This is a genomic window from Burkholderia sp. D-99 (assembly GCF_011605345.1).
GTDB lineage: Bacteria > Pseudomonadota > Gammaproteobacteria > Burkholderiales > Burkholderiaceae > Burkholderia.
The window spans coordinates 227,178-279,263 of record NZ_JAAOXM010000010.1 but is presented as its reverse complement, the minus strand read 5'-3'; the positions used below and the strand labels follow the sequence as shown (position 1 = coordinate 279,263).

Sequence of the window (52,086 nt, the reverse complement as noted above, 5' to 3'; positions counted from 1 at the left end):
ACCGAGATCCATCACCACGTGTCGCACGACGGTGAAGGCTCGGGCGGTGCCGGCGGCGCGGCCGGCCTGACGGTGTGGGCCGCGATCGGCCAGATCGTGATGCTCGACATCGTGTTCTCGATCGACAGCATCGTGACCGCGATCGGCATGACCGAACACGTGCCGATCATGTTCGTCGCGGTGATCGTCGCCGTCGCCGTGATGCTGTTCGCTGCCCAGCCGCTCGCACGCTTCATCGACCGCAACCCGACCATCGTGATGCTCGCGCTGTCGTTCCTGGTCGTGATCGGCATGACGCTGATCGCCGAAGGTTTCGGTTCGCATGTGCCGAAGGGTTACATCTACGCGGCGATGGCGTTCTCGGCTTTCGTCGAGGGTATGAACATGCTGGCGCGGCGCGCGAAGGCGAAGCGCGCGGCACGGACGGAAGGCCACTGAGCCGCTGCGCGCGACGCCGGCTGCCGCCGAGGCGTCCGGCCCGCGCGCGTCATACGGAATCCAGACGAAATTCTCACCGAAAGGAGAAGCGCGATGAAATGCCCTGTCTGCAAGACGCCCGACCTGCTGATGGCCGAGCGCCAGTCGATCGAAATCGACTACTGTCCGACCTGCCGCGGCGTATGGCTCGATCGCGGCGAACTCGACAAGCTGATCGCGCGCGAGACCGGCGATGCGCCGGTGCGTCGCGACGAGACGCCCACTCAGCACGATGCGCAAGCGCCGCGCGGCCGCGACGACGGGTGGGGGCGCGACGGCCGCTCGCACGACGAGCGTGACCGACACGACAGCCGCTCGCGCGACGATCGTTACAAGCATGACGGCCAGCGTCGCCGGAAATCGGTGTTCGACCTGTTCGACTTCGACTGATTGCGCTGCACGTCGTAAAAAAGCCCCGCCGGGAGCGTACCCGGCGGGGCTTTTTCATGCGTGCGGGATGACGGCACGCACCGGTGCTTACGCGTTGCCGGCGGTCACGTCGATGCGGCGCGGACGTGTTTCCTCACGACGCGGAATCGTCAGCGTCAGCACGCCGTCGCGCAGGTTCGCGTCGATCCTCGACGTGTCGAGATCGGGGCTCAGCACGAAGCTGCGCGCATAGCGCGTCGCACGGATTTCGGCGTGCCGCACGCGGAGGTCGGCCGGCGTGTCGAGGTGCGTGTCGGCTTCGATCGTCAGCGTGTTGTCGTGTACCTTCACGTCGAGGTTCTCGCGCGGCACGCCCGGCAGGTCGGCCCGCAGCGTGACGCCGAGATGATTCTCGTCGATGTCGACGGCCGGCGTGATCGCGGGCCGGCGAGCCGCCTCGGCAGCAGCGGGGTGGACGGTGCTCGTTTGGCGCTCGGCCAGGGTCGGGTTCGCATTCATGTCGGTATCCTGAATATTATTGAACGGTGATTGCGCGCGGCTTCGATGCCTCGCGCCGGCCGACGCGAATCAGCAGGCAGCCGTTTTCATAGCGGGCGCTGACCTGGTCGGGATCCGCGTCCCGTGGCAACTCGACGACGCGGCGGAACGCGCCGTGAAAGCGCTCCTGCGCATAGGTGCGCGGATCGTCGCCTTCGCCGCGGGGCGCAGGCTTGCGCTCGCCGCTGATCGTCAGCAGGTCCTTGTCGATCGATACGTCGAAGTCGGCCGCGGCCATGCCGGGCGCGAACGCGACGATCTCGATGGCGCCGTCGGTCGCGCCGACGTTGAGTGCGGGAAAGGCGCCGGGCCGCACCGCGCGAATGCCGGACGGACGGTCGCCGAGCAGGTTCGCCACCTGCCGCTGCACGCGGGCGAATTCGTCGAACAGGTCGCTGCCGAAATGGATACCGCTCATGTTGGTCCTCCTGAACAGGGAACACGGGAGACGTGACGGCGCGGCGCCTGCGGCGGGCGCGACGTGGGGGCTCCACTGGGTCGAAACGGGGGCGGTGCGTTGCATGCTGCACTGCCCGACGACGAGTAATTAGTGGCCGCCGCGGCGCATTTCAAGAGGGAATCTGCAATCTGCATCAATGCATGCCCGTGGGATTCGATGCGACAATCGCCGCGATCTATCTGCAGACCAACGACACGGGACAACCATGGACATTCGACGCATCGCGATCGTCGGCGCCGGCGTGATCGGCGCGAGCTGGGCCGCTTTCTATCTGACGCAGGGTTTCGACGTCGTCGCGACCGATCCGGCGCCGCAAGCCGACGCGCGGCTGCGCGACGCGCTGGCCGCGTTTCTCGGCGAGCGGGCCGCCGAACTATCCGCGCGGCTGTCGTTCGACGCCGATCTCGTGCGCGCGCTCGACGGCGTCGACTTCGTGCAGGAGAACGGCCCGGAGCGGCTCGACCTGAAGCGTGCGCTGTACCGGCAGATGGACGACGTGCTGCCCGCGCACGTGCCGATCGCGTCGAGTTCGTCGGGCCTGAAAATGTCGGACATCCAGACCGCGTGCGACAAGCATCCGGAACGTTGCCTGATTGCGCATCCGTTCAATCCGCCGCACCTGATTCCGCTCGTCGAGCTGGTCGGCGGCGAGGCCACCGGCCAGGACGTGATCGCGCGCGTGAAGGCGTTCTACGATGCGCTCGGCAAGCAGACGATCGTCCTCAACAAGGAGATGACCGGCCACGTCGCGAACCGGCTCGCGGCCGCGCTGTTCCGCGAGGTGTATCACCTCGTCGGCGAAGGCGTCGTGAGCGTTGCCGATGCGGACAAAGCCGTCGCATGGGGCCCCGGCCTGCGCTGGGGGCTGATGGGGCAGTGCCTGACCTATCACCTCGGCGGCGGCGCGGGCGGCATCGCGCACTTTCTCGAACACCTGTCGGGGCCGATCACGAGCTGGTGGGACGACCTCGGCACGCCGTCGTTCGATCCGGACGTCGATCGCAAGCTGAACGACGAATTGCGCGCGATCCAGGGCGAGCGCTCGATGCAGGAACTGGCGGCCGAGCGCGACCGCCTGCTCGTCGAGCTGATCGACGCGCGGCGCCGCAGCTTCCTGCCGTAATCGCGCCGCGGCGGAGCGTTTCGGTCGGGCCGCGATCGGTCGGGCCGCGCTCGGCTACTGCTGCGCAGCCGTTTGCGGTGCCTGCGGCGCCTGGGCAAGCCACGACGGACTCGTGGCCTGCACCAGTTCGCGGTTGCGCGCGCGTGTCGCGGCGTTCGGCGGGTAGTTGCCGTCGTTCGTCGGCAGTTCGCCGTCGAGATAGGCCTGCTTGAGTTGTGCAATGACTTCCGCGCGGGTCAGCCCCTGCGCGGGCGCCGTGGCGTCGGTCGTCTGGGCAAAGGCGGGGGACAGCAGGGCGGCGGCGGCGGTCGCGACGGCGAATCGCAAGACATTCATGGCGTGCTCCGATCAAGGGGACGGGACACCGGATGCGCGCGGCGGCTGGCCGTGCGTTCCGATGGGTCCCATTGTCGCGAGCGCGTGCTGCGCGGACGATGACGCGTTCCGGGCAAAGCTGTCAGGTGCGGGCCGGGCCGGCCGCGCATGCTTGCGTCGCGCCCGGCGCGGTTACAACTCCGACGCTGCCGCGATCAGCGTGGCTTCGAGTGCGAGCGTCGATCGCGACGCGGCCGCCGGCCGGTCGATCACGTATTCGAGTTCGCCGAGTTCGGGCAGCCCCGCGTCGAGCCGCGCGAGCCCGGCCGGGATCACGTAGCCGGCGAACGCGCTGACGCCGAGCCCCGCGCTTGCAGCGGCGCGCAACACCGCCACGCTGCTGCTCACGACGGCGATCCGGTACGGCCGCCCGACGGCTTCGAGCGATTCGAGCACGCGGCGGCGCGACACGCTCGGCTCCGGATGCATCGCGAGCGGCAGCACGGTCTCGTGGCCGGTGATCCGCGAATCGGGGCCCGTGCACCAGTACAACGGTTCGCTGCGGATCACGCGGCCGCGCCGGCTGCCCGCGATGCGCTTGGCAAACACGAGATCGTGCCGCCCTTCGTCGAGCGCGTCGAACAGGTCGCCCGACAGCCCGGTCGAGATCGCGAGCTCGACGTCCGGATTGCGCTGCACGAAGCTCGCGAGCGCGGCCGTCAGGTGCGCCGACGCGAAATCCTCCGACATCGCCAGCCGCACCTTGCCCGACAGCGGCGGCCCGCACACCGACGTGACGGCTTCATCCATCAGTTCGAGGATGCGCACCGCGTAGCGGAACAGCGCGTCGCCGTGCTGCGACAGGTGCACGTTGCGCGTGTCGCGTTCGAACAGCGGCCGGTCGAGCAGCTCCTCGAGGCGGCGGATGTGCTGGCTGACGGTCGACTGCGACAGGCTCACGCGCTCGGACGCGGCGGTGAAGCTGCCGGACTGGGCGACGGCGACGAAGCTGCGCAGCAGCTCGGGCGGTAACGGACGCATTGCTAAATCCACTGAATCGGTTTCGACAACTTCATAAATGGCCGGAGATTGCGGGGCTAGTATCGGAACACGCCCCGTTGCGGCCCGCGCAACGGGACGAACCGGACGCGCAACCCGCGTCGTGCCCCGGGGCTGTATCGGTCAGTCTACGGCATCCGGCGTCCGGCCCGAAACCGCATCATCCCATCGACCGCCCGAGAACGCGTCCGCATGACGGGCCGCCGGGCCGCGGCGCACCGCCGCAGGAGACAGTCCGCGCACGGGATCGGCGTGCGGGGCCGGCTCCTGCATGCGTCCGGCGCCCGTCACGAAGAGACTGGAGACGACTCATGATCATCTACGGAACCGCGCTGCTGGCGTTCTGCCACCTGGCCGGACTGTTCCTCGGCGACCTGCTGGGCACCGCGATCGGCGTGAAGACCAACGTCGGCGGCGTCGGCATCGCGATGCTGCTGCTGATCTGCCTGCGCCTGTGGCTGCACCGGCGCGGCTGGCTGCCGAAGGAAACCGAGGCCGGCGTCGGTTTCTGGGGCGCGATGTACATCCCCGTCGTCGTCGCGATGGCCGCGAACCAGAACGTCGTCGCCGCGCTGAAGGGCGGCCCCGTCGCGCTTCTGGCTGCCGTCGGTGCGGTCGCGATCTGCGCATGCTGCATCGCGGTACTCGTGCGCACCGGGCGCGACGACACGGCCTTCGCAGGCGTGCCGCAATTCGAAGAACAGTGACGGAGGCCGCCATGCTGCAGATGCTCGAAAAAACCGTCGCCCACAACGGGCTCGTCGCGTCGTTCGCACTGGTCGGCCTGATCATGTGGCTGTCGTCGGTCGCGTCGCGCAAGCTCACGTTCGGGCGCGTGCACGGCTCCGCGATCGCGATCGTGATCGGTCTCGCGCTGGCTTACGTCGGTGGCGCATTCACCGGTGGCGAGAAGGGGATCGCCGACGTGCCGCTGTTCGCGGGCGTCGGCCTGATGGGGGGCGCGATGCTGCGCGATTTCGCGATCGTCGCGACCGCGTTCGAAGTGCAGCCGACCGAGGCACGCAAGGCCGGGCTCGTCGGCGTCGTGTCGCTGCTGCTCGGCACCGTGCTGCCGTTCATCGTCGGCGCGTGCATCGCGCGCGCATTCGGCTATACCGACGCGGTCAGCATGACGACCATCGGCGCGGGCGCCGTCACCTACATCGTCGGCCCCGTGACGGGCGCGGCGATCGGCGCGAGTTCCGACGTGATCGCGCTGAGCATCGCGACGGGGCTCGTGAAGGCGATCATCGTGATGGTCGGCACGCCGGTCGCGGCCAACTTCATGGGCCTGAAGACGCCGCGCTCCGCGATGATCTTCGGCGGCCTGGCCGGCACCGTCAGCGGCGTGAGCGCGGGGCTCGCCGCGACCGACCGCCGGCTCGTCCCGTACGGCGCGCTGGTGGCGACGTTCCATACGGGCGTCGGCTGCCTGCTCGGGCCCTCGGTGCTGTTCTTCGCGACGCGCGCGCTGGTCGGCGCGTAGGCCCGACCGATGTGCGGCCCGTGCGCGGGCCGCATCCATCGCGGCGTCCTCTGAGTCGCATTCGTCAACATCATCAATCGGCGGCGGCGCCAGGCTTAGAATGCCGCTGAACCATCGAAGCGGGAGAACTGTTCATGACGGGATGGAATCACGCGCGGCAGGCGCGCGATGCACGCCTCGCGGCCGGTGCGCGTTTCGCGCAGGGCAAGCGGGTCGATGCGCGCGACGCCGTCGCGTTGCTCGAAGCGGTGCTGCGGCCCGGCGACCGCGTCTGCCTCGAAGGCGACAACCAGAAGCAGGCCGACCTGCTCGCGACGGCGCTCGCCGACGTCGACAGCGCGAAGATCCACGACCTGCACATGGTGCAGTCGGGCGTCGTGCTGCCCGAGCATCTCGACGTGTTCGAGCGCGGTATCGCGAAGCGCCTCGACTTCGCGTATTCGGGCCCGCAGTCGCAGCGCATCGCGAAGCTGCTGTTCGGCGGCAAGATCGCGCTCGGCGCGGTGCACACCTATCTCGAGCTGTTCGCGCGCTACTTCATCGACCTCACGCCGCAGGTCGCGCTGATCGCCGCAGTCAGTGCCGATCGCGACGGCAACCTGTACACGGGCCCGAACACCGAAGACACGCCGACCGTCGTCGAAGCCACCGCGTTCAAGGACGGCGTCGTGATCGCGCAGGTCGACCGCATCGTCGACAAGGTGCCGCGCGTCGATATCCCGGGCGACCGCGTGCATTTCGTCGTCGAGGCCGGCCGGCCGTTCTACGTCGAGCCGCTGTTCACGCGCGATCCGGCTGCGATCACCGAAACGCAGATCCTCACCGCGATGCTTGCGATCAAGGGCATCTACGAGCCGTACGGGGTCAAGCGCCTGAATCACGGGATCGGCTTCAACACGGCCGCGATCGAGCTGCTGCTGCCCACCTACGGCGAGAAGCTCGGGCTGAAGGGCAAGGTTTGCTCGCACTGGGCGCTCAATCCGCACCCGACGCTGATCCCCGCGATCGAATCGGGCTGGGTCGAGCAGATCCACTGCTTCGGCTCCGAGGTGGGGATGGACGACTACATCCGCGCGCGCTCCGACGTGTGGTTCACGGGCTCCGACGGCTCGCTGCGCTCGAACCGCGCGTTCTGCCAGACGGCCGGCCTTTACGCGTGCGACATGTTCATCGGCTCGACGCTGCAGATCGACCTGTCCGGCCATTCGTCGACGGTCACGGCCGAGCGGATCGCCGGTTTCGGCGGTGCGCCGAACATGGGCAGCGACGCGCGGGGCCGGCGTCACCCGAGCGAGCCGTGGCTGAAGGCCGGTGCGGAAGCCGACCCCGATACTCCGGCGGCGCTCAGGCGCGGCCGCAAGCTCGTCGTGCAGATCGGCGAGACGTTCGGCGACAAGAACGCGCCGATGTTCGTCGAGAAGCTCGACGCGCTCAAGCTCGCCGACAAGCTGCAGCTCGATCTCGCGCCGATCATGGTCTACGGCGACGACGTCACGCACATCGTCACCGAGGAAGGGATCGCGAACCTGCTGATGTGCCGTGACAAGGACGAGCGCGAGCACGCGATCCGCGGCGTCGCCGGCTATACGGAAGTCGGCCGCGGCCGCGACCGGAAGATGGTCGAGCGGCTGCGCGAACGCGGCGTGATCCGTCGTCCGGAGGATCTCGGCATCGATCCGCTCGACGCCGACCGCCGCTGGCTCGCCGCGCGCTCGATCAAGGATCTCGTGCACTGGTCGGGCGGGCTCTATGCGCCGCCGGCCCGGTTCCGCAACTGGTGAGGATGAGGGCATGGAACAGTTGAACTATCGCTTCACCGCGCGCGAGCGCGCGAAGGGCGAGCTGGCCGCGGCGCTCGTCGGCGTGGTGGCATCCGGCAATCTCGAAGTGCTCGTCGAGCGCGTGCTGCCGGGCAACGAATGCGAGATCGACATCCGCACCGCGGCGGTCGGTTTCGGCGCGGTGTGGCAGGCCGTGGTATCGGATTTCGTCGAACGGCGCACGCCGGGCGGCCTGAAGCTGTCGATCAACGACGGCGGCGCACGGCCCGACATGGTGTCGTTGCGGCTTGCCCAGGCCGTGCGCGCGATCGAGGGGGACGCATGATGAGCGAAGTGATCCACGACGCGCCCGCGTTCGTCGCGAACGGCGCGAGCTGGTACGAAGCATCGGCGCGGCAGCGCATCGACGGGCTGCTCGACGCCGGCAGTTTCAGCGAATTCCTCGGCCCGGCCGAGCGTGTGACGAGCCCGCACCTGCCGCTGTTCGACCTGCCGCAGCAGTTCGACGACGGCATGGTGGTCGGCCATGGCCGGCTCGACGGCCAGCCGGTGTTGGTCGCCGCGCAGGAAGGCCGCTTCATGGGCGGCGCGTTCGGCGAAGTGCACGGCGCGAAGCTCACCGGGCTGCTGCGCGCCGCGCGCGAAGTCGGCAAGCCGGTGCTGATCCTGTTCGATACGGGCGGCGTGCGGCTGCAGGAAGCGAACGCGGGCGAACTCGCGATCGCCGAGATCATGCGCGCGCTCGTCGACGCGCGTGCGGCCGGCGTGCCGGTGATCGGGCTGATCGGCGGGCGCGCGGGCTGCTATGGCGGCGGCGGGTTGCTCGCCGCGTGCTGCTCGGCGCTCGCGGTGTCGGAGCAGGGCCGCATCAGCGTGTCGGGCCCCGAAGTGATCGAGACCAATCGCGGCGTCGAGGAATTCGATTCGAAGGATCGTGCGCTGATCTGGCGCACGATGGGCGGCAAGCACCGGCGGCTGATCGGCGGCGCGGATCGCTACGTGGCCGATACGCCCGATGCGTTCCGCGCGGCCGCGCTCGAGCTGATCGGCCGCGCGCCGACGTTCGATGTGGCGATGCTGCGCGCGGAGCAGGCGCGCCTTGAAGCGCGTGTCGCACGGTTCGGCGAATGCAAGGATGCGCTCGACGTGTGGCGCACGCTCGGGGCCGACAAGCCGGAAGCGATTCCGGGCATGCCCGACGACACGTTCGCGTCGCTCGCCGACCAACTGCAGGAGAGCCCGCATGACGCTCGATGAAGTGCTGAATTCTTTGTTTCCCCAAGGCCATTCGATCGCGCGCACCGGCGGCCTGCTGACTGGCCACGCGGAACTGGCCGGCACACGCGTCGACGTGATCGGCGTCGCCGACCGTTTGCCGTTCGGCATCGACGAGGCGCTGACGCTTGCGGCGCGCGTGCTCGACACGATCGCGCGCGGCGGCGACACGCCGATCCTCGTGCTCGTCGACAGCGACAGCCAGCGGATGAGCAAGCGCGACGAACTGCTCGGTTTGAACGAAGGACTGTCGCATCTCGCCAAGTGCCTGATGCACGCGGATCTCGCCGGGCACCGGACGATCGGCCTGCTGTACGGCCACACGGCCGCGGGCGCGTTCATCGCGACCGCGCTCGCGACGCGCACGCTGCTTGCGGTGCCGGGCGCCGAGCCGGAGGTGATGGACCTGCCGTCGATGTCGCGCGTGACCAAGCTGCCGATCGACGTGTTGAAGGAGATGTCGCGCTCGACGCCGGTGTTCGCGCCGGGGCTCGACAATCTCGTGAAAATGGGTGCCGTCGATGCCGTGCTCGATCCGGCCCGCGCGCTCGACGCGCAGGTCGGCGAATGGCTCGACAAGCCGGCCGAGCGCGTTGACCAGCGCGCCGCGCGCGGCCGGCCGGTTGCCGCCGATGTCGCCCGGCGCGTCGAGGCACTCGCGCGTGCCGCACGCTGAGATGCCGCTGCGCCGCCACACGCTCGTCACGTTGACGGCGGCCGGGTGGGGCGCGGCATTCGCGCGCGATCCCGTGCTCGCGGCCGATCCGCTCGTGCAGGCATGGGCCGCGCGCGGCTGGCCGCTGATCGTGCGCCGCGCGTCACCCGACGAGGCCGATGCCGGCCGCGTGCCGCTTGGCCTGCCGCTGCCGCCTTCCGCGGGCAAGCGACGCATCGCGCTGAACGCAGCCGCCGATGCGCTCGCGACGGTCGGCCCGCTGCCCGCGTTGTCCGACGTGCTCGTGGCCGCGCCCGACGCATGGCGCGCGCCGTTGCGCGAGCTCGATGCGCTCGGCGCGCGGTGCGGCGTGCAGGGCCGCGTGTTCGGCAGCCTCGCATGGCAGGCGCTGACGGGCGAGCCCTACCTGGGTGAGTCGTCCGATCTCGACATCGTGTTCCCGCTGCCGGATGCCGCATCGATCGCGCCGCTGCTCGACGGCCTCGCGGCGATCGACGCGCGCGCGCCGATGCGCATCGACGGCGAACTGCTGCGCGACGACGGCGCGGGCGTCAACTGGCGCGAATTGCATGCGCGGCAGCCTGAAGTCGCGGTCAAGACCGCGATCGCCGTCGAACTGATGCCGGCCGACGCATTCACCGGAGGCGCGCGATGAGCGCATGGGCTGCCTGCCGTGCACCGGCGCCGTCCGAAGCCGAGCGCATCGCCGAACTGGCCGAGCGCAGCCTCGTGCTCGAGATCGACACCTATCCGAAGCCGGGGCTCGTCAGCCACGTCGACACCGGCAGTCATTCGGACATGGATGCCGCGACGTTCGCGCGCAGCGCCGCCGTGCTGCGGCCGTACTTCGCGGAACTGGCCGACGCGGGCGCGCGCGATGCGGACATGGCCGTGCTGCGCAAGATCGGCCTGCGTGCCGAGCATGCGATGCTCGCCGCGACCGGGGGCATCAATACGCATCGCGGCGCGATCTTCGGGCTCGGGCTGCTGTGTGCGGCGGCGGGCCGGCGCGCGATGGCGGGGACCCAGCCGGGCGGGATGACGCTCGGCGCGTTCGTGTCCCGCCGCTGGGGTACCGATATCCTCGGCGGCCCGCGCTTGCCCGACAGCCACGGCGAGCGCGCGAGCCGACACTACGGCGTCGGCGGTGCGCGCCGCGAAGCGGCCGACGGTTTCAGGACCGTGTACGCGATCGGGTTGCCCGCGCTGCGTCGCGCGAAGCGCGATTTGCCCGACGATCCGGAAGCCGCGCGCGTCGCCGCGTGCTTCGCGCTGATCGCCGCGCTCGACGATACGAACCTGCTGCACCGGGGCGGGCAGGCCGGCCTCGAGTTCGCGCGGGCGACCGCACGCGCGTTCGTTGCACGCGGCGGCGTGCGGGCGCGCGACTGGCGGCTGCGCGCAGTTGCCGCGCATCGTGCGTTCGTCGCGCGGCGGCTGAGCCCCGGCGGTGCGGCCGACCTGCTCGCGATGAGCGTCTTCGTCGATGCGCTCGAAGCCGACGGGGGCGCGCGATGACGCTGGCCATCCTCTGTTCGGGACAGGGCGCGCAGCGCGCCGACATGTTCGACCTGACCGGCACCGCGCCGCAGGCCGACGCGCTGTTCGCGCACGCCGGCCGGCTGCTCGGCGACGATCCGCGCGCGTGGGTCCAGCAGGCCGGGCCGGACGCGCTGCGCGAAAACCGTGCCGCGCAGATCCTCTGCACGGTCCAGGCGCTCGCGGGTGCCGCGCTGCTCGACGCGGTGTGGCCGCGCCGGCGCTGCGTCGCCGGCTACAGCGTCGGCGAAGTCGCGTCGTGGAGCGTCGCGGGGATGATCGAGCTGGAAGCCGCGCTCGACCTGGCCGATGCGCGTGCGCGTGCAATGGATGCCGCGAGCGGCGGCGACGAGCGGATGGTGTTCGTGCGCGGCCTGACGCGCGCGCAGCTCGCGCGATTGTGCGACGGCCGTGATGCGGCGATCGCGATCGCGAACCCCGGCGACGCGTTCGTGGTCGCGGGGCGGCAGCCCGATGTCGATGCGGTGGCTGAAGAAGCGTCGCGCGACGGCGCGCTGCGCGTCGCGCCCGTCTGCGTGCGGATCGCGTCGCACACGCGCCGGCTCGCCGCGGCCGTGCCGGCGTTTCGCGCAACGCTCGCCGCGACGCACGTACGGCGGCCGCTGCCCGGCACGCGGCTGTTTTCGGGCATCGACGGCGCGTCGGTGCTCGACGTCGATGCGGGCCTCGACAAGCTTGCCCGGCAGATCGCGGAGCCGGTCGAGTGGGCGGCCTGTCTTGCCGCCTGCGTGGAGGCCGGTGCGACCGCGTTTCTCGAACTCGGCCCCGGTCGTGCGCTGGCCGAGATGGCTGGTGGCGCGTACCCGGCATTGCCGGCGCGCAGCCTCGCGGATTTCCGTTCCGTCGACGGGGTGACGAGCTGGCTCGCGCGCGTTGCGGCCGGCTGACCGGCGGCCCGAAAAACAGGCTGAAACACAGTCGTCAGGCCCTCGTTCCACACTGTGTGTTGCGCCGGCGCAGCAGCATCGCAGCCGGCGCTTGCCACGCGATTTGGCATCGCTACAATGGCGCCCGCCATGAGACCAGCCGCCATCTTTCTCGCCGCGCTTTGCTGCGCGGCGAGCGCCCACGCCAGCCAGATTCCGTCCGACGCCGCATCGGTCGGCACATACTTTTCGTATGACAATGCGGCGGCCGACGCGACCGTCGACCTGATCGAGCAGGCGCAGCACCGCGTGTTGCTGGCCGGCTATACGCACGTGCCCCCTGCGGTCGCGAGCGCGCTGCGCGCGGCCCGCTCGCGCGGGATCGAGGTGCGTGTCGTGCTCGTGCGTTCGCCGCGCGCGGGCCGGTACAGCGGCGCGGGCTATCTGAAATCGTCGGGTATCGACGTGGCGATCGATTTGCGGCACGGCGATCCTGCGCCGCGCTTCGTGATCGTCGACGACAGCGTCGCGCTGACGACGCTGTCCGAGGGTGCGACCGCGCATGCGGAAACGGTGAATGTGTTCCATCGCGCCCCCGAGCTTGCGCAGTCCTATGCGCAGTCGTTCTGGCGGTTGTACCGGCAGGCCGGCGGCCTCTGACCCTTTCCTTCGGCGCCGTGCGCGCCGGTGTGACCCCGCTTGCATCGGCGCTGCCGATGAACCATGCTCGTTGACAGGCGCCGACGCGGGTTTCGCGCATCCGGCGCAACGGCAGGGAGCCGATCGTGTTCGAGTGTTTTGCCGATCGCGCCGATGCCGGCTGCCGTTTGGCCGATGCATTGCGCGATTACGCGGGGCGCAGCAATGTCGTCGTGCTCGCATTGCCGCGCGGCGGCGTGCCCGTCGCGTATCCGGTCGCTTGTGCGCTGCGCGCGCCGCTAGACGTGCTGGTCGTACGCAAGCTCGGTGTGCCGTCCGATCCCGAGCTCGCGATGGGTGCGATCGCGACGGGCGGTGCGATTCATCTGCAGCGTTCGGTGCTCCGTTCGATGAACGTGTCCGGCGCGCAGCTCGCCGATGTGATCGCGCGCGAGACGGTCGAACTGCATCGCCGCGAAGCGCTGTATCGCGGCGCCGCGCCGCCGCTGCCGGTCGAGGGGCGCATCGCGATCGTCGTCGACGACGGCGTCGCGACCGGCGCGTCGATGCGCGTCGCGCTGCAGGCGTTGCGCGAGCGCCGCCCGGCGCGCATCGTCGCGGCTGCCCCGGTCGCGCCGGCGGGCGCGCGGCATGCGTTCGACGATCTGGCCGACGCGTTCGTCACGGTCTCGCAGCCGCTGCCGTTCTTCGGGATCAGCCAGTTCTACGCGCGCTTCGAGCAGACGAGCGACGACGAGGTACGTGCGTTGCTCGACGCGGCCCAACTCTGACGCGGCGTCACGTCCGCGGGATGCGGTGCGGGCGAGGGCGGCGGCTTTCGGCCCACGCGAACACGCGCTGCAACATCGGATGGACCTCTCCGTGCCAGCGCACCCCCGTAAACAGCCCGTAGTGATCGCAGTCGTCGATGTCGACGCGGTAGCGCTCGTCGTCGGCGAGGCCGCTGCACATGTCGAGCGCCGCGTGCGTCTGGCCGGCGCCCGTGACCGCGTCGCATGCGCCTTCGACGGTCAGCAGCGCGACGCCGCGCAGCGCGGCCGGCTCGACGCGCTGGCCGCCCACGTCCCACGTGCCGTGCGCGAGGCTCATGCGCTGGAACACGATGTCGATCGTATCGAGGAAATACTCGGCCGGCATGTCGAGCAGCGCCGTGTATTCGAGCAGCGCACGCCGCGCGCCGGCGAGCCCGGTCATGTCGAAGCGCGACGCGGCCAGCGCGTACGCTTCGATCAGCGACAGGAAGCGCTGCGGGTACACGAGTGCGATCTCGCCCTGCTGCAAATAGGTGGGAAACACGTGACGGCCATGCCCCGCGAAACCGGGCGGCACGACGTCGATCAGGTGCCGGCGGCACCAGCCTAGCGAATGGGCAGCGGCGGCGTTGCCGAGCGAACTCGGATTGCGGCGCGCGTCGAGCGGGCCGCCGATCAACGTGACGCTCGCGGGCGGTGCAAGACCGCGAGCGGCGCGCAGTGCGAGCGCGCCGAGCACCGGCACGGTCGCCTGGCACACGGCGACCACATGCAGCGGCCGGTCGTCGTGCGCGAGCCCGTCGACGAAGCCGTCGAGCGTCGCGACATATTCGTCGAGCCCGAAGCGGCCCGACGCGAGCGGCACGTCGCGCGCATTGCGCCAGTCGGTCACGCAGACGTCGCCGTCCGCGAGCAGCGTCTCGACGGTTTCCCGCATCATCACGGCCGCATGCCCGGCGAGCGGCGCGCACAGCAGCACCGTGCGCTGCGCCTCGGTGCGCGCGAAGCGCCGCAGGTCGCAGAACGGTGTGTGCGCGACGACGCGCTCGCCGAGGGCCGGCCATCCGATGTCGAAGTGCGGGGGGGCGTTCGACGGCCCGAGCAGCGGCTCGAACAGGTCGTCGTAGCACGACGACGCGGCGTGCGGCAGCGTGGCCGCGGGCCACGCGTCGAACGCATGCCGCGTCGCCACGCGCCAGGCGCGCATCCATTCCCGCTGCTGCTCGACGAGGGCATACCACATGGCGAACCTTGGGGCGGAAGGGGCGTGAACTTGCATTATGGCCACTATGGCCGGACAACGTGAGCCCCGCGCGCCGCCGGCTGATGCGCATCAAGCGCACGGGCGCGCCAGGCGAAGCCCTGCGACGCTGCTACAGTCGTCGATCCCATTCCCTCGAGCGGAGCGTTTGCGATGAAGCTGATCGGCATGCTGGATTCCCCGTTCGTGCGCCGCGTCGCCATTTCGGCGAAGCTGCTCGACTTCCCGTTCGAACACGAGTCGATCTCGGTGTTCCGTCATGTCGAGCAGTTCAGGGCGCTCAACCCGGTCGTCAAGGCGCCGACGCTCGTGACCGGCGACGGCGCAACACTGCTCGACTCGTCGCTCATCGTCGACTATCTCGATCACCTGGTCGCGCCCGAGCGGCGCCTCCTGCCCGATGCCGCCGATGCGTGGCTGCACGCGCTCGTGCCGGTCGGTTTCGCGCTGGCGGCCGCCGAGAAGACGGTGCAGGTCGTCTACGAGCAGGCGCTGCGCCCGGCCGACAAGCAGCACGCGCCGTGGCTCGAGCGCGTGCTGAGCCAGATCGAGGGCGCATACGGCGCACTGGAGCCGCTCGTCGCCGCCGCGGACGGCTGGTTCGGCGGCGCGCGCCTGCTGCAGTCCGATGTGACGGTCGCGGTGGCGTGGCGTTTCACGCAGTTCATGGCGGCTGACTATCCGGCGCTCGCGCGGATCGATCCGGCCCGTTATCCGGCACTGGCCGCGCATTCGGCACGGGCGGAAGCGCTGCCGGTGTTTGTCGAGACGCCGCTCGTCCAGGGCCTGTTCACGCGAACAACGGGCTTGCGAACGTGCGCTGCCGGTCGCGGTGCAACGGATAAGGAGGGGCGACCGACCACCGCGCGCTGCGCCCGGTCGCCCGCCCGGCCTTGTCCGGCAAGCCTTTGCCGATTGTTCTCCGCGGCTGACAAGTGACTTCGCATTCGCGCGGTTTATCCGGAAGCGGCCGATCCCTAGAATCCACTCCATCGAATCACGCATTGCCAGATGGAGCCGATGATGAAAGCCCTGATCGAATCGAGCCTGTACCACCCGTCCCTCGTGTTGCCGCTTGCCGCGCTGACGCAGTTGATGGTCGAGCGCGATTTCAATCTCAGTCAGGTCGGGCCGATCGTCGCGGCGCGCGGCGCGCAGGCGGCCGTGTCACGGTCGCGTGCACTGATTTTCTGCCGCCACTGCGAAGCGCAAGCATGAGGGCGCTTGCGTCGCATGAATGAAAAAAAGCCCGGCCGGCGCAAGCCGGTCGGGCGGATGGGGTTCGATCGGGCCCCGGCTTCGGCCGGGGCTTTTTCATGGGCGACGCTCAGGCGCGCGCGGTCGATACGACAGGGTACATGCCGGAATCGTCGTCCTCGCGCATCTGGCGCACGAGCTGGTGGGCTTCGCGGCGCGTCGCGACGGCCGGCGGCGAGCCCTTGAGCGGCTGGCGCGCGGTTTCGGCGAGCGCGACGACCGACACGATGCCGATCACGGCGGCGCCCATCATGTAGTACGCGGGCATCATCAGGTTGTGGGTCACGTCGACGAGCCACGCGGTGACGAGCGGCGTCGTGCCGCCGAACAGCGACACCGACACGTTGAAGCCGATCGCGAGCGCGCCGTAGCGGATCTCGGTCGGGAACAGCGCCGGCAGTGCCGACGGCATCACGCCGGTAAAGCACGACAGCAGCACGCCGAGGATCAGCAGGCCGCCGAACACCGACGCGGTGGTGCCCGCATGGATCAGCATCATCGACGGGATCGACAGCACGAGCAGGCCGACACAGCCGGCGAGCATCACGGGCTTGCGGCCGATCCGGTCGGACAGGCGGCCGGCGGCGAGCGTCAGCGGCATCATCAGCACCATCACGATCAGCACGAGCACGAGGCTGTGCGATTCGTCGAAGTGCAGCGTCGACGACATGAAGCTCGGCAGGTACGACAGCACCATGTAGTCGGTCACGTTGAAGATCAGCACGAGGCCGACGCACTGCAGCAGCGCACGCCAGTTGCGCATCAGCGTGTCGCGGAAGCGCGCTTTCGGCACGGCCTTGTCCTGCGCTTCGCGCTCTTCGGCCTGGCGCTTGAACGCGGGCGTTTCCTCGAGCTTCATCCGGATGTAGAGACCGATCAGGCCGAGCGGGCCTGCAATCAGGAACGGCACGCGCCAGCCCCACGACAGCAGCGCTTCCTGCGACAGCGACGCGGTGAGCAGCGCGACGACGCCGGCGCCCATCACATAGCCGATCAGCGTGCCGAATTCGAGGAAGCTGCCCATGAAGCCGCGGCGCTTGTCGGTCGAGAATTCGGCGATGAAGGTGGCGGCGCCGCCGTACTCGCCGCCGGTCGAGAAGCCCTGCACGAGGCGGGCGACGAGCAGCAGCACGGGCGCCATGATGCCGATCGACGCGTAGCTGGGGATCAGGCCGATCGCGAAGGTGCCGACGGCCATCATGATCATCGTGGCGGCGAGCACGCGCTGGCGGCCGATGCGGTCGCCGAGCGGGCCGAACACCATGCCGCCGAGCGGGCGCACGAGGAATGCGGCCGCGAATGTGCCGAAGGTGGCGAGCAGCTGCGCGGACGGGCTGCTGGACGGGAAGAACACCTTGCCGAGTGTGACGGCGATGTAGCTGTAGACGCCGAAGTCGAACCATTCCATCGCGTTGCCGATGGCCATTGCGCTGACGGCGCGCTTGAGGAGGCTCTGGTCGACGACGGTTATGTCGTCCGCGACGAGCGGGGCTTCGCCGGACGACGAAGCGGAGGAAGAGACAGCGGTCGGGCTGACGTGTGTTGCGGTCAAGGTCATGCACTCCTTTGACTGCGCCGAACGGGCGGGCCGTCCGACACGGTTTGCCGGCGAGCGCGGTGTCGTGTGCGGCGCGTCGGGGCAGGCCATTAAGCACTTACTGCACAAAAGGCGATAAAGGGCCGTAAGGGGCTGCTTCGACGCGGGCCCGATGGGCCGTCGCGACAGTGCGCTCATGAAGAATGGGCCGCGTGATGCAGGCGGCAGATACCGGTGCGGACGGTGTGTCCGGCGTTCCGGCAACGCCCCGGAGGGGCAACGAAACGAGAAAAGCGGGCCTGTCGGGCGGGCTTTCCTGTGGGTGCAATTTCGGTCGAAGGCCCGGCCCGCAACGCGCGGACGGACTTCTCTCGAAATCGAATAGACAGAGATTGAATGTTGAAACAGGCGACATGATAGCACGATGACGGATGATCGCGCAAATTGCTGGGAAACGCCCGTCTGGCGGGGCGTCCGGCGGGGGCGGCTCGGGTATGATCGGCGGCGCACGGCGGGGCCGTGCCGCCCTGGTGACGGGGGCTGAATTCGCGAGGAACCGGATGACCGAACTGATGAGGATCGCGGCGCTGTTTGCCGCCACTGCGCTGGCCGAAATCGTCGGCTGTTACCTGCCGTGGCTCGTGCTGAAGGAGGGCCGGCCGGTATGGCTGCTGGTGCCGGCCGCGCTGTCGCTCGCGCTGTTCGCGTGGCTGCTGACGCTGCACCCGAGTGCGGCGGGGCGCACCTATGCCGCGTACGGCGGCGTGTATATCGCGGTAGCGCTGGTCTGGCTGCGGGTGGTCGACGGTGTCGCGTTGACCCGCTGGGATGTGGCCGGCGCAGCGCTCGCGCTCGGCGGAATGGCGGTCATCGCGCTGCAGCCGCGCGCGTGAGCACGGCCGCGGCGCGTGCCGCGTGCCACGTGTGTCAGGCCGTTTCGGCGGCGCCCGCGTCGGCCGACGCGCGCCATACGCAGGTGCCCTTGACCGACTTGTCGAGCTCGTCGAGCTGCGCCTGGTGCGCGGCGAGTTCGTCGTCGCTCGCGGCCACCACGGCCAGGTCGAGCGCGGCGAGCGACACGCGCTGACCGTTCGCCGCGCCGCCGTCGGCGCCCCCGTCGTCGAGCATGTCGATCACGAGGCTGTCCTGGCCGCGCGTCATCGCGAGATACACCTCGGCGAGCAGTTCCGAGTCGAGCAGTGCGCCGTGCAGTGTACGGTGCGCGTTGCTGATGCCGAAGCGGTCGCACAGCGCGTCGAGCGAGTTGCGCTTGCCGGGGAACATCTGCTTGGCCTGCACGAGCGTGTCGATCACGCTGCCGCATTGTTCGGTGAACGGCGGCAGGTCGAGCCGCGCGAATTCGGCATCGAGGAAGCCAAGGTCGAACGGCGCGTTGTGGATGATCAGCTCGGCGTCCTTCACGAAGTCGCGGATCTGGTTGGCGACTTCCGCGAATTTCGGCTTGTCGCTGAGGAATTCGGTCGTGAGCCCGTGCACCGCCAGCGCGCCCGGGTCGCTGTCACGCTCGGGGTTCACGTAGAAGTGCAGGTTGTTGCCGGTGAGCCGCCGGTTCAGCAGCTCGACGCAGCCGATTTCGATGAGGCGGTCGCCCGTGCGGGCGTTCAGGCCGGTGGTTTCGGTATCGAGAATGATCTGGCGCATGTCGGGGAAAACGTAGAAAACAAGGGGGCGGCCCGCGTTCAGGCCGTGAGCGATTCGACGCCGCGATTCGCGAGCGCATCCGCGCGCTCGTTTTCGGGATGGCCCGCGTGGCCCTTGACCCAGCGCCACTCGACCTCGTGCTGCGCGACGAGCGCGTCGAGCCGCTTCCACAGGTCGGCGTTCTTCACGGGCGTCTTCGCCGCGGTAATCCAGCCTTTCTTCTTCCAGCCGTGGATCCACTCGCTGATGCCTTTCTGCACGTATTGCGAGTCGGTATGCACGATCACCTGGCACGGGCGCTTCAGCGCTTCGAGCGCGGCGATCACGCCCATCAGCTCCATACGGTTGTTGGTCGTGTTCGGCTCGCCGCCGAACAGCTCCTTCTCTTTGTCGCCGTAGCGCATCAGTGCGCCCCAGCCGCCGGGGCCGGGGTTGCCCTTGCAGGCGCCGTCGGTATAGATGTCGATGGTATCGGTAGTCATGAATGCTCTTGATGGGTGGTCGGGGAGGCCGCCGGCGTCAGGCCCGGTGCGAGCACGGGCTTCTTCATCTTGATCTGGCCGACGAGACGCATGCCGCGCACGCGCTTGACGGCCGTCACCATGTAGACGGCGCCGAAGATCGGCCACCAGCGGTCGCCGGCGGACTCCATGAAGCCGCAGCGGGCCAGCCACTTGTCGGTGGCGAGCGGCGGCCGGTAGCAGCCGAAGCGGCCGCGTTCGAGGTCGAAGCCGAGCAGCTTGATCCAGTCCTTGAGCCGGATGAACGCGATCTGGTCGCGCGTGGCCGGCACGAACGGACGGTTCGCCATGCGCCCGAACGATTGCCGCATGCCCCACAGGCTGAGCGAATTGAAGCCGGTGATGACGAGCTGGCCTTCCGGCATCAGCACGCGCTCGGCCTCGCGCAGCAGGCGGTGCGGGTCGGACGTGAATTCGAGCGTGTGCGGCATCACGATCAGGTCGACGCTCTGCGACTCGAACGGCAGGTCGAGCAGGTCGCACCAGGTCGTGCTTCGATCGGCTGGTGCATGCTCGGGCGAATGGGCTTCGCGGGCCCACGGATACTGATAGGGCGCGCTCGCGCCGCTTGCCGGATCGAGCACGAGGCCACGATACGGCATGCGGTTCTCGCGCAACGCGTCGAGCTGCGGCAGGCCGAGCTGCAGCGCGTGGAACCCGAAGACGTCGGACACGATCCGGTCGAGCTGCGCCTGCTCCCAGCCCAGCACATAGCGGCCGGGCGGCGAGTCGGTCCAGGCGGGCCAGTCTATAATTTGACGATCAGACATAACGATGATTGCGCGCCCATGAACGAGCTGGAATACGTGCCGGTTCCGGCATTCGAAGACAACTATATCTGGCTCGTCTCGGACGGCCGCGATGCAATCGCCGTCGATCCGGGTGAAGCCGCGCCGGTGCGCCGGGTTCTTGCCGAACGAGGCTGGCGGTTGACCGCTATTTTACTCACGCACCACCACGCCGACCACGTCGGCGGTGTCGAGGCGCTGCGCAATAGCCAACCGGCCGATGTTCCGCTGGTCGTTTTCGGTCCCGCGGCCGAAGCGATCGGCGTGGTCACGCGGCCACTTTCGGGCGGCGATCGCGTGATGCTCGACGCACCGGCCGTCGCATTCGACGTGCTCGACGTGCCCGGTCACACGCGCGGCCACATCGCCTATTTCCAGGCGGCAGGGCAGTGCAACGCGGCGCCGCACGTGTTCTGCGGCGACACGCTGTTCTCGTGCGGCTGCGGCCGCCTGTTCGAAGGCACGCCCACGCAGATGCTCGCGTCGCTCGACGCGCTCGCGGCGCTGCCGGGCGACACGCACGTGCATTGTGCGCACGAATACACGCTGTCCAATATTCGCTTCGCGCTCGCATGCGAGCCCGGCAATGCGGCGCTCGCTGCGTGGCGTGACGAAGCGCAGGCGCTGCGCGCGCGGGGCGTGCCGACGCTGCCCACTACGATCGCTCACGAGCGTGCCGTTAACCCGTTCATGCGGGCGGACAGCGCGGCCATTCATGCCACGCTCGAGGCCGAGCTGCACGAAACAGTGCCGGATCGTCTGGCGGCATTCACGCTGATGCGCGAGTGGAAAAACCGGTTCCGATGACGTTTTCCGGAGGACTCCAAAGCTCAAGCGGTGTCTGTAAAAATTGCTCCAAATGTAGGATTTCGCTGAGTTTTCGGTGTTTTTATTGACGTGAAGCACGCACTTCCGTAGTATCGCCTGCAATTTCCAGCCGTCGGAAGCCGAGATTTTCATGCGACTTATATTGAGTGCGATGGTGGTCCTGCTACTCGCCGCTTGTGCGAGCCAGGCCCCTGTCGCCAACAACGCCGCCGATTCGCAGGCGACGTCCAACTACCTCCGTAAATCAGCCACCGCCAAAGAAACTGTCGACGTCGACAAGCAATCCGTCGGCGACCTGACCAGTGCCGACTCCGATCTGTGGGGACGCATTCGCCGCGGCTTCCAGATGCCCGACCTGCAGAGCGACCTCGTCGACATGCAGACGACCTGGTACACGCAGCGTCCCGATTACGTGCAGCGCATGACCGAGCGCTCGCAGAAGTACCTGTATCACATCGTCGAGGAGCTCGAGGCGCGTCACATGCCGACCGAGCTCGCGCTGCTGCCGTTCATCGAGTCCGCGTACAACCCGCAGGCGCTGTCGGTCGCGAAGGCGGCCGGCATGTGGCAGTTCATGCCCGGCACGGGTCGCACGTACAACCTGAAGCGCAACATGTGGCAGGACGAGCGCCGCGACGTGCTCGCGTCGACGAGCGCCGCGCTCGACTACCTGTCGCGCCTGCATGACATGTTCGGCGACTGGTACCTGGCGCTGGCCGCGTACAACTGGGGCGAGGGCAACGTGCAGCGCGCGATAGCGCGCAACCAGGCGGCCGGTCTGCCGACCGACTACCAAAGCCTGCGGATGCCGAACGAGACGCGCAACTACGTGCCAAAGCTGCAGGCGGTGAAGAACATCATCGCAAGCCCGCAGCAGTATGGCCTGACGCTGCCGGAGATTCCGAACCACCCGTATTTCGTGACGGTCACGACGTCGCGCGACATCGACGTCGCGGTGGCGGCAAAGCTCGCGAACCTGCCGCTCGACGAATTCCGCTCGCTGAACCCGTCGTTCTCGAAGCCGGTGATCCTCGGCGCGACCGAGCCGCAGATCCTGCTGCCGTTCGACAACGCGTCGGCGTTCGAGAAGAACCTGAAGGCCTACAACGGCCAGCTGTCGACGTGGACCACCTACACGGTGAGCGAACGTGCGCGCCCGGCCGCGATCGCCGAGAAGATCGGCGTCGACGCCGATACGCTGATGTCGGTCAACAAGATTCCGGCCGGCATGCGCCTGAAGCCGGGCTCGACGATCGTCGTGCCGCGCGGCGATGACGACGACGAGGACATCAGCGCCGACGTCGCCGAAAACGGTGCGCTCGCGATGGAGCCCGATGTACCCGACACCCGCAAGATGCTGATCCGCGTGCGCCGCAAGCAGTCGATGGCGGCGATCGCCGGCCGCTACGGCGTGTCGGTCGGCCAGCTCAAGGCGTGGAACCGCACGCATCGCGATCTGGCGATGCCGGGCCAGGCGCTCGTGTTGCACGTGCCGGTCGGCCGCTCGGTGCCGGCGGAGCCGGGCCCGGAGCGGATCGCGACGTCGGCCGGCGGGGCGCACATCGAGCGCGCGAGCCTGGCGGTGGGCGGCAAGTCGCACGGCGCGAAGCGCGGCGCGGCCAAATCGGCGAAGGCGGCTCCCGCGAAAGCGGCGCCGGCCAAGGCCGCTGCGCACAAGGGCAAGAAGAAGTAACGCAGTCGCGAGCGCATTGCGCGGCCGGCCCGGTTCGTGCGATTGCGTTATCATCCGACGAAATGCGACGAAACGCCGTCACCAAGGTGACGGCGTTTTTGTTTGTGCGCGGCGCGGGGGCGCCGCCTTGAATGTCTTCATATAACAAGGGGAAGCGATGTCGTCGGTGCAGGTGAGGGTGCTCGCGCTGTTTTCGGTCGGGTATTTCGTGTCGTACGTGTTTCGCGGCGTCAATCTGGGCTTCGCGCCGTTCGTCACGCACGAGCTCGGGTTGTCGGCCGCCGATCTCGGCCTGCTCACGAGTCTTTATTTCCTCGGCTTCGCGGGCGCGCAGATCCCGGCGGGCGTGATGCTCGACCACTTCGGCCCGCGCCGCGTGACGGCCGGCATGCTGCTGTTCGCGGCCGCCGGTGCGGCCGTGTTCGGCGCCGCGCACAGCCTCGGCACGATGATGGTCGGCCGGCTGCTGATCGGTGTCGGCGTGTCGGTGTGTCTCGGCGCGGCGTTCAAGGCGCTCGCGCAGCATTTCCCGGTCGGCCGGCTGCCGCTCGTCAACGGCCTCGTGATGGCCGTGGGCGGCCTCGGCGGCGTGATGGTCGGCTCGCCGCTGACCTGGCTGCTCGGCTGGACGAGCTGGCGCGCGATCTGTTTCGGCCTCGCCGTGCTGACGGTGGCTGTCGCGGTATCGATCGGCCTGGGCGCGCCGGAAGCGAAGCAGGTGCGCCACCAGGGCGGGCTCGTCAGCCAGTTCAAGGGCACGTGGCATATCCTGAGCAGCCGTGCGTTCTGGAAGATCTCGTCGTTCTCCGTCGTCACGCAGGGTGTGTTCTACGCGATGCAGTCGCTGTGGGTCGGGCCGTACCTGCGCGACGTCGCGGGGTTCGATGCGCCGCATGCGGCGCGCCTCGTGTCGGTGCTCGGCTTCGCGATGATGGCCGGCTGCGTCGGCTTCGGCGCAGCGGCGCGCGTGCTCGAGCGGCGCGGCGTGTCCGTGTACGCATTCTGCGGCGTCGGGATGGCGCTGTTCGTCGCGACGCAGGCCGCGATCGTGGCGCGCGTGCCGCTGCCGCCGGCCGTGCTGTGGGCCGCATACGGGATGTTCGGCGGCGTCGGCATCCTGACCTATGCGGTGATGGCCGGGCATTTTCCCGCGCATCTGATCGGCCGCGCGAACACCACGCTCACGCTCGTGATCTTCCTGCTGATCTTTGCGTTCCAGATCGGAGTCGGCGCGGTGTTGTCGCACTGGCAGGCGGTCGACGGCCGCTATCCGGCCGCCGCGCACTTCACCGCATGGGGTGTGCTGCTCGCGCTGCAGCTCGCGAGTGCGGTCTGGTACGTATGGCCCGCGCGCGGCGCTGGTCAAGCGCACTGATCCGGCGGTACGCTGGGGGTAGGGCGGCCGCGCAAACGGGGCCGCAGCGCGTTGCTTCGCGCCGCCGCGCGTCGCGCGCGCACGATCGGACGGCCATATCGATTGAAGATAGGGCCATTTTCAGGCTATAATTTGAAAGTTTGTGCTGATCAACCTCGCACCCTAGCGCCTACCTCATTCATCCCGTTCATCCGCCGCACGCCGCCTGCCGGGCGATGCCGCGAAGCCTCGTGCGCCACGCGCCGGCTTCGCGCCTCGACAACGCAGGCCGCGTCCAGCTAGCGACCACGCGCGCCCACGCAGCGCGGCGCTCGCGCGGCAGGGTAAACAGGTCGGCAGCAGGGTGTTCCCCAAGGAGCCTCCCGTGTTGCCGTCTTTTACTCCCGCCTTGCTTGCACTCGCCGACGGCACGGTCTTTCGTGGTTATTCGATCGGGGCCGAAGGCCACACGATCGGCGAAGTCGTGTTCAATACCGCGATCACCGGCTATCAGGAAATCCTGACTGATCCGAGCTACTCGCGCCAGATCGTCACGCTCACCTATCCGCATATCGGCAACGTCGGCGTCAACGCCGAAGACGTCGAAGCCACGAAAGTCCATGCCGCCGGCCTGATCATCCGTGATCTGCCCACGCTCGCATCGAACTTCCGCATGGACCGCACGCTCGGCGACTACCTGCGCGACGAAGGCGTCGTCGCGATCGCCGGCATCGACACCCGCAAGCTGACCCGCATCCTGCGCGACAAGGGCGCGCAGAACGGCTGCATCCTGACGGGCTCGGACGACGAAGCGAAGGCGATCGAGCTTGCACGCTCGTTCCCGGGCCTCGCGGGCATGGATCTCGCGAAGGTCGTGTCGACCACGAAGCCGTTCGAGTGGAAGCAGACCGAATGGCGCCTCGAAGGCGGCTACGGCATGCAGGAAGCGCCGAAGTACCGCGTCGTCGCCTACGATTTCGGCGTCAAGTACAACATCCTGCGCATGCTCGCGGAGCGTGGCTGCCACGTGACGGTGCTGCCGGCACAGGCGAGTGCGGAAGACGCGCTCGCGCTGAATCCGGACGGCATCTTCCTGTCGAACGGCCCCGGCGATCCGGAACCGTGTGATTACGCGATCGCGGCCACGAAGGAATTCATCGCGCGCGGCGTGCCGACTTTCGGCATCTGCCTCGGCCACCAGATCATGGGCCTCGCGGTCGGTGCGAAGACGCTGAAGATGAAGACGGGCCACCACGGCGCGAACCATCCGGTGAAGGATCTGGGCGACGGCCGTGTCGTGATCACGTCGCAGAACCACGGCTTCGCGGTCGACGCCGATTCGCTGCCGGCCAACGCGCGCGTGACGCACGTGTCGCTGTTCGACGGCACGCTGCAGGGCTTCGAGCTGACCGACAAGCCGGCCTTCTGCTTCCAGGGCCACCCGGAAGCGTCACCCGGCCCGCACGACATCGGCTACCTGTTCGACCGTTTCACCGCGCTGATGGACGCGGCGAAGCAGCGCAACGCCTAAGTCACTGACGCAACCGAAGGACGGGAGATTCACATCATGTTCGGCCACGCACTCGGCATCACGGATATCTGGACCTACGTGTTCGGCGTGATCTTCATCATCCTGCTGCCGGGGCCGAACTCGATGTACGTGCTGTCGCTCGCGGCGCAGCGCGGCGTGAAGGCCGGCTATCGCGCGGCCTGCGGCGTATTCGTCGGCGATACGGTGCTGATGGTGCTGTCCGCCGCGGGCGTCGCGTCGCTGCTGAAGGCGAACCCGCTGCTGTTCTCCGTCGTCAAGTACGGCGGCGCCGCGTATCTGCTCTACATCGGCACCGGCATGCTGCGCAGCGCGTGGCAGAAGCTGCGCGCGCCGGCGAATGCGCCGGCCGAGGCAACGCCCGCGGTCGACGGCGAGCGGCCGTTCCGCAAGGCGCTGATCGTGAGCCTGCTGAATCCGAAGGCGATCCTGTTCTTCATCTCGTTCTTCATCCAGTTCGTCGACCCGGCATTTCCGCATCCCGCGCTGTCGTTCGTCGTGCTCGGGGCGATCGCGCAATGCGCGAGCTTCCTGTACCTGAGCACGCTGATCTTCGCGGGCGCGCGGCTCGCCGAGCATTTCCGCCGCCGCCGCAAGCTTGCGGCAGGCGCGGCGAGCAGCGTGGGCGGCCTGTTCATCGGTTTCTCGGTGAAGCTTGCGCTCGCGACCATGAGCTGAGCGCTGCCGGCCGACCCACGACAACGATTACTTATTGAATTCACAAGCCATGCCAAAACGCACAGACATCAAGAGCATCCTCATCATCGGCGCCGGCCCGATCATCATCGGCCAGGCGTGCGAGTTCGACTATTCGGGCGCGCAGGCTTGCAAGGCGTTGCGTGAGGAGGGCTACAAGGTCGTTCTCGTCAACAGCAACCCGGCGACGATCATGACCGACCCGAACACGGCCGACGTGACCTACATCGAGCCGATCACGTGGGAAGTCGTCGCACGCATCATCGAGAAGGAGCGCCCGGACGCGATCCTGCCGACGATGGGCGGCCAGACCGCGCTGAACTGCGCGCTCGACCTGCACCACCACGGCGTGCTCGAGAAGTTCGGCGTCGAGCTGATCGGTGCGTCGCCGGAAGCGATCGACAAGGCGGAAGACCGCCAGAAGTTCAAGGAAGCGATGACCAAGATCGGTCTCGGTTCCGCGAAGTCGGGCATCGCGCACTCGATGGAAGAGGCGACCAAGGTGCAAGCCGAGATCATGGCTGAGACGGGCGGCAGCGGCTACCCGGTCGTGATCCGTCCGTCGTTCACGCTCGGCGGCTCGGGCGGCGGCATTGCATACAACCGCGAAGAGTTCGAAGAGATCTGCAAGCGCGGTCTGGATCTCTCGCCCACGCGCGAACTGCTGATCGAAGAGTCGCTGCTCGGCTGGAAGGAATACGAGATGGAAGTCGTGCGCGACCGCGCCGACAACTGCATCATCGTGTGCTCGATCGAGAACCTCGACCCGATGGGCGTGCACACCGGCGACTCGATCACGGTCGCGCCGGCGCAGACGCTCACCGACAAGGAATACCAGATCCTGCGTAACGCATCGCTCGCGGTGCTGCGCGAGATCGGCGTCGACACGGGCGGCTCGAACGTGCAGTTCTCGATCAACCCGAAGGACGGCCGCATGGTCGTCATCGAGATGAACCCGCGCGTGTCGCGTTCGTCGGCGCTCGCGTCGAAGGCGACGGGCTTCCCGATCGCGAAGGTCGCGGCGAAGCTGGCAGTCGGCTACACGCTCGACGAGCTGAAGAACGAAATCACCGGCGGCCAGACGCCGGCATCGTTCGAGCCGACGATCGACTACGTCGTCACGAAGATCCCGCGCTTCGCGTTCGAGAAATTCCGCGAAGCCGATTCGCGCCTGACGACGCAGATGAAGTCGGTCGGCGAAGTGATGGCGATCGGCCGCACGTTCCAGGAATCGTTCCAGAAGGCGCTGCGCGGCCTCGAAGTGGGCGTCGACGGTCTCGACGAGAAGTCGACCAACCGCGACGAGATCGCGATCGAGATCCACGAGCCGGGCCCGGATCGCATCTGGTATGTCGGCGATGCATTCCGCATCGGCATGACGGCCCAGGAAATCTTCCAGGAAACCGCGATCGATCCGTGGTTCCTCGAGCAGATCGAGCAGATCATCCTGAAGGAAAAGGCGCTGTCGGGCCGCACGCTCGCGTCGCTGTCGTTCGACGAGCTGCGCTACGTGAAGCAGAGCGGCTTCTCCGACCGCCGCCTCGCGAAGCTGCTCGGCGCGACGCCGGAAGATGTCCGCAAGCGCCGCGTCGAACTCAACGTGCGCCCGGTGTACAAGCGCGTCGACACCTGCGCGGCCGAGTTCGCGACGAAAACGGCGTACATGTACTCGACCTACGAGGAAGAGTGCGAGGCGCAGCCGACCACCAACAAGAAGATCATGGTGCTGGGCGGCGGCCCGAACCGGATCGGCCAGGGCATCGAGTTCGACTACTGCTGCGTGCACGCCGCACTCGCGATGCGCGAGGACGGTTACGAAACGATCATGGTCAACTGCAACCCGGAAACGGTGTCGACCGACTATGACACGTCCGACCGCCTGTACTTCGAGCCGCTGACGCTCGAAGACGTGCTCGAGATCGTCGACAAGGAAAAGCCGGTCGGCGTGATCGTCCAGTACGGCGGCCAGACGCCGCTGAAGCTCGCGCTCGACCTCGAGGCGCATGGTGTGCCGATCGTCGGCACGTCGCCGGACATGATCGACGCGGCCGAAGACCGCGAACGCTTCCAGAAGCTGCTGCAGGACCTCGGCCTGCGCCAGCCGCCGAACCGCACCGCACGCGCCGAAGACGAAGCGCTCAAGCTCGCCGAGGAAATCGGCTATCCGCTGGTCGTGCGCCCGTCGTACGTGCTGGGCGGCCGCGCGATGGAAATCGTCCACGAGCCGCGTGACCTCGAACGCTACATGCGCGAGGCCGTGAAGGTGTCGAACGATTCGCCGGTGCTGCTCGACCGCTTCCTGAATGACGCGATCGAGTGCGACGTCGACTGCATCTGCGACGGCGAAGCCGTGTTCATCGGCGGCGTGATGGAGCACATCGAGCAGGCGGGCGTCCACTCGGGCGACTCGGCATGCTCGCTGCCGCCGTACTCGCTGTCGAAGGAAACCGTGGCCGAGCTGAAGCGCCAGACGGGCGCGATGGCGAAGGCGCTGAACGTGGTCGGCCTGATGAACGTGCAGTTCGCGATCCAGCAGGTGCCGCAGGCGGACGGTTCGAAGCAGGACATCATCTACGTGCTGGAAGTGAACCCGCGCGCGTCGCGCACGGTGCCGTACGTGTCGAAGGCGACCAGCCTGCCGCTCGCGAAGATCGCGGCGCGCGCGATGGTCGGCCAGAAGCTCGCGCAGCAGGGCGTGACGAAGGAAGTCGTGCCGCCGTACTTCAGCGTGAAGGAAGCCGTGTTCCCGTTCGTCAAGTTCCCGACCGTCGATCCGGTCCTCGGGCCTGAAATGCGTTCGACCGGCGAAGTGATGGGCGTCGGCCAGACCTTCGGCGAAGCGCTGTTCAAGTCGCAGCTCGCGGCCGGTTCGCGCCTGCCGGAGTCGGGCACGGTGCTGCTGACCGTGATGGACGCGGATAAACCGAAGGCAGTCGAAGTCGCGCGCATGCTGCACGACCTCGGCTACCCGATCGTCGCAACGAAGGGCACGGCTGCCGCGATCGAAGCGGCCGGCGTGCCGGTGAAGGTCGTGAACAAGGTGAAGGACGGCCGTCCGCACATCGTCGACATGATCAAGAACGGCGAGATCGCACTCGTGTTCACGACGGTCGACGAAACGCGCCAGGCGATCGCCGATTCGCGTTCGATCCGCATGAGCGCGCAGGCGCACAAGGTCACGTACTACACGACGATGTCGGGCGCGCGCGCGGCGGTCGAAGGCTTGCGCTACCTGAAGGATCTGGAAGTCTATGATTTACAAGGTCTTCACGCTCGCCTAAACTAAGCAGTCAGTTTCCTGTTGAAGCAATACGTGCCGCGATTAGGCGGTGTTTCCAGTGCATCGGAAACGCGCTTAATCGCGGTGATTTTTTTTATAGCCGTTTTTAGCGATTGAGCCGTTTATGAGCACCATTCCGTTGACAAAGCGTGGCGCAGGTCAACTGCGCGATGAATTGCAGCGCCTCAAGTCCGTCGAGCGGCCGGCCGTGATCAACGCGATCGCGGAGGCCCGCGCACAGGGTGATCTGTCCGAAAACGCCGAATACGATGCTGCGAAGGAAAAGCAGGGCTTCATCGAGGGTCGCATCGCGGAACTCGAATCGAAGCTGTCCGCCGCGCAAGTCATCGATCCCACGGTGCTCGACGCCGATGGTCGTGTGGTGTTTGCCGCGACCGTCGAACTCGAGGATCTCGAGTCGGGCGACACGGTCAAGTACCAGATCGTCGGTGACGACGAAGCCGACATCGATCACGGCCTGATCTCGGTCAGCTCGCCGATCGCGCGCGCACTGATCGGCAAGACCGAAGGCGACGTCGCGGCCGTGCAGGCGCCGAGCGGCGTGCGCGAGTACGAAATCATCTCGGTCAGCTACATCTGAAGCGGGGCGACACGATGCCGCATCGCGTGTTCCGTTTGCTGTCGGCCGTATGGGTCGGCAGCCTGCTGACGATCGGGTATGCGGTCGCGCCCGTGCTGTTCAAGACGCTGGAGCGGATGACGGCCGGTTCGGTCGCCGCCCAGTTGTTCCGTATCGAGGCGATCCTCGGTGTCGTATGCGGCGTGCTGCTGCTCGCGCTGTCGAACCAGCAGGTTCGACGTGGCAGCAGCGAATATCGCCGCGTGCGCTGGGTCGTCGCCGCGATGGTCGTATGTGTGCTGGTCGGGTATTTCGCGCTGCAGCCGTTCATGAACGCGCTGCGGGTTGCCGCGATGGACGCGGGCACCGATATCGCGAACTCGCCGTATGCGAGCCGCTTCGGGATGCTGCACGGCGTCTCGAGCGTGTTCTACCTCGTCGAGAGCGTGCTGGGGCTGATGCTGATCTGGCGTCTGCCGGCACGCGACGCCTGACGCGAGTGCCGCGCAGGCCCGGTCGATACCGGGCCCGCGGGCAGGGAAGCGGTACGGCGTAGCCGTGCCGCCCCGATGCTTACTTGTCCTGGAACGGACGCTTCGTGCTGGCCTGGCGCTTCTTGGCGCGTTTCACGTTACCGCCTGCCGTCACGCGCTCGTTGCCGCGCACGACAACCTTCGTCGGCTTCGGGCGACGCACGGGGCTTGCGTTCGGCGACACCTTGACGACCTTGACGGTGCGCGGTGCACGGCCTTTCTTGTCGTCGACGGCTTCGGCCGCGCTCGGCAGCGTGCCGGCACGACGGCCGCGGGCCGGGGCCGCTGCGGCGGCTTCGGGCTTCCAGATCACCAGCAGCTTGCCGATGTGCTGGATCGGCGCCGCGCTCAGGCGATCGCAGATCTCGTCGTAGATCGCGATGCGTTCGTCGCGCTCGTCGCCGAACACGCGGATCTTGATCAACTGGTGCGCGTTCAGGTGCACCTTGATTTCCTTCAGCACGGCGTCGGTCAGCCCTTCGGCGCCGATCAGCACGACGGGCTTGAGCGCATGGGCCTGGGAGCGCAGCGCGGAGCGCTCGGCGGGAGAAAGCGAAAGGGCGGGCATGGAAATGTCGAAATCTTAATAAGGGCGCGCTGACTGAATAGCGATCGCGGTAAGTTACCGCGTCAGCCGTGCGCCGAAACCACGTAAAATCGCGGCTTGGGCCTGAAAAGGGGCCGCAGCCGCGCGAAGAAGACGCGTATTATCCGCTAAAAGCGCGGCTTCACGAAGCAATTGGCAGCAATCTCTCTCTCGAATGGCAAAAAACCGCTTCAACCAGCACTGGCTGCACGACCACATCAACGACCCGTACGTCAAAATGGCGCAGCGGGAGGGCTATCGCGCGCGCGCCGCGTACAAGCTGAAGGAAATCGACGAGCAGGACAAGCTGATCCGTCCAGGCCAGGTGATCGTCGATCTCGGCGCGACGCCGGGCAGCTGGAGCCAGTATGCCCGCAACAAGCTCGCGCAGGGCAAGAAGCGCGACACCGAGCGCGAAGGCGGCATCGACGGCACGATCGTCGCGCTCGACATCCTGCCGATGGAGCCGATCGCAGACGTCCACTTCCTGCAGGGCGACTTCCGCGAGGACGAGGTTCTTCATCAGCTCGAGGAATTGCTCGAAGGCCGCGCGGTGGACCTTGTTATTTCCGACATGGCCCCCAACCTCTCAGGCGTGGCCTCGGCGGACGCGGCGCGCATCGAGCATCTGTGCGATCTGGCGCTCGAATTCGCGCAGAATCATCTGAAGCCGGACGGTGCGCTGCTCGTGAAATGCTTTCACGGCAGCGGCTACAGCCAGATCGTCGAGAAATTCAAACAGCAGTTTAAGACCGTCGCGCCGCGCAAGCCGAAGGCGTCCCGCGACAAATCGTCCGAAACGTTCATTTTGGGTCGGCATCTGAAGCATCCGCGCTGATGCGCAGCGAGGTGCCGCAAACGGGCTCCGGCCCTTGCCAGACAAGCGAAGCGCTATCGCGGCGGTTGTCAATGCTTATGGCGAGGGTGGTCGGACTGGATTAGAATGACCGAGGGGCGCCGCAAGGAAAATGTAGGCGCTCGTCTACGAGTGAAGGAGTGGTGCTTTGAACAACAATATGTTTTCGAAGGCAGCGGTGTGGCTGGTGATCGCACTGGTGCTGTTTACGGTGTTCAAGCAGTTCGACAAGCCCCGCGTTCAGGAAGGCGTGTCCTATTCGCAGTTCATGGACGACGCCAAGAGCGGCAAGGTCAAGAACGTCATCGTTCAGGGGCGCAACCTCACCGTCACTCCGGCTGATGGCCAGAAATACCAGATCGTGTCGCCCGGCGACATCTGGATGGTTGGCGATCTGATGAAGTACGGCGTGCAGGTCAGCGGCAAGGCCGACGACGAGCCGAACGCGCTGATGTCCGCGCTGTACTACCTCGGGCCGACAATCCTGATCATCGTGTTCTGGTTCTACATGATGCGGCAGATGCAGGGAGGCGGCAAAGGCGGCGCGTTCTCGTTCGGCAAATCGCGTGCGCGGCTGATCGACGAGAACAACAACGCGGTGAACTTCTCCGACGTCGCGGGCTGCGACGAAGCGAAGGAAGAAGTGTCCGAGCTCGTCGACTTCCTGCGCGATCCGCAGAAATTCCAGAAGCTGGGCGGTCGCATTCCGCGCGGCGTGCTGCTCGTCGGCCCTCCGGGTACCGGCAAGACGCTGCTGGCCCGCGCGATCGCGGGTGAAGCGAAGGTGCCGTTCTTCAGCATCTCGGGTTCGGACTTCGTCGAAATGTTCGTCGGCGTCGGCGCGGCTCGTGTGCGCGACATGTTCGAACAGGCGAAGAAGCATGCACCCTGTATCGTGTTCATCGACGAAATCGACGCGGTCGGCCGTCATCGCGGCGCCGGCATGGGCGGCGGCAACGACGAGCGCGAACAGACGCTGAACCAGATGCTCGTCGAGATGGACGGCTTCGAGGCGAATTCGGGCGTGATCGTGATCGCCGCAACCAACCGTTCCGACGTGCTCGACAAGGCGCTGCTGCGTCCGGGCCGTTTCGACCGCCAGGTCTACGTCGGTCTGCCGGACATCCGCGGCCGCGAACAGATCATGCGCGTGCACCTGCGCAAGGTACCGATCTCGAACGACGTCGATGCGGCAGTCATCGCGCGCGGCACGCCGGGCTTCTCGGGCGCTGATCTCGCGAACCTCGTGAACGAAGCTGCACTGTTCGCCGCACGTCGTGGCAAGCGTATCGTCGAAATGCAGGATTTCGAGGACGCGAAGGACAAGATCTTCATGGGTCCGGAACGCAAGTCGGCCGTGATCCGCGAAGAGGCGAAGCGCGCAACCGCTTACCACGAGTCGGGCCACGCGGTGGTCGCGAAGCTGCTGCCGAAGGCCGACCCAGTGCACAAGGTCACGATCATTCCGCGCGGTCGCGCGCTGGGTGTCACGTGGCAGTTGCCCGAGCATGACAACGAGACGTACTCGAAGGACTACCTGATGGACCGCCTCGCGATCCTGTTCGGTGGCCGGGTGGCGGAAGAGTTGTTCATGAACCTCGTCAGCACCGGTGCATCGGACGACTTCAACAAGGCAACGCAGACGGCGCGCGCGATGGTGGCCCGTTTCGGCATGACCGATGCGCTCGGACCGATGGTCTACGTCGACGACGAGAACGACGCATCGCCGTTCGGCCGTGGCTTCACGCGCACGATCTCGGAAGCGACGCAGCAGAAGGTCGATTCGGAAATCCGCCGCGTGCTCGACGAACAGTACGGCCTTGCGCGCCGCCTGCTCGACGAGAACCGCGACAAGGTCGAGGCGATGACCGCTGCGCTGATGGAGTGGGAGACGATCGACGCCGATCAGATCAACGACATCATGGAAGGCCGTCCGCCGCGCTCGCCGAAGAGCTCGCCGGCTGTCGGCGGCGATTCGTCGGGTGGCGGCAGCAGTGCCGAGGTGAAGCCCGGCAACGCGCCGGCGCCTGCTTCGCCGGCGGCATAATCTCCGCTTTAGCACCGTTCACGGGCTGGTGTGACTTCACACCGGCCCGTTTTGCATTCATTCGCGCCAGTTGCTCGTGTCCGATTCCGCTGCTTCTCCACACATTCCCGCGCCGCTCCAGTGCGGCCGCTTCGAACTGACGTTCGAGCGCCCGCTCGTGATGGGCATCCTCAACGCTACGCCTGATTCGTTTTCCGACGGTGGCCGCTTCCTCGCGCGCGACGATGCGCTGCGCCAGGCCGAGCGGATGATCGCCGAAGGCGTCGACCTCCTCGATATCGGCGGCGAATCGACGCGCCCCGGCGCGCCGCCCGTACCGCTCGACGAGGAGCTCGCGCGCGTGATCCCGCTCGTGGAAGCGCTGCGGCCGTTGAACGTGCCGCTGTCGATCGATACCTACAAGCCGGCCGTGATGCGCGCGGCGCTGGCCGCAGGCGCCGACCTGATCAACGACATCTGGGGGTTCCGCCAGCCGGGCGCGATCGACGCGGTGCGCGAGGGCAACTGCGGGCTGTGTGCGATGCACATGCTCGGAGAGCCACAAACGATGCAGGTCGGTGAACCCGATTACGGCGACATCGTGGCCGACGTGCGTGATTTTCTCGCCGCGCGCGCACAGGCGCTGCGCGAGGCGGGGATAGCGCCGGAGCGGATCTGCGTCGATCCCGGTTTCGGGTTCGGCAAGGCGGTTGTCGACGACAACTACGCGCTCTTGGCCGCGTTGCCGGAAACGGCGCCCGCGCGGCCCGACGGGCGCGCGTATCCGATACTCGCAGGCATGTCGCGCAAGTCGATGCTCGGCGCGTTGATCGGCGGCAAGCCGCCGATGGAGCGCGTTGCGGCGAGCGTGGCGGCCGCATTGTGCGCGGTCGAGCGCGGGGCGGCGATCGTGCGCGTGCACGATGTCGCTGCTACGGTCGATGCGCTGAAAATCTGGAATGCCGTGCGCGAAGCCGCGCGGCAACGATAAGTCAGAAGACGAAGGAGGAAGATTCGCTATGGGACGTCGATATTTCGGCACGGACGGCATTCGTGGCACGGTGGGCGAGGCGCCCATCACGCCGGATTTCGTGTTGCGTCTCGGCTACGCGGCCGGCAAGGTACTGGCCAGCTCGGCCGATGGCGCGGCAGGCTCGCGTCCGACGGTGCTGATCGGCAAGGACACGCGCGTGTCGGGCTACATGCTCGAAGCTGCGCTCGAGGCCGGATTCTCGGCGGCCGGTGTCGACGTGATGCTGGCCGGCCCGATGCCGACGCCGGGCGTCGCGTATCTGACGCGCGCGCTGCGCCTGTCGGCGGGCGTCGTGATCAGTGCATCGCACAACCCGTATCACGACAACGGGATCAAGTTTTTCTCCGCTGACGGCAACAAGCTGCCGGACGACACCGAAGCCGCGATCGAAGCGTGGCTCGACAAGCCGCTCGAATGCGCATCGTCCGACGGCCTCGGCAAGGCGCGCCGCCTCGACGATGCAGCCGGCCGCTACATCGAGTTCTGCAAGAGCACGTTCCCGGCCGCGTTCGACCTGCGCGGGCTGAAGCTCGTGATCGACTGCGCGCACGGTGCCGCGTACCAGATCGCGCCGCACGTGTTCCACGAACTCGGTGCCGACGTGATCCCGATCGGCGTCGCGCCGAACGGCTTCAACATCAATGACGGCGTCGGTGCGACCGCGCCGGACGCGCTGGTGCGCGCGGTGCGCGCCAACCACGCCGATCTCGGCATTGCGCTCGACGGCGACGCGGACCGCCTGCAGGTCGTCGATTCGACCGGGCGCCTGTACAACGGCGACGAGCTGCTCTACGTGCTCGTGAAGGACCGGATCGCGACCGACGGCAAGGTCGCAGGCGCGGTCGGCACGCTGATGACGAATCTCGCCGTCGAAGTCGCGCTGCAGCGCGAAGGCGTGAAGTTCGTCCGTGCGGCGGTCGGCGACCGCTATGTGCTCGAGCAGTTGCGCGAGCATGGCTGGCAACTCGGCGCGGAAGGCTCGGGCCACATCCTGTCGCTCGATCGCCACTCGACCGGCGACGGCATCGTGTCGGCGCTGCTCGTGCTGGCTGCGCTGAAGCGCAGCGGCCAGACCCTCGCGCAGATGCTCGACGGCGTCACGCTGTTCCCGCAGAAGCTGATCAACGTGCGGATGAAGCCGGGCGCCGACTGGAAGGGCAGCACGTCGATTCGCGCCGCGATCGACGCAGCCGAAGCCGCGCTCGCCGGCAGCGGCCGCGTGCTGATCCGCGCATCGGGCACGGAGCCCGTGCTGCGCGTGATGGTCGAGGCGCAGCAGGCGGCCGACGCGGTCCGCCATGCGGAGACGATCGCCGACGCGGTACGCGCGGCGACGACCTGACGCGCGGGCCCGGCGCGGGGCGGTCAAACGCCCGCGCCGGCGCTCCGGTGAAACGGCATGCGGCGCCTTCGGGCGCCGCAATTTCGTCAGACGCAAAGGTTTGCGGTACCTATAAGTAAGGCGAATCGACCGCTGCATCCCAAGGGGGTGAAAAATCGTCGGACCCCTATACCGGGCCAGCCGCGGGTGGAGGCTTTCCATGCCGCCGACGCTGCGCTACGATCCCGCCGCACACATCGCGGAAACGGGAAGTCATCCCGTCCCTTTCAGGCAGGCAATTTCTGCCGCCCTCGTCGTTCCGGCGCCATCCGGGCCCCGCGCGCACGGCCTCCGCCACTCCCTTTCAACTAGTCATGTTACTGTCACGCCAGTTTCATCGATTGTCACATTACCGTCATGAGGAGCCCCTAACCTTCGCGGTGCCGTAGTCATCCGCTCACACACTGGAGGTCTCATGAAATTGATGCAAACCGCGATTGCCGGCCTGGCTGGCGCGCTTTTCGCCGTCGCCGCTCACGCTGCCGACATCACGGGCGCAGGCAGCACGTTCGCGATGCCGATCTATACGAAATGGGCTGCTGACTACCAGCAGACCGGCGGCGCGAAGGTCAACTACCAAGGTATCGGTTCGTCGGGCGGCCTGAAGCAGATCGTCGCGAAGACGGTCGATTTTGCCGGTTCGGACGCGCCGCTGAAGGATGACGAGCTCGCGAAGGAAGGCCTGTTCCAGTTCCCGACGGTGGTGGGCGGCGTGGTGCCGGTCATCAACGTGCCGGGCGTGAAGGCCGGCGAACTGACGCTGTCGGGCCCGGTGCTCGGCGACATCTACCTCGGCAAGATCAAGAAGTGGAACGACCCGGCGATCGCCGCGCTGAACCCGAAGGTCAAGCTGCCGGATACCGACATCGCCGTGGTTCGCCGTGCTGACGGTTCGGGCACGAGCTTCATCTGGACGAACTACCTGTCGAAGGTCAACGACGAGTGGAAGTCGAAGGTCGGCGAAGGCACGACGGTCAACTGGCCGACGGGCACGGGCGGCAAGGGCAACGACGGCGTCGCAGCCTTCGTGCAGCGCCTGCCGGGCGCAGTCGGCTACGTCGAATGGGCGTACGCGAAGAAGAACAACATGGTCTACACGGCCCTGAAGAATTCGACGGGCACGGTGGTCGAGCCGAAGACGGAAACGTTCAAGGCCGCTGCGGCAGGCGCGAACTGGTCGAAGTCGTTCTACCAGATCCTGACGAACCAGCCGGGCAAGGAAGCATGGCCGGTCGTCGGCGCGACGTTCGTGCTGCTGCACGCGAAGCAGGAAAAGCCGGAGCAGGGCGCGGAAACGCTGAAGTTCTTCAGCTGGGCGTTCAAGAACGGCGAGAAGGCTGCTGACAGCCTGGACTACATCTCGCTGCCGCCGGCAGTCGAAGTGGAAATCCGCAAGCAGTGGAAGGCCAAGGTGACGGACGCTTCGGGCAAGTCGGTCGCCGCCGAGTAAGCATTGCAGCGGTTCATTGCCCGGCCGTGCCGGTCGGGCAGTGTGTGCGGTAAAGCCGGGCGTTACGGCGCCCGGCAATCAAAAGCAGGCACCCATGTCTGATATTTCCTATACGTCCTCACGGTCCGCCGACGTTGCGCAGCAACGCGCGCCGAGCCGCCTCGGGGATGTCGTATTCGGCGGTCTTGCACGGCTCGCCGCCATCGTGACCCTGCTGCTGCTCGGCGGGATCATCGTTTCCCTGATCATCGCGTCGATGCCGACCATCCAGAAGTTCGGCCTCGGCTTCCTGTGGCAATCCGAGTGGGATCCCAACTCGGACATCTACGGCGCGCTCGTGCCGATCTACGGCACGATCGTGACGTCGCTCATCGCGCTCGTCATCGCCGTGCCGGTCAGCTTCGGCATTGCGCTGTTCCTCACCGAACTGTCGCCCGTGTGGCTGCGCCGCCCGCTCGGCATTGCGATCGAGCTGCTCGCCGCGATCCCGTCGATCGTGTACGGCATGTGGGGCCTGCTCGTGTTCGCGCCGATCTTCGCGGAATATTTCCAGAAGCCGCTCGGCCGCCTGTTCAAGGACGTCTGGATTCTCGGCCCGCTGACCGCCGGCCCGCCGATCGGTATCGGTATCCTCGCTGCGGGCGTGATCCTCGCGATCATGATCATCCCGTACATCGCGTCGGTGATGCGTGACGTGTTCGAAGTCACGCCCGTGCTGCTGAAGGAGTCGGCGTACGGGATCGGCTGCACGACCTGGGAAGTGATGTGGAAGGTCGTGCTGCCCTATACGAAGACCGGCGTGATCGGCGGCGTGATGCTCGGCCTCGGCCGCGCACTCGGCGAGACGATGGCCGTGACCTTCGTGATCGGCAACACGAACCTGCTCGACAGCGTGTCGCTGTTCGCACCGGGCAACAGCATCACGTCGGCGCTGGCCAACGAATTCGCGGAAGCGCAGCCGGGCCTGCATACGTCCGCGCTGATGGAACTGGGCCTGATCCTGTTCGTGATCACGTTCATCGTGCTGACCATCTCCAAACTGCTGCTGCTTCGTCTCGAGAAGGGAGAGGGCAAGAAATGAGTGAGCCCATCATGAATTTCCCGGGGCCGGACGGCGCCGTGCTCGACGCGATGCGCAGCCGCCTGCAGCGCAAGCGCAAGGCCGTCAACGCGATCGCGCTCGCCGCGGCGCTCGGTGCGATGGCATTCGGCCTGCTGTGGCTCGTGTGGATTCTCTATACGACGATCCATCTCGGCATCGGCGGCCTGTCGCTGCAACTGTTCACCGAATCGACGCCGGCACCGAACACGGAAGGCGGCGGTCTCGCGAACGCGATTGTCGGCAGCTTGCTGCTGTGCGGTTTCGGCACGCTGGTCGGCACGCCGATCGGTATCCTCGCGGGCGTCTATCTCGCCGAATACGGCCAGAAGAACCTGCTGGCGAGCACGATCCGCTTCATCAACGACATCCTGCTGTCCGCGCCGTCGATCGTCATCGGCCTGTTCGTGTACGCGATCGTCGTCGCGAAGTCGGGGCGTTTTTCGGGCTGGGCCGGCGTGATCGCGCTGGCGCTGCTGCAGATCCCGATCGTGATCCGTACGACCGAGAACATGCTGAAGCTCGTGCCGAACGCGCTGCGCGAAGCGGCCTTCGCGCTCGGCACGCCGAAGTGGCGGATGGTGTTGAAGATCACGCTGCGCGCATCGGTGGGCGGCATCATCACCGGCGTGCTGCTCGCGGTCGCACGGATCGCCGGCGAAACGGCGCCGCTGCTGTTCACGGCCCTGTCGAACCAGTTCTTCTCGTGGGACATGAGCCAGCCGATGGCGAACCTGCCCGTCACGATCTACAAGTTCGCGATGAGCCCGTTTGCCGAATGGCAGTCGCTCGCATGGGCGGGCGTGTTCCTGATTACGCTCGGGGTGCTCGGACTCAACGTCCTGGCGCGCTCGATCTTCTCGAAAAAGTAACGGCGGAGCGATCCGATGAATATGGCAGAAAGCCACCTGAATCCTGTCGAGCGCACTGCTGCGCCGGCCGGCACGCAAGAAGCGGCGCACGGCCGTCCGCTCGAGCCGCTGAACGCGAAGATCGAGGTCAACAACCTCAACTTCTTCTACAACAAGTTCCATGCGCTGAAGAACATCAACCTGAGCATTCCCGAAGGGAAGGTGACGGCGTTCATCGGCCCGTCGGGTTGCGGCAAGTCGACGCTGCTGCGCACGTTCAACAAGATGTTCGCGCTCTATCCGGAGCAGCGCGCCGAAGGCGAAATCCTGATGGACGGCGAGAACCTGCTGACGACGAAGCGCGACATCTCGCTGCTGCGCGCGCGCATCGGCATGGTGTTCCAGAAGCCGACCCCGTTCCCGATGTCGATCTACGACAACATCGCGTTCGGCGTGAAGATGTTCGAAAAGCTCACGCGCTCGGAAATGGACGATCGCGTCGAGTGGGCGCTCACGAAGGCCGCGCTTTGGAACGAAGTGAAGGACAAGCTGAGCCAGAGCGGCTACGGCCTCTCGGGCGGCCAGCAGCAGCGTCTGTGCATCGCACGCGGCATCGCGATCCGTCCGGAAGTGCTGCTGCTCGACGAACCGTGCTCGGCGCTCGACCCGATCTCGACCGGCCGTATCGAAGAGCTGATCGCGGAGCTGAAGAGCGACTACACGGTCGTGATCGTCACGCACAACATGCAGCAGGCCGCGCGCTGCTCGGATTTCACGGCCTACATGTACCTGGGCGAGCTGATCGAATTCGGCGAGACCGAAAAGATCTTCATCAAGCCGGTACGCAAGGAAACGGAAGACTACATCACCGGCCGTTTCGGCTGATGACGGAGAACAACAGCCATGTCGGATAAACATCTGTCGAGCCAGTTCGACGCGGACCTGAATGCCGTGTCGTCGAAAGTGCTGGAAATGGGCGGGCTCGTCGAGTCGCAGATCGTCGGCGCGATGTACGCGCTGAACGAATTCGATCGCGATACGGCCGAGAAGGTGATCGCGGCCGAGGAAACGCTGAACGCGATGGAAGTCGACATCGACCAGGAGTGCGGCAACATCATCGCGCGGAGGCAGCCTGCCGCGCGTGACCTGCGCCTTTTGATGTCGATTTCGAAAACGATTACGAACCTCGAGCGCGCCGGCGACGAGGCCGAGAAGATCGCCAAGCGTGTTCGCCGCCTGGTCGACGAGCCGGCCGCGCGTGCGGTCAACATCGCCGAGATCAAGGTGTCGGGCGAGATGGCCGTGACGATCCTGCGCCGAGCGCTCGACGCGTTCGCGCGTCTCGATACGGTGGCCGCCGCGCAGATCGTCAAGGACGACAAGGAGATCGACCTGGAATTCCGTGCGTTCGTGCGCAAGCTCGTGTCGTACATGCAGGAAGATCCGCGCACGATCTCGGTCGGCCTCGAATACCTGTTCATCGCGAAGGCGATCGAGCGGATCGGCGACCACGCGAAGAACATCGCCGAATTCATCATCTACATCGTGAAGGGCACGGATGTGCGGCACCAGCCGCGCGACACGCTCGATCGCGAAGCCAACAGTTAATCGACTCCGTACAGGGAAAAAAGAGGTGCCGATGCCCAGCAACATTCTCGTCGTTGAAGATGAGCCCGCGATTTCCGAACTGATCTCGGTGAATCTCCAGCACGCCGGTCACTGCCCGATTCGCGCGTACAACGCCGAACAGGCGCAGAACCTGATCAGCGACGTGCTGCCCGATCTCGTGCTGCTCGACTGGATGCTGCCGGGCAAGTCCGGTATCGCGTTCGCGCGCGACCTGCGCAACAACGAACGGACCAAGCACATCCCGATCATCATGCTGACTGCACGCGGCGACGAGCAGGACAAGGTGCTCGGCCTCGAAATCGGCGCGGACGACTACGTGACGAAGCCGTTCTCGCCGAAGGAACTGATGGCGCGGATCAAGGCCGTGCTGCGTCGTCGTGCGCCGCAGCTGACCGAGGACGTCGTGTCGATCAACGGGCTGCGCCTCGACCCGGCCACGCATCGTGTCGCCGCGCATGCGGAAGGCAGCGAGATCAAGCTCGATCTCGGCCCGACCGAGTTCCGCCTGCTGCATTTCTTCATGACGCACCCGGAGCGCGTGCACAGCCGCACGCAATTGCTCGACCAGGTGTGGGGCGACCATGTATTCGTCGAGGAGCGCACCGTCGACGTGCACATCAAACGATTGCGTGCGGCCTTGAAACCGGCCGGCTGCGATGCGATGATCGAGACCGTGCGCGGCAGCGGCTACCGGCTCGCCAAGCACGCGTAACGTATTCGGGCCTGCCGTGTGCCACGGCATGCCGTTCATTCTATCGGGCGCTGAATCATGAACATCATCTGGGCGCGCTTTCTGGTGTCGCTCGTGCTGCTCGTGCTGATCGGCGTATTGGTCGGCGTGTTCGCCGGCCCGACCGCGGGCCTCGTGTTCGTGGTCGTGATGCTGGTCGCGCAGGGCTTTTTCAGCACCTTCCACACGCAGCGTCTGTGGCGCCTGCTCGATGCGCCAGTCTACGGTGAAGTGCCGAGTGCGCCGGGCATCTGGGGCGAGATCTACTATCGTCTGCATAAGCTCGCGAAGCAGTGGCATGCGCAGGTGCGGCAGGTCGAACAGCAGCATTCGCGCTTCATCCAGGCGATCCAGGCGTCGCCGAACGGTGTCGCGATGCTCGACGACCACGATCAGATCGAGTGGTGCAATGCGATCGCCGAAGTCCATTTCGGCCTCGACGCGAAGCGCGACCTGCGCCAGCACATCACCAACCTGGTACGCCATCCCGATTTCGTCCGCTACCTGAACGCGCAGCATTACGACGAGACGCTCGTCATGCGCGGCATGGGCGACTCGCGGCAGAACGTGCTGGAAGTGCAGGTGTTTCCGTACGGCGAGAACCGCAAGCTGCTGCTCACGCAGGACATCACCGAGCTCGAGCGGACCGACGCGATGCGGCGCGACTTCGTCGCGAACGTGTCGCACGAACTGAAGACGCCGCTCACCGTGCTGTCGGGCTTCCTCGAGACGATGCGCGAGCTGCCGCTGAACGAGGAAGACCGCGCGCGCTATCTCGAGATGATGGAGCAGCAGGCCTCGCGGATGCGGCACATCGTGACCGACTTGCTGGTGCTCGCGAAGCTGGAAGGCGAAAGCAAGCCGCCGCTCGATCGCGCGATCGACATGCGTGCCGTGTTCGACCATCTGAAGGAGGACGCGCAGACGCTGTCGAACGGGCATCACGACATCGCGTTCTCGATCGACGAGACACTCGGCGTCACCGGTGCGCAGACGGAGCTGTTCAGTGCATTCGCCAATCTCGTCACGAACGCGATCCGCTATACGCCGGAAGGCGGCAAGATCGTCGTGACGTGGCGGCGCGAGGGCGCGCAAGGCGTGTTTTCCGTCACGGACAGCGGCTTCGGGATTCCGGCCGCCGACCTGCCGCGGCTTACCGAACGCTTCTACCGCGTCGACCGCAGCCGTTCGCGCGACACGGGCGGCACGGGGCTCGGGCTCGCGATCGTCAAGCACGTGCTGCAGCGGCACGACGCGCACCTGTACGTGCAGAGCGAGGAAGGGCGCGGCAGCACGTTCACCGCGCGGTTCCCGGGCTCGCGCATCATCGCGATCCGGCCGGCCGCGTACGAAGCTTGATCGCGTAATGGCATGCCGTCGCTCGTTCGGCGAGCGGCATGCCGGATTCGCAACAAAAAAGCGCAGCCCACGGCTGCGCTTTTTTGTTGGCGACACGGCGCGCGACTCGCGCCGCGCGGCCGGTTCAGGAGCAGAACTTCGCGAGCAACCCGAGTTGCGCGTTGCGGATCGTCTTGCCGGCACGGCGCCGGCGGTAGTGGCCGTCGCTGTGCATCTGCCATGCCGACTGGTTGTCGCCGAGGCACACCGACAGACCCTCGGCGATCACGCGCCGCTTGAGCTTGCGATCGCGGATCGGGAACGCGACTTCGACGCGGCGGAACAGGTTGCGGTCCATCCAGTCGGCGCTCGACAGATAGACATCCTCGGCACCGTCCGCGTGGAAATAGTAGATCCGGTGGTGCTCGAGGAAGCGGCCGACGATCGAGCGCACGGTGATGTTCTCCGACAGCCCCGGCACGCCGGGCTTCAGCGCGCAGACCCCGCGCACGATCAGGTCGACCTTGACACCGGCCTGCGACGCTTCGTACAGCGCGGCGATCACCGTCGGCTCCAGCAGCGCGTTCATCTTCGCGACGACCCGCGCGCGCTTGCCGGCACGCGCATTGTCGATCTCCGCGCGGATCGAGTCGATGATGCGCGGATGCAGCGTGAACGGCGACTGCCACAGCTCGTGCAGCGTGAGTTCGCCGCCGATGCCGGTCAGTTGCTGGAACACGTGATGGACGTCCTCGCAGATCTTCTGGTCGGCCGTCATCAGCCCGAAGTCGGTGTAGAGGCGCGCCGTGCGCGGGTGGTAGTTGCCGGTGCCGAGGTGCACGTAGCGGCGCAGCGACGCCTTGCCGGCCCGCACGACGCGCCGCACGATCAGCATCATCTTCGCGTGGCACTTGTGGCCGACCACGCCGTACACGACATGCGCGCCGACGGCTTCGAGCTGCGACGCCCAGTTGATGTTGGTTTCCTCGTCGAAGCGTGCGAGCAGTTCGACGACGACGGTCACTTCCTTGCCGTTGCGCGCGGCTTCCATCAGCGCGTCCATCAGCGGCGAATCGGTGCCGGTGCGGTAGATCGTCTGCTTGATCGCGACGACGCTCGGATCCTTCGCGGCCTGCTGCAGCAGTTCGAGCACCGGCTGGAAACTCTCGTACGGGTGGTGCAGCAGGATGTCGCCGTTGTCGATCGCGTCGAACATCGTCGGCGCGTTCGTGACCGCGGCGGGAGTCGACGCAGTGAACGGCGTGAACTTCAGGTCGGGGCGGTCGACGAGATCGGGAATCTGCATCAGCCGCACGAGGTTCACCGATCCGGCCACGCGATAGCAGTCCTTCTCGCCGAGTTCGCTTTCGTCGAGCAGGCGTCGCACGATGTGCGTCGGCGTGTCGGCCGACACCTCGAGGCGCACCGCGTTGCCGAGGTGGCGCGCGGGCAGTTCGCCCTGCAGCGCGACGCGCAGGTTCGTGATTTCGTCCTCGTCGACGAACAGTTCGCTGTTGCGCGTGATGCGGAACTGGTTGCAGCTCTTCACGACGAGTTGCGGGAAGAGTTCGCCGACGAAGCGCTGCATGAACGAGCTCAGCAGCACGAAGCCGTGCTCGAAGCCCGACAGCGCGTGCGGCATGCGTACGACGCGCGGCAGCGCGCGCGGCGCCTGTACGATGCCCATCACGGCCTGGCGGCCGAAGGCGTCGCGGCCTTCGAGCTCGACGACGAAGTTCAGGCTCTTGTTCAGCACGCGCGGGAACGGGTGGGCGGGATCGAGGCCGATCGGCGTCAGCACGGGCAGCAGCTCGTCGAGGAAGTAGTGCCGTGCCCATTCGAGCTGCTCGTCGTTCCACGTGTCGCTCGCATGGAAGTAGATGCCTTCCTGTTCGAGCGCGGGCAGCACGGTTTCGTGCAGCATCGTGTACTGTCGGTGGACGAGCCGCTGCGCGCGTTCGACGACGAGATCGTAAGCATGTTGTAACGACATGCCGTCGGGCGTCAGTGCGCCGGGGTTGTCGCGGATCTGCTCCTGCAGGCCGGCCATCCGTACCTCGAAGAATTCGTCGAGGTTGCTGCTGGTGATGCAGATGAAGCGGAGGCGCTCGAGCAACGGGACTTGAGGATCGGCTGCCTGGGCCAGCACGCGCTCGTTGAAACCGAGGATGCCGAGTTCACGATTGAGAAGCGGATAACGGACGGACATCGGCAGAGTAGGGGGTGATTCGGGCGATGATTCGAAAGGACGCTCGGAAACTCTCACGGTACGATGACGTGCTGATGACGATAATGGTTTTATATCGGGAAATTCTACGCTGTAACCGTTTCGTCTCATAAATGTTTCGACGATATGCAAACGAGCGGTGTGCATGCCCGTGAAGCGTGGCAATGGCAAGCGTTCCACGCTTAAAATGTCGCCTTTGATTGATCGCCCAGGGCTGTCGCACCGGCCGCCGCGGGCGAACGCGCACGGAGCCCCTTCTGATGGTTACAACCCCCCACTTGCTGGCTGCCGTGGATCTCGGCTCGAACAGCTTCCGGCTGATCGTCGGGCGTGTCGAGGAAACGCCGGCGGGCAGCCAGATCTATCCCGTCGATGCGCTGCGCGAGCCCGTCCGGCTGGCCGCGGGCCTGTCGAGCGACAAGATGCTCGATCGCGCGTCGCAGGAGCGTGGCTGGGAGGCGCTCAAGCGGTTCGGCGAGCGTCTGCGCGATTTCCATCCCGATCATGTGCGCGCGGTGGCGACCAACACGCTGCGGGTCGCGAAGAACGCAGGCGAATTTCTCGGTGAGGCCGAAGCGGCGCTCGGTTTTCCGATCGAAGTGATTGCAGGCCGCGAAGAGGCGCGCCTGATCTACGCGGGCGCCGCGCACTCGGTGCCGGCGAGCGCCGGCAAGCGGCTCGTCGTCGACATCGGCGGCGGCTCCACCGAATTCATCATCGGCTCGCACTACACGCCGATCGTGATGGAGAGCCTCTATATCGGCTGCGTGAGCCACAGCCGCACCTTCTTCCCTGCCGGCAACGTCGACGAATACACGATGCGGCAGGCCGAACTCGCGGCCAAGCGCGAGATCCAAATCATTTCGAGCGAGTACAAGAAGGCCGGCTGGGACCAGGCGATCGGTTCGTCCGGCACCGCACGTGCGCTTGCCGAACTCGTCGAGGCGAACGGCTTCAACGATCCAGGCATCACGCACGGCATTTCGCGCGGCGGCCTCGAGCGCCTGAAGCGCGCGCTGATCAAGTCGGAGAACGTCAACCGGCTGAAGCTGATCGCGCTGAAGCCCGATCGCGTGCCGGTGCTCGCGGGTGGCCTCGCGATCATGCTCGCGGTGTTCGAGGAGCTCGGTGTCGACTACGTCGATACGACCGACGGCGCGCTGCGCCTCGGTGTGCTGTACGACCTGCTCGGCCGGACGCAGCATGAAGACATGCGTGCGGTGACCGTCGAGGGCTTTACGCGTCGCTACGGTGTCGATCGTGCGCAGGCCGAGCGGATCGGCGCGCTGGCGGGGCGTTTCTACGACGAACTCGAAGAAGCCGACGACGAAGCGCGCGAGGAAGGGCGGATGTTCCTCGGCTGGGCGGCCGCGTTGCACGAGATCGGCCTGTCGATCTCGCACAGCGCGTATCACAAGCATTCGGCGTATATCGCGAGCAACGCGGACATGCCGGGTTTTTCGCGCACCGACCAGGCGCGGCTCGCCGCGCTCGTGCTCGGTCACGCGGGCAAGCTCGGCAAGCTGTCGCAGGCGCGCGAGGTCGAGTGGCCGCTGCTGTTCTGCCTGCGGCTCGCGGCGCTGCTGTGCCGGCGCCGGACCGACGCGGGGCTGCCCGACATTTCCGTTTCGCAGATGAAGAAGGGCGGGTATGAAGTGCGCCTGCCGGGCGCGTGGGTCGAGCAGAACCCGCTGACCGACTACAGCCTCAGCCAGGAAGCGGCGGAGTGGGAGAAGGTCGGTATCCCGTATCGCGTGGTGTATACCGGCGCATAAAACGTCGATGGCGGGGCTGGGAGCGGCCGGGCAGCAGGATGGCTTGCTGCCCCTCGGGATTGCCGCATGATCGTCCTCGCGGCCGCTCAGTCCGACGAGCAGACGATCGCGGTCAGGAACGGAAACGCCTGCTTGACGGTCGCGTCGCTGCCGGCCTTGCGCACGGCTTCCTCCACCGAGCTTTTCGTGCCGCGCACCACGACGCCATAGGCCCAGTCGCCGATCGGCGTGCCGTCGCCCGTGCGGAAGATCGGGTCGTTCGCTTGATAGCCGAGCACGACGTAGACGCCGAAGCCGTATGCGGTCAGTGAGTGGCTCGTTCGGAACGCGTTGACCGAGTTCGGTTCGACGTGCATCGGTTCCGACTGGATGTCGCCGGCGGCGAGCAGCGGCGCGACGAACTTGTGGCCGGTCGAGTGGCAGTCGAGTGCGTCGTCGAGTGCCTTGGCCGACGCGGTGCCGGTGGTTGCCAGCACGAGCGGCGCCGCGCAGAGGGCGGCCTTGAGAATGTTGTTTGTCATGCGCGGATGCAGGTTGTCCACGCGCATTATCGCGTGTTCCCGGAAGTGTCGTATGCGGGTTGCGGCGGTGGGGCGGACTACCTCGTTCGATTCGTGTCCTTCGCAAACGTGACCGATGATGAAAGCGCCCAGGCCCGCCGCGTATGCCCGGGCATCGCATGGACCTGCAAGTCGTCGCTCAACGGCTTATCGCGTTCCCGTACCGCCCGGTGAGCACGAACCGCACGCCAAACAGCGGCAGGACAAGAAAGCCGAGGCCTGCCGGCAATCCCCACAGCACATCGCCCCATGTCGCAAGGAACGTATCTGCCCGGGCCGTTTCCGCGGGTTCGGCGGTGTCGTACAAGACCGGCACGGCGGTTCCGGGCGGACCGTCCATGCCGCCGTTCTGTACGAACTCGATGCGCTCGCCCTGCGCTGTTTCGAAGCGTATGGTCGGGTGTCCGCTCGACTTGACGATTACACCGGGCGCTCGGGAAGCATGCGAGACGAAGATCGTCGTCCGATAGGCCTGCACGGCGCAGAAAGCGAGTACGGCGGCGCCGATGATCATTGCGATGACGGTCGCGATATTCATCGCCGGTTTTGCCGGACGATCAGTCGAGGGGGCAGTCATGCGAGGTCCGGACGGTGTCGGGGGCGGCACGTGTTTTCATTCGGCGTCGTATGCATTGCGCAGGTAACCCGAGCTGCCGTCGTCGGTGGCGGTGAGCTGGGCCGAGATTTCCTGTTTGTCGCGGGACCAGGAGGCCGCCCAGCTGCGGAAGCCGAAGCTGTCGACGGATGAGATTCGCTCGTCGCCGGTGAAATGGCATTTGACGAAGGTCGACAATCGCGACACGGCTTCGTCGAAAGGAAGGTCCGTTTCGAGCATCCACATCTCGTATGTTTTCCGTTCATCCTCGACGCACTCGACAGCCAGATTCCCGATGGTGCCGAGGCCTTCGGGCAGTTGCAGGGACGACAGGGATGTCGGCATGGTTGACGAAACTCCGGTTTGGCGTTGGGGCGTCGATAATGGTACCGCTACGTGTTCGAGATAGGCCCAGTTGATCCGCCCGCGTGCTTCTGGAGAGAAGGGATTCGTGCGAGCGTGCCGAAGTGGATAACCCGCGATGCTGCAACTCAATGAGTCGATTCGCTACGGAAGTGATGACCGGTAAAGGTCGAATGAGAGCGCTCGCCGTCGGTCTTTTATGGATGGCGACGGCCACATTCGGTGCAACGCCGGGAATCGATGATGCCGGGGGCCTGCGTCAGGTACTTTCCTGCCCGTTGGCGGACGGGAGCCGCATCGCGCTCGAGGCCCGCTCGCATGGGTTGGACGGCGATGCGCTGTTCGTGCGGCGGGGGCACAAAACCGGGCGCGCGTTCCTTGACATGCCGGAGACCGATTTTGTGGGCAGGATTGCGTTGTCAAGGTGCGTCGGCAAGACCCTCGTCTTCGTACTGAACTATGGATCCCCTTACTTGAAGGGCGTCGCAATCCGGCTGAATCCGGCAACGCATGTCGAAGAGCGCATCTATTTCGCGGAAAAGGCACTGCCGCGGTGGCTGTATTCGGGGCGTCGGGAGATGTGGGTGATTATCCCCAACGAGGGCGGCGAGACGGACGGGAAGTATCTGGTTTATCGATATTCCGGGTGGAAAGGCCGGCCGACGGAAAGCGTACCGGCCAATCGATTGCCGGTCGCGATGCGTCATCTCGAGCCGATCGAGTGACATGCGGCGCGAATGCGCCGGCGGCCAACCGGGTCGTTTCACGAGCCCGAAATGGAAAAGGGGTTACAACACGATGTGTTGTAACCCCTTGATTCCGGTGGTCGGAGCGATAGGATTCGAACCTACGACCCTCTGATCCCAAATCAGATGCGCTACCAGGCTGCGCTACGCTCCGACGAGCCAAAGATTCTATCGTCGAATGGTTGCTCCGGTCAATCCCCATATGCGGGTAAATGCCGCGGCGGCGAGCCGGCCGCAATTTGCGACAATTCGCACGGTAATCGGCCGGCCCGCACGCATGGGCGCGGGGCCGTTCGCCGACGCAAGGAGAACATCATGATGAACCTGATCCTGTGGCGCCACGCCGAAGCCGAGGACTACGCGACGAGCGATCTGGCGCGGCAGCTGACCGTCCGGGGCCGCAAGGACGCGCAGGCGATGGCCAAGTGGCTGCGCGGCCGGCTCGAGACGAACACCCTGATCCTCGCGAGCCCGGCGGCCCGCACCGTGCAGACTGTCGAGGCGTTGACCGACCAGTACCGGACGGTCGATACGCTCGCGCCGGGCGGCAGCGTCGACGACGTGCTGGAAGTGGCTGGCTGGCCGGACGGCATCGCGCCGACGGTCGTGATCGTCGGGCACCAGCCGACGCTCGGCAGCGTCGCCGCCCAACTGATCGCCGGCGGCGACGACAGCTGGAGCGTCAAGAAGGGCGGAATCGTGTGGCTCGCGAGCCGCACGCGTGACGGCAGCCGGCAGGCCGTGCTGCGGGCGGTATTGACGCCCGATCTGGTGTGAGGCCCGCCTGAAGGGCTTTGAAGGCATTCGTCATACGGTTTCGCAAGCTTTCTGCTAAAGTCAATTCGGCGACACGTCATTGAAAGGACACGGTCGTGCCACATAACGGTCACGGCCGATTACTACATTGGCGGGCATGTCGTCCTATTCCTTACGACCAGGAAAGCCTAATGCGAGAACTGCCGACGCCTACGCTCCCTTTTGCCTCGCTGCCCCTCGATACGTCGCGGCGCCACCTGCCGCGCGCCGCTGAAACCGTCACGTCGGAGTATCGCCTGCGCGCCGCGTGGGCGCGTACGGAAGACGAATTGCGCGAAGCCCAGCGCCTGCGTTACAGCGTGTTCGCCGAAGAGATGGGCGCGCAGGTCAGCGGCCCCTCCGGCCTCGACGTCGATCCGTTCGATGCGTACTGCGACCACCTGCTGGTTCGCGATCTCGACACCCTGAAGGTGGTCGGCACGTACCGTGTGCTGCCGCCTCACCAGGCGGCGCGTGTCGGCCGCCTGTACGCCGAAGGCGAATTCGACCTGTCGCGCCTCACGCACCTGCGCGGCAAGATGGTCGAGGTCGGCCGCTCGTGCGTGCACAGCGACTACCGCAGCGGCGCCGTCATCATGGCGCTGTGGGGCGGCCTTGGTGCGTACATGATGCAGAACGGCTACGAGACGATGCTCGGCTGCGCGAGCGTGTCGATGGCCGACGGCGGCCACTATGCGGCCAACCTGTACCAGTCGCTGTCCGCAGGTTCGCTGACGGCGCCCGAGTATCGCGCGTTCCCGCACACGGCCCTGCCGGTCGACGAACTGCAGACGGGCACCGTCGTGGCGCCGCCGCCGCTGATCAAGGGTTACCTGCGTCTCGGCGCGAAGATCTGCGGTGCGCCGGCCTGGGATCCCGACTTCAACTGCGCGGATTTCCTGACGCTGTTCCGCCTGTCCGACATCAACGCGCGCTACGCCCGCCACTTCCTGGGCTGAGCCGCCTGACCCGCGTCGCGTCCGTCCGGGCGCGTGCAAGCGAACGCCGTCGCGTGGCATGAGCCGCGCGACGGCGTTTGTTCATCTCGCCAACGTGTGTGAATCGGACCCCGTTAGTTTCGGCGATACAC

The 52,086-nt window shown here is 66.8% G+C and carries 53 protein-coding genes, 1 tRNA gene and 1 pseudogene; 40 read left to right on the top strand and 15 right to left on the bottom strand.

Annotated elements, in window-relative coordinates; translation table 11 throughout:
* On the top strand, nucleotides 1-438 hold a 438-nt coding region (locus HAV18_RS29580; RefSeq protein ID WP_407062443.1), incomplete at its 5' end, for a TerC family protein.
* Nucleotides 439-531: 93 nt separating this feature from the next.
* A complete protein-coding gene (locus HAV18_RS29575; RefSeq protein ID WP_166963202.1) occupies nucleotides 532-867 on the top strand; it encodes a zf-TFIIB domain-containing protein in 336 nt (111 codons plus the stop codon).
* An 87-nt stretch (nucleotides 868-954) separates the two neighbouring features.
* Here the strand turns inward: HAV18_RS29575 and HAV18_RS29570 are convergent, their stop codons facing one another.
* Together HAV18_RS29570 and HAV18_RS29565 are read right to left on the bottom strand one after the other, a co-directional pair.
* Complete coding sequence (locus HAV18_RS29570) at nucleotides 955-1,365, bottom strand: Hsp20/alpha crystallin family protein (protein WP_166963200.1); 411 nt, start codon at nucleotides 1,363-1,365, stop codon at nucleotides 955-957.
* Between the two features lie 16 nt (nucleotides 1,366-1,381).
* Nucleotides 1,382-1,822 carry an Hsp20/alpha crystallin family protein gene (locus tag HAV18_RS29565; RefSeq protein WP_166963198.1) on the bottom strand — a complete coding sequence of 147 codons (441 nt, stop codon included), beginning with the start codon at nucleotides 1,820-1,822 and terminating at the stop codon, nucleotides 1,382-1,384.
* Nucleotides 1,823-2,069: 247 nt separating this feature from the next.
* Between HAV18_RS29565 and HAV18_RS29560 the strand changes: the two genes are divergently transcribed.
* Nucleotides 2,070-2,987 carry a 3-hydroxyacyl-CoA dehydrogenase NAD-binding domain-containing protein gene (locus HAV18_RS29560; RefSeq protein ID WP_166963196.1) on the top strand — a complete coding sequence of 306 codons (918 nt, stop codon included), beginning with the start codon at nucleotides 2,070-2,072 and terminating at the stop codon, nucleotides 2,985-2,987.
* A gap of 54 nt (nucleotides 2,988-3,041) precedes the next feature.
* On the opposite strand, the gene HAV18_RS29555 is transcribed toward HAV18_RS29560, so the two are convergent.
* Together HAV18_RS29555 and HAV18_RS29550 are read right to left on the bottom strand one after the other, a co-directional pair.
* Nucleotides 3,042-3,323, bottom strand: a complete 282-nt coding sequence (locus HAV18_RS29555) for a DUF4148 domain-containing protein (RefSeq protein WP_166963194.1) — start codon at nucleotides 3,321-3,323, stop codon at nucleotides 3,042-3,044.
* Nucleotides 3,324-3,494: 171 nt separating this feature from the next.
* Nucleotides 3,495-4,343, bottom strand: coding sequence for a LysR substrate-binding domain-containing protein (locus HAV18_RS29550; RefSeq protein ID WP_166963192.1), 849 nt, complete (start codon nucleotides 4,341-4,343; stop codon nucleotides 3,495-3,497).
* Nucleotides 4,344-4,672: 329 nt separating this feature from the next.
* Here HAV18_RS29550 and madL point away from each other — a divergent pair, with 329 nt between their 5' ends.
* The 11 genes from madL (at nucleotide 4,673) to HAV18_RS29495 (ending at nucleotide 13,435) form a co-directional block, all read left to right on the top strand.
* Nucleotides 4,673-5,068 carry a malonate transporter subunit MadL gene (gene madL / locus HAV18_RS29545; RefSeq protein WP_048242453.1) on the top strand — a complete coding sequence of 132 codons (396 nt, stop codon included), beginning with the start codon at nucleotides 4,673-4,675 and terminating at the stop codon, nucleotides 5,066-5,068.
* 11 nt (nucleotides 5,069-5,079) lie between these two features.
* The gene (gene madM / locus HAV18_RS29540) at nucleotides 5,080-5,847 is read left to right on the top strand and encodes a malonate transporter subunit MadM (protein WP_166963190.1); all 768 of its coding nucleotides are present in this window, start codon (nucleotides 5,080-5,082) and stop codon (nucleotides 5,845-5,847) included.
* 134 nt (nucleotides 5,848-5,981) lie between these two features.
* Nucleotides 5,982-7,628, top strand: a complete 1,647-nt coding sequence (gene mdcA / locus HAV18_RS29535; protein ID WP_166963188.1) for a malonate decarboxylase subunit alpha — start codon at nucleotides 5,982-5,984, stop codon at nucleotides 7,626-7,628.
* A 10-nt stretch (nucleotides 7,629-7,638) separates the two neighbouring features.
* Nucleotides 7,639-7,953: a malonate decarboxylase acyl carrier protein gene (gene mdcC, locus HAV18_RS29530; protein WP_034183256.1), complete on the top strand. Its 315-nt coding sequence runs from the start codon at nucleotides 7,639-7,641 to the stop codon at nucleotides 7,951-7,953.
* On the top strand, nucleotides 7,950-8,885 hold the full coding sequence (locus tag HAV18_RS29525; RefSeq protein WP_166963187.1) for a biotin-independent malonate decarboxylase subunit beta: 936 nt from the start codon (nucleotides 7,950-7,952) through the stop codon (nucleotides 8,883-8,885). Before mdcC ends, HAV18_RS29525 begins: the two co-directional genes overlap by 4 nt.
* Nucleotides 8,872-9,579 carry a biotin-independent malonate decarboxylase subunit gamma gene (gene mdcE, locus HAV18_RS29520; protein ID WP_166963186.1) on the top strand — a complete coding sequence of 236 codons (708 nt, stop codon included), beginning with the start codon at nucleotides 8,872-8,874 and terminating at the stop codon, nucleotides 9,577-9,579. The genes HAV18_RS29525 and mdcE overlap by 14 nt, the downstream gene beginning before the upstream one ends.
* On the top strand, nucleotides 9,566-10,234 hold the full coding sequence (gene mdcG, locus HAV18_RS29515) for a malonate decarboxylase holo-[acyl-carrier-protein] synthase (protein WP_166963184.1): 669 nt from the start codon (nucleotides 9,566-9,568) through the stop codon (nucleotides 10,232-10,234). The genes mdcE and mdcG overlap by 14 nt, the downstream gene beginning before the upstream one ends.
* Nucleotides 10,231-11,097, top strand: a complete 867-nt coding sequence (mdcB, locus tag HAV18_RS29510; protein WP_166963182.1) for a triphosphoribosyl-dephospho-CoA synthase MdcB — start codon at nucleotides 10,231-10,233, stop codon at nucleotides 11,095-11,097. Before mdcG ends, mdcB begins: the two co-directional genes overlap by 4 nt.
* On the top strand, nucleotides 11,094-12,026 hold the full coding sequence (locus HAV18_RS29505) for an acyltransferase domain-containing protein (protein ID WP_166963180.1): 933 nt from the start codon (nucleotides 11,094-11,096) through the stop codon (nucleotides 12,024-12,026). Before mdcB ends, HAV18_RS29505 begins: the two co-directional genes overlap by 4 nt.
* A gap of 117 nt (nucleotides 12,027-12,143) precedes the next feature.
* Nucleotides 12,144-12,665: a phospholipase D-like domain-containing protein gene (locus HAV18_RS29500; protein WP_166963178.1), complete on the top strand. Its 522-nt coding sequence runs from the start codon at nucleotides 12,144-12,146 to the stop codon at nucleotides 12,663-12,665.
* Between the two features lie 125 nt (nucleotides 12,666-12,790).
* On the top strand, nucleotides 12,791-13,435 hold the full coding sequence (locus tag HAV18_RS29495) for a phosphoribosyltransferase family protein (protein ID WP_166963176.1): 645 nt from the start codon (nucleotides 12,791-12,793) through the stop codon (nucleotides 13,433-13,435).
* A 7-nt stretch (nucleotides 13,436-13,442) separates the two neighbouring features.
* On the opposite strand, the gene HAV18_RS29490 is transcribed toward HAV18_RS29495, so the two are convergent.
* Nucleotides 13,443-14,660: a polyhydroxyalkanoate depolymerase gene (locus HAV18_RS29490; RefSeq protein ID WP_166963174.1), complete on the bottom strand. Its 1,218-nt coding sequence runs from the start codon at nucleotides 14,658-14,660 to the stop codon at nucleotides 13,443-13,445.
* Nucleotides 14,661-14,831: 171 nt separating this feature from the next.
* Here HAV18_RS29490 and HAV18_RS29485 point away from each other — a divergent pair.
* Nucleotides 14,832-15,455, top strand: a pseudogene (locus tag HAV18_RS29485) (glutathione S-transferase); the annotation flags it as partial.
* A gap of 234 nt (nucleotides 15,456-15,689) precedes the next feature.
* Entirely contained in the window at nucleotides 15,690-15,896 is a 207-nt protein-coding gene (locus HAV18_RS29480) for a hypothetical protein (protein ID WP_208102170.1), read from the top strand.
* A 109-nt stretch (nucleotides 15,897-16,005) separates the two neighbouring features.
* Here HAV18_RS29480 and proP read toward each other — a convergent pair whose 3' ends face one another.
* Nucleotides 16,006-17,493: a glycine betaine/L-proline transporter ProP gene (gene proP, locus HAV18_RS29475; protein WP_166963167.1), complete on the bottom strand. Its 1,488-nt coding sequence runs from the start codon at nucleotides 17,491-17,493 to the stop codon at nucleotides 16,006-16,008.
* 539 nt (nucleotides 17,494-18,032) lie between these two features.
* On the opposite strand from proP, the gene HAV18_RS29470 reads away from it, so the two are divergent.
* Entirely contained in the window at nucleotides 18,033-18,365 is a 333-nt protein-coding gene (locus tag HAV18_RS29470) for a YnfA family protein (protein WP_122944979.1), read from the top strand.
* Nucleotides 18,366-18,399: 34 nt separating this feature from the next.
* Here the strand turns inward: HAV18_RS29470 and dnaQ are convergent, their stop codons facing one another.
* From dnaQ to HAV18_RS29455, 3 genes are read right to left on the bottom strand one after another with little or no spacing between them, the layout of a single operon-like run.
* On the bottom strand, nucleotides 18,400-19,134 hold the full coding sequence (gene dnaQ / locus HAV18_RS29465; protein ID WP_166963166.1) for a DNA polymerase III subunit epsilon: 735 nt from the start codon (nucleotides 19,132-19,134) through the stop codon (nucleotides 18,400-18,402).
* Between the two features lie 38 nt (nucleotides 19,135-19,172).
* Nucleotides 19,173-19,616 carry a ribonuclease HI gene (gene rnhA / locus HAV18_RS29460; RefSeq protein ID WP_011351593.1) on the bottom strand — a complete coding sequence of 148 codons (444 nt, stop codon included), beginning with the start codon at nucleotides 19,614-19,616 and terminating at the stop codon, nucleotides 19,173-19,175.
* Nucleotides 19,613-20,425, bottom strand: coding sequence for a class I SAM-dependent methyltransferase (locus HAV18_RS29455; RefSeq protein WP_166963164.1), 813 nt, complete (start codon nucleotides 20,423-20,425; stop codon nucleotides 19,613-19,615). Before HAV18_RS29455 ends, rnhA begins: the two co-directional genes overlap by 4 nt.
* 18 nt (nucleotides 20,426-20,443) lie before the next feature.
* On the opposite strand from HAV18_RS29455, the gene gloB reads away from it, so the two are divergent.
* From gloB to HAV18_RS29410, 8 genes are all read left to right on the top strand, one after another.
* A complete protein-coding gene (gene gloB, locus HAV18_RS29450; RefSeq protein ID WP_166963162.1) occupies nucleotides 20,444-21,250 on the top strand; it encodes a hydroxyacylglutathione hydrolase in 807 nt (268 codons plus the stop codon).
* Between the two features lie 151 nt (nucleotides 21,251-21,401).
* A complete protein-coding gene (locus HAV18_RS29445; RefSeq protein ID WP_166963161.1) occupies nucleotides 21,402-22,964 on the top strand; it encodes a transglycosylase SLT domain-containing protein in 1,563 nt (520 codons plus the stop codon).
* A 157-nt stretch (nucleotides 22,965-23,121) separates the two neighbouring features.
* Nucleotides 23,122-24,339, top strand: a complete 1,218-nt coding sequence (locus HAV18_RS29440) for a nitrate/nitrite transporter (protein WP_166963160.1) — start codon at nucleotides 23,122-23,124, stop codon at nucleotides 24,337-24,339.
* A gap of 364 nt (nucleotides 24,340-24,703) precedes the next feature.
* The gene (gene carA, locus HAV18_RS29430) at nucleotides 24,704-25,849 is read left to right on the top strand and encodes a glutamine-hydrolyzing carbamoyl-phosphate synthase small subunit (protein WP_166963159.1); all 1,146 of its coding nucleotides are present in this window, start codon (nucleotides 24,704-24,706) and stop codon (nucleotides 25,847-25,849) included.
* A gap of 36 nt (nucleotides 25,850-25,885) precedes the next feature.
* On the top strand, nucleotides 25,886-26,545 hold the full coding sequence (gene leuE, locus HAV18_RS29425) for a leucine efflux protein LeuE (protein ID WP_166963157.1): 660 nt from the start codon (nucleotides 25,886-25,888) through the stop codon (nucleotides 26,543-26,545).
* A 49-nt stretch (nucleotides 26,546-26,594) separates the two neighbouring features.
* A complete protein-coding gene (gene carB / locus HAV18_RS29420; RefSeq protein WP_166963155.1) occupies nucleotides 26,595-29,849 on the top strand; it encodes a carbamoyl-phosphate synthase large subunit in 3,255 nt (1,084 codons plus the stop codon).
* A 118-nt stretch (nucleotides 29,850-29,967) separates the two neighbouring features.
* On the top strand, nucleotides 29,968-30,444 hold the full coding sequence (gene greA / locus HAV18_RS29415) for a transcription elongation factor GreA (RefSeq protein WP_166963146.1): 477 nt from the start codon (nucleotides 29,968-29,970) through the stop codon (nucleotides 30,442-30,444).
* Nucleotides 30,445-30,458: 14 nt separating this feature from the next.
* The gene (locus HAV18_RS29410) at nucleotides 30,459-30,917 is read left to right on the top strand and encodes a DUF4149 domain-containing protein (RefSeq protein WP_021163361.1); all 459 of its coding nucleotides are present in this window, start codon (nucleotides 30,459-30,461) and stop codon (nucleotides 30,915-30,917) included.
* 79 nt (nucleotides 30,918-30,996) lie between these two features.
* On the opposite strand, the gene HAV18_RS29405 is transcribed toward HAV18_RS29410, so the two are convergent.
* The gene (locus tag HAV18_RS29405) at nucleotides 30,997-31,524 is read right to left on the bottom strand and encodes a YhbY family RNA-binding protein (protein WP_166963144.1); all 528 of its coding nucleotides are present in this window, start codon (nucleotides 31,522-31,524) and stop codon (nucleotides 30,997-30,999) included.
* Nucleotides 31,525-31,717: 193 nt separating this feature from the next.
* Between HAV18_RS29405 and HAV18_RS29400 the strand changes: the two genes are divergently transcribed.
* The 11 genes from HAV18_RS29400 to phoR all read left to right on the top strand — a co-directional run bounded on the left by HAV18_RS29400 (nucleotide 31,718) and on the right by phoR (nucleotide 43,956).
* Nucleotides 31,718-32,380 (top strand): RlmE family RNA methyltransferase, encoded by a 663-nt coding sequence (locus HAV18_RS29400; protein ID WP_166963142.1) that lies wholly within the window; start codon nucleotides 31,718-31,720, stop codon nucleotides 32,378-32,380.
* Between the two features lie 166 nt (nucleotides 32,381-32,546).
* Nucleotides 32,547-34,445 (top strand): ATP-dependent zinc metalloprotease FtsH, encoded by a 1,899-nt coding sequence (gene ftsH, locus HAV18_RS29395; protein WP_166963140.1) that lies wholly within the window; start codon nucleotides 32,547-32,549, stop codon nucleotides 34,443-34,445.
* 76 nt (nucleotides 34,446-34,521) lie between these two features.
* Nucleotides 34,522-35,415, top strand: coding sequence for a dihydropteroate synthase (folP, locus tag HAV18_RS29390; RefSeq protein ID WP_166963138.1), 894 nt, complete (start codon nucleotides 34,522-34,524; stop codon nucleotides 35,413-35,415).
* A gap of 28 nt (nucleotides 35,416-35,443) precedes the next feature.
* Complete coding sequence (gene glmM / locus HAV18_RS29385) at nucleotides 35,444-36,799, top strand: phosphoglucosamine mutase (protein WP_166963136.1); 1,356 nt, start codon at nucleotides 35,444-35,446, stop codon at nucleotides 36,797-36,799.
* Between the two features lie 454 nt (nucleotides 36,800-37,253).
* Nucleotides 37,254-38,288, top strand: a complete 1,035-nt coding sequence (gene pstS / locus HAV18_RS29380) for a phosphate ABC transporter substrate-binding protein PstS (RefSeq protein WP_166963134.1) — start codon at nucleotides 37,254-37,256, stop codon at nucleotides 38,286-38,288.
* 94 nt (nucleotides 38,289-38,382) lie between these two features.
* On the top strand, nucleotides 38,383-39,369 hold the full coding sequence (gene pstC / locus HAV18_RS29375) for a phosphate ABC transporter permease PstC (protein ID WP_031400991.1): 987 nt from the start codon (nucleotides 38,383-38,385) through the stop codon (nucleotides 39,367-39,369).
* A complete protein-coding gene (gene pstA, locus HAV18_RS29370) occupies nucleotides 39,366-40,259 on the top strand; it encodes a phosphate ABC transporter permease PstA (RefSeq protein ID WP_166963131.1) in 894 nt (297 codons plus the stop codon). The genes pstC and pstA overlap by 4 nt, the downstream gene beginning before the upstream one ends.
* Before the next feature lie 15 nt (nucleotides 40,260-40,274).
* Nucleotides 40,275-41,123 (top strand): phosphate ABC transporter ATP-binding protein PstB, encoded by an 849-nt coding sequence (gene pstB / locus HAV18_RS29365; protein ID WP_048025399.1) that lies wholly within the window; start codon nucleotides 40,275-40,277, stop codon nucleotides 41,121-41,123.
* Nucleotides 41,124-41,141: 18 nt separating this feature from the next.
* The gene (gene phoU / locus HAV18_RS29360) at nucleotides 41,142-41,846 is read left to right on the top strand and encodes a phosphate signaling complex protein PhoU (protein ID WP_166963129.1); all 705 of its coding nucleotides are present in this window, start codon (nucleotides 41,142-41,144) and stop codon (nucleotides 41,844-41,846) included.
* 31 nt (nucleotides 41,847-41,877) lie between these two features.
* Nucleotides 41,878-42,579 carry a phosphate regulon transcriptional regulator PhoB gene (gene phoB, locus HAV18_RS29355; RefSeq protein WP_027787869.1) on the top strand — a complete coding sequence of 234 codons (702 nt, stop codon included), beginning with the start codon at nucleotides 41,878-41,880 and terminating at the stop codon, nucleotides 42,577-42,579.
* A gap of 57 nt (nucleotides 42,580-42,636) precedes the next feature.
* On the top strand, nucleotides 42,637-43,956 hold the full coding sequence (phoR, locus tag HAV18_RS29350) for a phosphate regulon sensor histidine kinase PhoR (protein WP_166963127.1): 1,320 nt from the start codon (nucleotides 42,637-42,639) through the stop codon (nucleotides 43,954-43,956).
* A 124-nt stretch (nucleotides 43,957-44,080) separates the two neighbouring features.
* Here phoR and ppk1 read toward each other — a convergent pair whose 3' ends face one another.
* The gene (ppk1, locus tag HAV18_RS29345; protein ID WP_166963124.1) at nucleotides 44,081-46,144 is read right to left on the bottom strand and encodes a polyphosphate kinase 1; all 2,064 of its coding nucleotides are present in this window, start codon (nucleotides 46,142-46,144) and stop codon (nucleotides 44,081-44,083) included.
* A gap of 278 nt (nucleotides 46,145-46,422) precedes the next feature.
* Here ppk1 and ppx point away from each other — a divergent pair, with 278 nt between their 5' ends.
* On the top strand, nucleotides 46,423-47,937 hold the full coding sequence (gene ppx, locus HAV18_RS29340) for an exopolyphosphatase (RefSeq protein ID WP_166963122.1): 1,515 nt from the start codon (nucleotides 46,423-46,425) through the stop codon (nucleotides 47,935-47,937).
* 86 nt (nucleotides 47,938-48,023) lie between these two features.
* On the opposite strand, the gene HAV18_RS29335 is transcribed toward ppx, so the two are convergent.
* The 3 genes from HAV18_RS29335 to HAV18_RS29325 all read right to left on the bottom strand — a co-directional run bounded on the left by HAV18_RS29335 (nucleotide 48,024) and on the right by HAV18_RS29325 (nucleotide 49,437).
* The gene (locus HAV18_RS29335) at nucleotides 48,024-48,458 is read right to left on the bottom strand and encodes a hypothetical protein (RefSeq protein ID WP_166963120.1); all 435 of its coding nucleotides are present in this window, start codon (nucleotides 48,456-48,458) and stop codon (nucleotides 48,024-48,026) included.
* A gap of 178 nt (nucleotides 48,459-48,636) precedes the next feature.
* Entirely contained in the window at nucleotides 48,637-49,074 is a 438-nt protein-coding gene (locus tag HAV18_RS29330) for a DUF3592 domain-containing protein (protein WP_166963118.1), read from the bottom strand.
* Nucleotides 49,075-49,110: 36 nt separating this feature from the next.
* Nucleotides 49,111-49,437, bottom strand: coding sequence for a hypothetical protein (locus tag HAV18_RS29325; RefSeq protein WP_166963116.1), 327 nt, complete (start codon nucleotides 49,435-49,437; stop codon nucleotides 49,111-49,113).
* Between the two features lie 191 nt (nucleotides 49,438-49,628).
* Here HAV18_RS29325 and HAV18_RS29320 point away from each other — a divergent pair, with 191 nt between their 5' ends.
* Nucleotides 49,629-50,180, top strand: coding sequence for a hypothetical protein (locus HAV18_RS29320; RefSeq protein ID WP_166963114.1), 552 nt, complete (start codon nucleotides 49,629-49,631; stop codon nucleotides 50,178-50,180).
* 98 nt (nucleotides 50,181-50,278) lie between these two features.
* Here the strand turns inward: HAV18_RS29320 and HAV18_RS29315 are convergent.
* Nucleotides 50,279-50,355 (bottom strand) — tRNA-Pro (locus tag HAV18_RS29315).
* Between the two features lie 161 nt (nucleotides 50,356-50,516).
* Here HAV18_RS29315 and sixA point away from each other — a divergent pair.
* The gene (gene sixA, locus HAV18_RS29310) at nucleotides 50,517-50,978 is read left to right on the top strand and encodes a phosphohistidine phosphatase SixA (protein ID WP_166963112.1); all 462 of its coding nucleotides are present in this window, start codon (nucleotides 50,517-50,519) and stop codon (nucleotides 50,976-50,978) included.
* Nucleotides 50,979-51,148: 170 nt separating this feature from the next.
* A complete protein-coding gene (locus HAV18_RS29305) occupies nucleotides 51,149-51,955 on the top strand; it encodes a GNAT family N-acetyltransferase (RefSeq protein WP_011351620.1) in 807 nt (268 codons plus the stop codon).
* Nucleotides 51,956-52,086: the final 131 nt, after the last annotated feature.

What these genes read in the sequence shown, in the direction of transcription:
- HAV18_RS29560 (WP_166963196.1), top strand. Translation starts at nt 2,070, where the DNA reads ATGGACATTCGACGCATCGCGATCGTCGGCGCCGGCGTGATCGGCGCG.
- carB (WP_166963155.1), top strand. Translation starts at nt 26,595, where the DNA reads ATGCCAAAACGCACAGACATCAAGAGCATCCTCATCATCGGCGCCGGC.
- HAV18_RS29565 (WP_166963198.1), bottom strand. Translation starts at nt 1,822, where the DNA reads ATGAGCGGTATCCATTTCGGCAGCGACCTGTTCGACGAATTCGCCCGC.
- HAV18_RS29570 (WP_166963200.1), bottom strand. Translation starts at nt 1,365, where the DNA reads ATGAATGCGAACCCGACCCTGGCCGAGCGCCAAACGAGCACCGTCCAC.
- phoB (WP_027787869.1), top strand. Translation starts at nt 41,878, where the DNA reads ATGCCCAGCAACATTCTCGTCGTTGAAGATGAGCCCGCGATTTCCGAA.
- glmM (WP_166963136.1), top strand. Translation starts at nt 35,444, where the DNA reads ATGGGACGTCGATATTTCGGCACGGACGGCATTCGTGGCACGGTGGGC.
- phoR (WP_166963127.1), top strand. Translation starts at nt 42,637, where the DNA reads ATGAACATCATCTGGGCGCGCTTTCTGGTGTCGCTCGTGCTGCTCGTG.
- mdcE (WP_166963186.1), top strand. Translation starts at nt 8,872, where the DNA reads ATGACGCTCGATGAAGTGCTGAATTCTTTGTTTCCCCAAGGCCATTCG.
- HAV18_RS29525 (WP_166963187.1), top strand. Translation starts at nt 7,950, where the DNA reads ATGATGAGCGAAGTGATCCACGACGCGCCCGCGTTCGTCGCGAACGGC.
- mdcB (WP_166963182.1), top strand. Translation starts at nt 10,231, where the DNA reads ATGAGCGCATGGGCTGCCTGCCGTGCACCGGCGCCGTCCGAAGCCGAG.
- madM (WP_166963190.1), top strand. Translation starts at nt 5,080, where the DNA reads ATGCTGCAGATGCTCGAAAAAACCGTCGCCCACAACGGGCTCGTCGCG.
- HAV18_RS29325 (WP_166963116.1), bottom strand. Translation starts at nt 49,437, where the DNA reads ATGCCGACATCCCTGTCGTCCCTGCAACTGCCCGAAGGCCTCGGCACC.
- HAV18_RS29480 (WP_208102170.1), top strand. Translation starts at nt 15,690, where the DNA reads ATGGAGCCGATGATGAAAGCCCTGATCGAATCGAGCCTGTACCACCCG.
- ppk1 (WP_166963124.1), bottom strand. Translation starts at nt 46,144, where the DNA reads ATGTCCGTCCGTTATCCGCTTCTCAATCGTGAACTCGGCATCCTCGGT.
- leuE (WP_166963157.1), top strand. Translation starts at nt 25,886, where the DNA reads ATGTTCGGCCACGCACTCGGCATCACGGATATCTGGACCTACGTGTTC.
- dnaQ (WP_166963166.1), bottom strand. Translation starts at nt 19,134, where the DNA reads ATGCGCCAGATCATTCTCGATACCGAAACCACCGGCCTGAACGCCCGC.
- proP (WP_166963167.1), bottom strand. Translation starts at nt 17,493, where the DNA reads ATGACCTTGACCGCAACACACGTCAGCCCGACCGCTGTCTCTTCCTCC.
- mdcA (WP_166963188.1), top strand. Translation starts at nt 5,982, where the DNA reads ATGACGGGATGGAATCACGCGCGGCAGGCGCGCGATGCACGCCTCGCG.
- HAV18_RS29440 (WP_166963160.1), top strand. Translation starts at nt 23,122, where the DNA reads ATGTCGTCGGTGCAGGTGAGGGTGCTCGCGCTGTTTTCGGTCGGGTAT.
- HAV18_RS29575 (WP_166963202.1), top strand. Translation starts at nt 532, where the DNA reads ATGAAATGCCCTGTCTGCAAGACGCCCGACCTGCTGATGGCCGAGCGC.
- HAV18_RS29320 (WP_166963114.1), top strand. Translation starts at nt 49,629, where the DNA reads ATGAGAGCGCTCGCCGTCGGTCTTTTATGGATGGCGACGGCCACATTC.
- madL (WP_048242453.1), top strand. Translation starts at nt 4,673, where the DNA reads ATGATCATCTACGGAACCGCGCTGCTGGCGTTCTGCCACCTGGCCGGA.
- ppx (WP_166963122.1), top strand. Translation starts at nt 46,423, where the DNA reads ATGGTTACAACCCCCCACTTGCTGGCTGCCGTGGATCTCGGCTCGAAC.
- pstC (WP_031400991.1), top strand. Translation starts at nt 38,383, where the DNA reads ATGTCTGATATTTCCTATACGTCCTCACGGTCCGCCGACGTTGCGCAG.
- HAV18_RS29470 (WP_122944979.1), top strand. Translation starts at nt 18,033, where the DNA reads ATGACCGAACTGATGAGGATCGCGGCGCTGTTTGCCGCCACTGCGCTG.
- mdcC (WP_034183256.1), top strand. Translation starts at nt 7,639, where the DNA reads ATGGAACAGTTGAACTATCGCTTCACCGCGCGCGAGCGCGCGAAGGGC.
- sixA (WP_166963112.1), top strand. Translation starts at nt 50,517, where the DNA reads ATGATGAACCTGATCCTGTGGCGCCACGCCGAAGCCGAGGACTACGCG.
- HAV18_RS29405 (WP_166963144.1), bottom strand. Translation starts at nt 31,524, where the DNA reads ATGCCCGCCCTTTCGCTTTCTCCCGCCGAGCGCTCCGCGCTGCGCTCC.
- HAV18_RS29330 (WP_166963118.1), bottom strand. Translation starts at nt 49,074, where the DNA reads ATGACTGCCCCCTCGACTGATCGTCCGGCAAAACCGGCGATGAATATC.
- HAV18_RS29505 (WP_166963180.1), top strand. Translation starts at nt 11,094, where the DNA reads ATGACGCTGGCCATCCTCTGTTCGGGACAGGGCGCGCAGCGCGCCGAC.
- HAV18_RS29500 (WP_166963178.1), top strand. Translation starts at nt 12,144, where the DNA reads ATGGCGCCCGCCATGAGACCAGCCGCCATCTTTCTCGCCGCGCTTTGC.
- HAV18_RS29410 (WP_021163361.1), top strand. Translation starts at nt 30,459, where the DNA reads ATGCCGCATCGCGTGTTCCGTTTGCTGTCGGCCGTATGGGTCGGCAGC.
- rnhA (WP_011351593.1), bottom strand. Translation starts at nt 19,616, where the DNA reads ATGACTACCGATACCATCGACATCTATACCGACGGCGCCTGCAAGGGC.
- pstS (WP_166963134.1), top strand. Translation starts at nt 37,254, where the DNA reads ATGAAATTGATGCAAACCGCGATTGCCGGCCTGGCTGGCGCGCTTTTC.
- HAV18_RS29555 (WP_166963194.1), bottom strand. Translation starts at nt 3,323, where the DNA reads ATGAATGTCTTGCGATTCGCCGTCGCGACCGCCGCCGCCGCCCTGCTG.
- HAV18_RS29445 (WP_166963161.1), top strand. Translation starts at nt 21,402, where the DNA reads ATGCGACTTATATTGAGTGCGATGGTGGTCCTGCTACTCGCCGCTTGT.
- HAV18_RS29550 (WP_166963192.1), bottom strand. Translation starts at nt 4,343, where the DNA reads ATGCGTCCGTTACCGCCCGAGCTGCTGCGCAGCTTCGTCGCCGTCGCC.
- phoU (WP_166963129.1), top strand. Translation starts at nt 41,142, where the DNA reads ATGTCGGATAAACATCTGTCGAGCCAGTTCGACGCGGACCTGAATGCC.
- HAV18_RS29400 (WP_166963142.1), top strand. Translation starts at nt 31,718, where the DNA reads ATGGCAAAAAACCGCTTCAACCAGCACTGGCTGCACGACCACATCAAC.
- gloB (WP_166963162.1), top strand. Translation starts at nt 20,444, where the DNA reads ATGAACGAGCTGGAATACGTGCCGGTTCCGGCATTCGAAGACAACTAT.
- pstA (WP_166963131.1), top strand. Translation starts at nt 39,366, where the DNA reads ATGAGTGAGCCCATCATGAATTTCCCGGGGCCGGACGGCGCCGTGCTC.
- pstB (WP_048025399.1), top strand. Translation starts at nt 40,275, where the DNA reads ATGAATATGGCAGAAAGCCACCTGAATCCTGTCGAGCGCACTGCTGCG.
- HAV18_RS29305 (WP_011351620.1), top strand. Translation starts at nt 51,149, where the DNA reads ATGCGAGAACTGCCGACGCCTACGCTCCCTTTTGCCTCGCTGCCCCTC.
- HAV18_RS29335 (WP_166963120.1), bottom strand. Translation starts at nt 48,458, where the DNA reads ATGACAAACAACATTCTCAAGGCCGCCCTCTGCGCGGCGCCGCTCGTG.
- greA (WP_166963146.1), top strand. Translation starts at nt 29,968, where the DNA reads ATGAGCACCATTCCGTTGACAAAGCGTGGCGCAGGTCAACTGCGCGAT.
- HAV18_RS29490 (WP_166963174.1), bottom strand. Translation starts at nt 14,660, where the DNA reads ATGTGGTATGCCCTCGTCGAGCAGCAGCGGGAATGGATGCGCGCCTGG.
- HAV18_RS29455 (WP_166963164.1), bottom strand. Translation starts at nt 20,425, where the DNA reads ATGTCTGATCGTCAAATTATAGACTGGCCCGCCTGGACCGACTCGCCG.